The sequence below is a fragment of the Calothrix anomala FACHB-343 genome (genome assembly GCF_014696435.1).
Taxonomy (GTDB): domain Bacteria; phylum Cyanobacteriota; class Cyanobacteriia; order Cyanobacteriales; family Nostocaceae; genus Aulosira; species Aulosira anomala_A.
The window spans coordinates 1-57671 of the sequence record NZ_JACJQG010000015.1 but is presented as its reverse complement, the minus strand read 5'-3'; the positions used below and the strand labels follow the sequence as shown (position 1 = coordinate 57671).

General features: G+C 41.6%; 34 protein-coding genes and 1 CRISPR repeat array (1 of these 35 running past the window's edge). Of the genes, 18 read left to right on the top strand and 16 right to left on the bottom strand.

Annotated elements, in window-relative coordinates:
- From H6G08_RS10795 to H6G08_RS10745, 11 genes are all read right to left on the bottom strand, one after another.
- A protein-coding gene (locus tag H6G08_RS10795; protein ID WP_190541566.1) for an AAA family ATPase crosses the window boundary here: on the bottom strand, positions 1-1729 show its 5' portion. 326 nt of this gene lie to the left of the window's left edge; 1729 of the gene's 2055 nt are visible here — the first part of the coding sequence; the start codon lies at positions 1727-1729; its stop codon lies beyond the left edge, outside the window.
- A 42-nt stretch (positions 1730-1771) separates the two neighbouring features.
- Entirely contained in the window at positions 1772-3364 is a 1593-nt protein-coding gene (locus H6G08_RS10790; protein ID WP_190541564.1) for an ATP-binding protein, read from the bottom strand.
- Positions 3364-7368: an N-6 DNA methylase gene (locus H6G08_RS10785; protein WP_190541561.1), complete on the bottom strand. Its 4005-nt coding sequence runs from the start codon at positions 7366-7368 to the stop codon at positions 3364-3366. Before H6G08_RS10785 ends, H6G08_RS10790 begins: the two co-directional genes overlap by 1 nt.
- A 65-nt stretch (positions 7369-7433) precedes the next feature.
- Positions 7434-8540 carry a restriction endonuclease subunit S gene (locus H6G08_RS10780; RefSeq protein ID WP_190541558.1) on the bottom strand — a complete coding sequence of 369 codons (1107 nt, stop codon included), beginning with the start codon at positions 8538-8540 and terminating at the stop codon, positions 7434-7436.
- Positions 8537-10018 carry a type I restriction-modification system subunit M gene (locus H6G08_RS10775; protein ID WP_190541555.1) on the bottom strand — a complete coding sequence of 494 codons (1482 nt, stop codon included), beginning with the start codon at positions 10016-10018 and terminating at the stop codon, positions 8537-8539. The genes H6G08_RS10780 and H6G08_RS10775 overlap by 4 nt, the downstream gene beginning before the upstream one ends.
- A gap of 9 nt (positions 10019-10027) precedes the next feature.
- A complete protein-coding gene (locus tag H6G08_RS10770; protein ID WP_190541552.1) occupies positions 10028-12337 on the bottom strand; it encodes a DEAD/DEAH box helicase family protein in 2310 nt (769 codons plus the stop codon).
- Between the two features lie 707 nt (positions 12338-13044).
- A CRISPR array of direct repeats spans positions 13045-13440; the repeat unit is 36 nt; unit sequence TTGAGCAACGCCTAACGGCATCAAGCCACGAATCAC.
- A 248-nt stretch (positions 13441-13688) separates the two neighbouring features.
- Positions 13689-14327: a type I-MYXAN CRISPR-associated protein Cas5/Cmx5/DevS gene (cas5, locus tag H6G08_RS10765; protein ID WP_190541549.1), complete on the bottom strand. Its 639-nt coding sequence runs from the start codon at positions 14325-14327 to the stop codon at positions 13689-13691.
- A complete protein-coding gene (locus tag H6G08_RS10760; protein ID WP_242046123.1) occupies positions 14324-15289 on the bottom strand; it encodes a CRISPR-associated protein in 966 nt (321 codons plus the stop codon). Before H6G08_RS10760 ends, cas5 begins: the two co-directional genes overlap by 4 nt.
- On the bottom strand, positions 15270-16850 hold the full coding sequence (gene cas8a1, locus H6G08_RS10755) for a type I-MYXAN CRISPR-associated Cas8a1/Cmx1 (protein ID WP_199322493.1): 1581 nt from the start codon (positions 16848-16850) through the stop codon (positions 15270-15272). The genes H6G08_RS10760 and cas8a1 overlap by 20 nt, the downstream gene beginning before the upstream one ends.
- Positions 16847-17512, bottom strand: coding sequence for a type I-MYXAN CRISPR-associated protein Cas6/Cmx6 (cas6, locus tag H6G08_RS10750; protein ID WP_190541543.1), 666 nt, complete (start codon positions 17510-17512; stop codon positions 16847-16849). Before cas6 ends, cas8a1 begins: the two co-directional genes overlap by 4 nt.
- Positions 17513-17757: 245 nt before the next feature.
- The gene (locus H6G08_RS10745; protein ID WP_190541540.1) at positions 17758-18015 is read right to left on the bottom strand and encodes a hypothetical protein; all 258 of its coding nucleotides are present in this window, start codon (positions 18013-18015) and stop codon (positions 17758-17760) included.
- 238 nt (positions 18016-18253) lie between these two features.
- On the opposite strand from H6G08_RS10745, the gene H6G08_RS10740 reads away from it, so the two are divergent.
- From H6G08_RS10740 to H6G08_RS10705, 8 genes are all read left to right on the top strand, one after another.
- The gene (locus H6G08_RS10740; RefSeq protein WP_190541537.1) at positions 18254-18805 is read left to right on the top strand and encodes a hypothetical protein; all 552 of its coding nucleotides are present in this window, start codon (positions 18254-18256) and stop codon (positions 18803-18805) included.
- Entirely contained in the window at positions 18802-19110 is a 309-nt protein-coding gene (locus tag H6G08_RS10735) for a helix-turn-helix domain-containing protein (protein ID WP_190541535.1), read from the top strand. The genes H6G08_RS10740 and H6G08_RS10735 overlap by 4 nt, the downstream gene beginning before the upstream one ends.
- Before the next feature lie 108 nt (positions 19111-19218).
- A complete protein-coding gene (locus H6G08_RS10730) occupies positions 19219-20355 on the top strand; it encodes a pentapeptide repeat-containing protein (protein WP_190541532.1) in 1137 nt (378 codons plus the stop codon).
- A gap of 489 nt (positions 20356-20844) precedes the next feature.
- Complete coding sequence (gene hsdR / locus H6G08_RS10725) at positions 20845-23181, top strand: EcoAI/FtnUII family type I restriction enzme subunit R (RefSeq protein ID WP_190541529.1); 2337 nt, start codon at positions 20845-20847, stop codon at positions 23179-23181.
- 168 nt (positions 23182-23349) lie between these two features.
- On the top strand, positions 23350-23691 hold the full coding sequence (locus H6G08_RS10720; protein WP_242046121.1) for a type I restriction-modification system subunit M N-terminal domain-containing protein: 342 nt from the start codon (positions 23350-23352) through the stop codon (positions 23689-23691).
- A gap of 239 nt (positions 23692-23930) precedes the next feature.
- Complete coding sequence (locus tag H6G08_RS10715; RefSeq protein WP_190541526.1) at positions 23931-24482, top strand: transposase; 552 nt, start codon at positions 23931-23933, stop codon at positions 24480-24482.
- A 174-nt stretch (positions 24483-24656) separates the two neighbouring features.
- Positions 24657-24830 carry a hypothetical protein gene (locus H6G08_RS10710; protein WP_190541524.1) on the top strand — a complete coding sequence of 58 codons (174 nt, stop codon included), beginning with the start codon at positions 24657-24659 and terminating at the stop codon, positions 24828-24830.
- 37 nt (positions 24831-24867) lie between these two features.
- Positions 24868-25584 (top strand): restriction endonuclease subunit S, encoded by a 717-nt coding sequence (locus H6G08_RS10705; RefSeq protein WP_190541521.1) that lies wholly within the window; start codon positions 24868-24870, stop codon positions 25582-25584.
- 240 nt (positions 25585-25824) lie between these two features.
- Here H6G08_RS10705 and H6G08_RS10700 read toward each other — a convergent pair whose 3' ends face one another.
- The 5 genes from H6G08_RS10700 to H6G08_RS10680 all read right to left on the bottom strand — a co-directional run bounded on the left by H6G08_RS10700 (position 25825) and on the right by H6G08_RS10680 (position 30329).
- The gene (locus tag H6G08_RS10700; protein WP_199322491.1) at positions 25825-25974 is read right to left on the bottom strand and encodes a Uma2 family endonuclease; all 150 of its coding nucleotides are present in this window, start codon (positions 25972-25974) and stop codon (positions 25825-25827) included.
- 417 nt (positions 25975-26391) lie between these two features.
- Positions 26392-27876 (bottom strand): tetratricopeptide repeat protein, encoded by a 1485-nt coding sequence (locus H6G08_RS10695; protein ID WP_190541518.1) that lies wholly within the window; start codon positions 27874-27876, stop codon positions 26392-26394.
- 203 nt (positions 27877-28079) lie between these two features.
- Positions 28080-28547, bottom strand: a complete 468-nt coding sequence (locus H6G08_RS10690; protein WP_190541515.1) for a tetratricopeptide repeat protein — start codon at positions 28545-28547, stop codon at positions 28080-28082.
- A 4-nt stretch (positions 28548-28551) separates the two neighbouring features.
- Positions 28552-29487, bottom strand: coding sequence for a homogentisate phytyltransferase (locus H6G08_RS10685; RefSeq protein WP_190541512.1), 936 nt, complete (start codon positions 29485-29487; stop codon positions 28552-28554).
- Positions 29487-30329, bottom strand: a complete 843-nt coding sequence (locus H6G08_RS10680) for a methyltransferase domain-containing protein (protein WP_190541508.1) — start codon at positions 30327-30329, stop codon at positions 29487-29489. The genes H6G08_RS10685 and H6G08_RS10680 overlap by 1 nt, the downstream gene beginning before the upstream one ends.
- A 153-nt stretch (positions 30330-30482) precedes the next feature.
- Between H6G08_RS10680 and H6G08_RS10675 the strand changes: the two genes are divergently transcribed.
- From H6G08_RS10675 to H6G08_RS10630, 10 genes are all read left to right on the top strand, one after another.
- A complete protein-coding gene (locus H6G08_RS10675; protein ID WP_190541505.1) occupies positions 30483-31817 on the top strand; it encodes a TrkH family potassium uptake protein in 1335 nt (444 codons plus the stop codon).
- Between the two features lie 155 nt (positions 31818-31972).
- Positions 31973-32668 carry a potassium channel family protein gene (locus H6G08_RS10670; protein WP_190541502.1) on the top strand — a complete coding sequence of 232 codons (696 nt, stop codon included), beginning with the start codon at positions 31973-31975 and terminating at the stop codon, positions 32666-32668.
- A gap of 751 nt (positions 32669-33419) precedes the next feature.
- Positions 33420-36047 (top strand): beta strand repeat-containing protein, encoded by a 2628-nt coding sequence (locus H6G08_RS10665; protein WP_190541499.1) that lies wholly within the window; start codon positions 33420-33422, stop codon positions 36045-36047.
- Between the two features lie 89 nt (positions 36048-36136).
- Positions 36137-36706 carry a DUF11 domain-containing protein gene (locus H6G08_RS10660; RefSeq protein ID WP_190541495.1) on the top strand — a complete coding sequence of 190 codons (570 nt, stop codon included), beginning with the start codon at positions 36137-36139 and terminating at the stop codon, positions 36704-36706.
- 231 nt (positions 36707-36937) lie between these two features.
- Entirely contained in the window at positions 36938-38470 is a 1533-nt protein-coding gene (locus H6G08_RS10655; RefSeq protein ID WP_190541492.1) for a CLIPPER-2 domain-containing protein, read from the top strand.
- The gene (locus H6G08_RS10650) at positions 38467-42387 is read left to right on the top strand and encodes an Ig-like domain-containing protein (protein WP_190541488.1); all 3921 of its coding nucleotides are present in this window, start codon (positions 38467-38469) and stop codon (positions 42385-42387) included. The genes H6G08_RS10655 and H6G08_RS10650 overlap by 4 nt, the downstream gene beginning before the upstream one ends.
- Before the next feature lie 190 nt (positions 42388-42577).
- Positions 42578-44140: a right-handed parallel beta-helix repeat-containing protein gene (locus H6G08_RS10645; RefSeq protein WP_190541485.1), complete on the top strand. Its 1563-nt coding sequence runs from the start codon at positions 42578-42580 to the stop codon at positions 44138-44140.
- Between the two features lie 59 nt (positions 44141-44199).
- Complete coding sequence (locus tag H6G08_RS38120; protein ID WP_199322489.1) at positions 44200-47010, top strand: beta strand repeat-containing protein; 2811 nt, start codon at positions 44200-44202, stop codon at positions 47008-47010.
- Positions 47011-47429: 419 nt separating this feature from the next.
- The gene (locus H6G08_RS10635; protein WP_242046120.1) at positions 47430-53930 is read left to right on the top strand and encodes a beta strand repeat-containing protein; all 6501 of its coding nucleotides are present in this window, start codon (positions 47430-47432) and stop codon (positions 53928-53930) included.
- A 422-nt stretch (positions 53931-54352) separates the two neighbouring features.
- Positions 54353-57472 (top strand): MFS transporter, encoded by a 3120-nt coding sequence (locus H6G08_RS10630; protein ID WP_190541479.1) that lies wholly within the window; start codon positions 54353-54355, stop codon positions 57470-57472.
- Positions 57473-57671 lie beyond the last annotated feature (199 nt).

Genomic DNA, 57671 nt, shown 5'->3' with positions numbered 1-57671 from the left:
TTATACAGACTGCATCCCTATTGCTTAGGGATTTGCTCAAAAATTGACGCTGATCGGCTACGCTTTTACCGAGGTAAAGTCCCCCACAAGCTTGGTAAAGACACTGGAGCTTTTTAAGAGACTTTTCCTGCTGACTGCGATCGCGTTTATTTGATTGAGGATAGCCTCGAAATAAGCGATCTAGGCGTTCAAATTGTAATAGCCCTTGGTTTTGTCCTTCAGCGATTTCAAAACCGAGATACCAACCAATGTTATGAAACACAATTTGCAGGGGCCAGATGCGAAAGAATTCTTCTTGCTTTTCTGCGTAACGACCAACTCCGGAAAAACGTTTTAATTCTAAGAGTTGCCCCTGTTCAATTTCATCTTCCAGTTTCTCGATTTCTCTAGCAAGGGCAGATTGAGGCAGTAGCTGCGGGTCAACAATTGTCCGATTGCAGATTGCACGGATAGGGTAGATAGCTTGAGTACTCAATTGGCTTTGCCTCATCCGTTCGTCAAATATTTCCAAAATTCCCAAGGCAATCGGGTCTTGTAAATTTTTAGCCTGGGCTTGCAGAACATGAAAAACCTTAGTTAGTTGGGATGCTGATAAAATGCCTGTTCCAATAAAGTAGCCACGTTTTAAGGCAAATTCTGGTAGAAGCTGAAACGGCTTGAGTATACGTTCAATATCTTTGCGGATTGCATCCGTCTGGTTCCCATCAATTAATCCTTGCTTTTGCATAGCAGAAACCAGGCTTCTCAAGCTGCCCTGATCAGAATTCCATTGAAAGGGATTTTGAAGAATGAAACGTATTGTTGTTAATAATCTTTTGAATGCTTCTCGGTCAGAATATGGATGGGTTGCAGTATTAATAGTTGCGACTTCAGCAATTACCAATTCTTGGTTAACAGCAATGGGGCTGAGAAAATTATTTGCTTCCAGCCATTCCATATCTGCGGTGATAGCATTAGGATCTGCATAAATAGAGCCGTACAAACGCTGCAAAATAGCACATATTTCCGATATTTCTGTTTGGAACTGGATTTCTTCCCCAATGAGCTGCTGGAGGATATCTGGATTTGTACTCTGTAAGTTACCAATACCGGGGTAGCGAATCAGCAAACTAATCAAATGCAAAAGGCGATCAAAATCCAGCAATTTAGAGTAGGGATGTAAGACAGTCTGGCTATGCTGAGTGCGGTTTGTGCGATTAGTGACGCTACGAGGAAGGAGGTTAATTTTGCTTTTGACTTCACTGATTAAATCTTGAAACTGGGCTGGATTTAACTCGTAAATTGCAAAAAATCCCTCCGCGGCTAAAGGTGGAAAGTGTTTTAAGCTCTGGAATAAATCATCCAGGACTGTTGGAGAGACTTGCCGTCCCCGTTGCATATTCCAGTTCTGGCAAAACTGACGTGGAGTTTTAAGATGCCAGGCAACCCACTGAGCTTCAAAATCAGCTATTTTCTGAAGCAAACCCATCCGCCAAACACGCTTGGCATTCGTCGCGTCATAAATAACAGGTTGCTGCTGCGCGATCGCCGCTTGAATTTCTTCTAAAATAATTTGTTCAATTTCTGCCCAATCTCCCTGGATTTGTTCATCTCCATAAAGTTTTCCCCGAATTTGATCACTCGAAATAATTCGGCTATTGGGAATAAGCTGGCTCATCTGGCCAGCTAGGGTAGATTTACCACTGCCTGGTGGGCCAATTAAATAATGACAGATAAGAGGAGCAGGCATGAGGACAAATCTCCCGCAACCACAGAATTCCAAATTTCGTATTTATGAGCGATTCAGGTCATTGTACAGGCTTTCGCAAAGAGCGATCGCACTCATGCAGAAAGAGGCAGCAGTTCCTATATTTATAAAATCTCGGCTTTCTCGATGTTGTCCAAAGTCGCCGACTGACTTAACATGATTTACTAATAAGTAGGTAGATTTGGTAACATATTTAGTAACAAAATGGGAATTTTGTGTACCAGTTGCAAGGCGCAAAATGTTACATTGCTCTCCACGACTTCTAGGAAGCCGTTTGCCTGAATCTAACAATTCTTCTTTCCACTCGCCGGATTTTTTCCATTCGTTTATCCAGTTCGGAGGAATTGAGCGATCGCGAGGCAATTCCTTTTCCCAAATCAAGTCCAGTGAACGTTCTGCAATGTTTCGCATCCAAACGAGAGAGTCTCGAGGTGATGGGGAGATATCTCGAATTGCTTTGCGTACATAGTTGCTGATAGTTTGATCTACCTGGGGAATTTGAGCAAATCGCAGTTCCAGTGTACCTTGAATATTTTCTTCAAAGACATTTGTATTCCCAAACAAGCCACGAAGATTGTTAACTCCTGGCGTTCTCACACGAGCATACTTCTCCATTATTTTGCAGGCTGGTTTTAGGGTGTCTCCCGTGAGTTGGAGAAAACCTCGTCTTTCTAATTCAGATTTTCTACTATGCGGCAAAAGATTTTGAGGAATTCCTTTTGCCGCAGCAGAAGCTAAATCACTTTTCATTTCATCGCTACAGTCATCCCACAAAGCTGATATGAGTTGGGACTGACTAGCGACCATTTTTTCGGCAATGCGTTCAACATCACTCTGTAATAAACTAGCTCTTTCAGCAGTTTCTTTACAAAGCTCACGCATTAGGGCAGCTGCAAGAAGGGGAACTCCTCCAGTCCAGACAACTATTTCTCGTTTTGCCGCAGGTTCAATTGTAATTTGTTTGTCTAGCATGGGTTTGAGAAACCCTTCCCAGTCAGCATCTTCAAGCTTGTTAATTTCTAATGGTGTGTCATAAAAAATTTCCCAGAAGTCAGAGGATTTCGATTCTTCAGAAGCACACAGTTCTCGGAGGGGACGACGACTGCCTGTAACTAAAGTCAAACTGGAGTGAAGTGCCAGCGTTCGCATATTGTCCCACAGGGTTCTGGTAATATTTGAAGTGTCCAGAACGTGATCGAATCCATCTAGAACAGCAAGCAAGCGATCGCCTGTATTGTTTAACTCCCCAAATGCAAAATCGAGTAGTTCATGAATGCTACTGCCGTCAGTCAGTTCAATATACTCTGCAACTTCTGGCCGGAATTTTTCAATAGTTGATTTAACACTTTTAGCAAAACAGCACCTAAACTCCTCATCAGTTGTGGGTGTTGCGTGACGGAAGTCAATGTATAAAGAAGTTGTAAAATATTCATTTCCAGCACGGTAATTATCTGCTAAATGATTAAGTAATACACTTTTTCCATAACGAGCAAACCCAATAACTGATACATGATCAGGTGTTGGCTTCAGCAAATGGCTTTCTAAGCTCGCCAGCACTTTTTCTCGTCCAAGCAGTTTTGGAACACTCCCCCCCAACACTTGATAAAACTCAGTCATTACAAAATCTCCTCACTTTCTCTGATTGCTTCCCGTTTAAGGTCTTCAACATCAACATGACGTTGAATCCATTTCTCCATTAGTGGAATAGAGAGAGCATAAGCCTCTCGACCCTTTGTTGAGTCAAACTCAATTAATTCCAATTCTCTTAAAAAGTCCAAATCTTCCCCCAGCCCTCGTTTTTGAGGCACACGAACCCCAAATTCCTCAAATTTCGTTTCTAAAAAATCGAGGTTTGTTGGATCATCACCCCCTACAAAACGTTGACAAATTGCTAAAATCATGCGCCTGCGTTCAGTTCCTGCATAATTCCAGAGTGTGCGGAAATGTTCATTGTCTTCCACCATTGCTGTTGCTGCCGATTCAACCAGGGTAGGCGTAACAGTTCTTTCAGCTTGACGCTTTGCCTGCTCAAAAACACGAGTACACAATGATTGGATTAAAAAAGGTTGACAGGCGCACAGGCTGACAATGCGATCGCGGGCTTCAGGTAGAAATTGCAATCGACCCTTAACTGGTTCAGTTACTAGATTTCTCGCAGCATTTAGCGGCAAGGAACTAATGCCAATCTGGTATCCAAAACCGAACAGCACTGACCAGTATTCTTCTCGCAACCGCTTCAAGCGTCGCGAACCTGTAATGATCGCCGACATATCTGAGTAGGTATGAAGTAGATAACGGATGTTTTCTGGAACTTGAGGATTAGTAATTCCCTTATCAATGCCTTCCTGAAGCTTGTCAAACTCATCCAGCATTAGGAGCAGTTTCCGGGGTTGAATCGTTTTTAAGACACTTTGCAAGTAAAGTTCAAATTCCTCAAATGGATTGTCTCCAGAAAATGTGGCACTTAAAGCTTTCACAAGTTGTAATTGAATGGGCTTGTCTAAAGTGGGCGGTAGCTGGCTAGGCAGCCAAGTTGAAATCCCGACTTCGCTACAAGCCTCCCAAATTTTTCTAGCAAAGAGACGAAAAACGTCACGAGTCGCCATGCTATCTGCCCCTTGCAAAGAGCATTCGACCATCAGCCAGTTGGGTAAATTGTCACGTTGCTGAAGCTGTTTTAAGATTGAAGTTTTTCCAGCACGGCGATTCCCCTCAAGCAAAATTACATTAGATTGAGTCTCATCATTGAGAAGGTCTTTAATTTGTTCGATGACATCATCCCGCCCGTAAAACATCTCCTTTCGTTCAATCGGCTTACCTACTATGTAGGGACTAGCTCCTAAATTGGCAGGAGTAAATGATTCTCGTAGTGATCGAATGGCAAGAGCAAGGGAGATTTCGCCATGAACTGAGGTGCCATCTAGCCGTTGTGCTGTCCACAATACTAAAAAGTCAAATGTTCCTGACACCTGTTGGGGTTCTATGAGCAATGGAATTGAAAATTCTTCGTCTTCTTTTAAATAAGCCGTTGCACCCGTACCTATTTTAGGAGACGTGCGGATATGAAGATTTCTCAAGGCTACAGTTGCAATGTTTTTAATTTTAAGTGCTACTTCATTGGGAATGCCAAGAACAACACTGGTAGGAGTTAGGTTGATTTCAACTTCAAAGTTTTCAAGCAACAAATTTATTTCTTGCGATATCAGTCTGGAAACATTGGAGCTAACTTTTCGGATTGGATCAGCAGAGATAGAGGCTGTGTTGAGATTGATGAGTGCTTCCTGAACAGTGATTTGGGCATTTTCAAGTACCGCAATGCGACCCGTTCCACTGGGTATATCTTGGATGTTTCGCAGGGCAATCGCCGCATCAGCCATCCTGGCCAACCAAGGGGTAATTTCTGGAGAAATCTGCCTAAGTTGGGAATGTGCCCACTGATTCCTGAAATCTAGTAATTCTTTAATAAATTGATTAAGCCACCGTAATCTGTATTCACTATCTTCTGTGTGAATACCAATGGCAGCAACAGCTTTCGACCGCTCCAGCCATTTCAAAATCGGATCTTCGGCTGTGCCAGTAATTCCTTGCAGAAGAATATTTAAAGCATCAATATTTCTTCCTTCTGTTTGCTTCCATAACCAATCTTGCAGGGCTATTGCCGGAACGGGGACGGCAAGGTCTTTCAACGTTTGAACAGATAGATGTTGAACTGACATACCGTGGGCATGTCCTGTCAGCCACTGTTGATAGACAGGGGAACGAAATAAGGTGAATAAAAACTGGGGTGTGACGATTTCATCTTTTGAGCGAATAACCACAATGCCATCAGCAGCTAATGTTTTACGAAAACCTGCTGAATCAGTAAAAAAGGCGACTTTACCAATTTTTCCTGAAGTAGACAGAACAATATCACCAGGGCGTAGCCACGATTCAGGTTTTAACTTACCTTCTAGCCTTGCTTCCCCGAAGCGAGTGAGGAATAACTCAGGTTCACGGATACCAAAATCTCGCATATCCGAGGCACGGAGGATGTTTGCGGCTACTTCAGAATCGCGTGGATTTTTAGTTGTGTAATTTCGATACTGGTGATTAGCAATGCTAAAAAAGACCTCTGCAACATCTCGCAGTGATTGCACTTTAAGCTTAGGATCAGCATTCTGTAAATCTTCTAGTCGTTTTAAGAGAGCAGTATCTCCTGAACGCTTAACTACTAATTCCCAATCCCGTTGAGCCAGTGAATCAATAGAAGTATTCCATAGATTTTCAGTTGTTTCGTTGGCGCGGAATATGCTAACAACTTCTTTTGCTCTTAATTCTAGTTCAATGGGGGTAAAATTTGTCGCTTTTTGGCGATTAGGTAGAAATTCATCAAGCTGGAAGAAACGTACAGAAGGCGCAGGGGTATTACGATGAATAACAATGAGGTTACAAGAAATTCCCGTGTAGGGGGCAAATGCGCCCGCAGGCAGAGCCAAAACACCTTCTACGCAGAAGTCGGTTAGCAAGCGTTCCCGGAGTTTGCGTTCTTGCCCATGACGAAACAGTACGCCATCTGGCAATGCAATAACTGCTCTACCACCAGGACGTAGAGAATACATGACATGTTCAAGAAATAATCCTTCCATACTTCCCACTGGAATAGGGAAGTGGTTCGGATAGCCATAAGTGTTTTGCTTACTACCCCAAGGTGGAACGGCAAGGATACAGTCAAATCCCTCATCTGTTCGCGAGCTTTCTAAATTTCCCTGCATTGATGGCGATCGCCTTGGCCGCTCAAACACAGCTTCTCGGCTGGGGGGGTTTCTGAGTTGGGGAGAACCAGTAAAAGCTTGAGTTAGGGGGCGGTCAAGTGTGTTGCCGAGTTCTATACAAGGGCGATCAATACCTTCAAGTAAGAGACGAGTGAATCCTATTACATAAGGAACAGAATCTATCTCTACCCCAAAGATGCTGTTATCTCGCATATCTAACCAAGTTTTTGGGGGTAGTAAATATGCGCGTTTCATCATGTAACGGACGCTGGCAACAAGTAAACCACCCATGCCAAAGCAAGGGTCATAAATTCGCTCTCCTGGCTTGGGGTCTGCCAGCGCAACCATGAGACTTACAATAGACTGGGGTGTGGTGAACTGTCCACCATCTTTTGCAAAACTAGCCTGAGAGATAAGGCTTTCGAGTGCCATACCACAAGCTGAACGGTCTTCAGGCGTTTCAAAAGGAAGGGAGTCAACCCAACAGAAAAGCTGGAATAAGGGTTCAGCTAAATAGGGAGGATTAAACTCGATCACGTAGGCAATGTGACGCAGTAGTTGCCCCAGAGGTACATGAATTAATGCTTTTAGACTAGCAGGCAATTCGTTACGCCAGAGTTTTTCTAGGTCATATTTTGACAGGCTCTTCAAAGCTGGCCAGCGTAAATGATGAGGCAGTGAGGGATTATACTCAAACCCATCAAAAGCAGCGATCGCCTCCTGCTCTGCCTCGTAAAAATCTGCCCACCTTAAAAACAGGAAGACAGTAGCATGAATGACAATATTCACTCCGACTTTGCCACTAGCTCGGTAGGTGTCCAACACTTTCCATAGCTCTTCTTTGATATCTCGCTGTTTTGAAGAATTCATCTGCTCTTACTACTGGCTAGAAGCTCAAAAGAAACATAAAATAACCTATCTTGCCTAAATGCCTACTAGAGTTCTCCGGCAAATGCTTTCCTCAAGATACCCTGGCGGATTTTCTCCAGTGTCTCAGGCAAATCCTTCCAACTTTCTGCCGCTTTTGCTTCAAACTCATAAACCTTTTTGAGTTGCTCCTGCACGTCATGGGGTGGAACAGGCATTTTTAGTTTTAGAAATGCCTGCGGATTTATTCGTCTGCGGCGTTTGTTTGATCCAGTGCTGGCATTTCTGACATCCTCTAAGCAAATGGGGGAACGGAAATAAGTATCGAGGACTTCGGGGCAAATGATGCCATCTTTGGTGCGAAAGACGACAAATTCAGGGGAAACCACGAAACCATCGAATTCTTTAGGAACCATGCCAAATGCACCTTCCCAAGCCATGAGTTTGGCATAAATGAAGTCTCGATGTCGCAAGCGGCGCAAGCTTGGATATTTGAAGTCTTGGGCTGTACGGGTTGCACTGTGGAATAGACCTTTACCAAAGGATTTAGTGCCAACAAAATGGTATGTTTCTGTTTCGCTGACTGACTCAGTGTCTTTTATCCAATCTACTAGTTCACCAACTTCCACCCAATCTCGATCAGAGCGTCGTTCTCCAAGAACTAGGCTGCGTTTTACAGAGTAGATCGCATCAATATTATCTTTGTTAAGAATGCCAATTTCCTCCAATCTGCCAAGACAATCCTGGATGCGAGTAACTATATATTCCTGTTCTTCCAATGGTGGAACTTTTACTTTACAATCTAAGATTTCTTTCTGAGATAAAGAAGGCATTACTCCTTGCTTTCTTTTTTCTGAAAGGTTGATGTTTTGCAATAGAAAATACAAAAAATCAAAATTCAAGCTTTCATGAATGTTAGAAACATACATAGCATTGTCTGTAATCCAAGCTGGAGGAAGAATGATATTTACTGCGCCACAAGAGCCTACTCGACCAATTGAGATAGTCTTATGTTTTATATAAGCTTCATCACTCCTTCCAATAACTCCATTCGCTCCATATACAGAAAATACTCCGTCATCTGAAAAATTTTTTTTTGTTAACCCTTTTCCATTTGAAAGGTAAATTAATTCGCTTAGTTTTTTCTCTTCCCAAGCCTCCAGATTTAAATTCATAGTTTTCCGCCAAAGCTTTCTTCAAGCTCACCCAGTAACACAACAATTCTCTCTTCTCTGATTTTGATACCCTGAATTAGTTCAAGTGCTGGGCGATGCTCATAGTCATCTGTGGTATTCGGATTCTTAGGTAAAAGATCCCAGTTCCTTTCTTGAAGCTCCTTAACAGTTACTAGCCAAGAATTATTACCCTGAATTCGCGTTTCCCATTTACTTAAAAAATCAGAGATTTGCTCGCCTGGAATAGGACGACGAGTACTTTGAAGTTCAAAGCCATCATTTTTTAAATCGTAATACCAGACGCTTTCAGTTGTCTTTCCATCCATTCGACGATCAAAGAAAACTATACTGGTTTTAACCGCAGTATAAGGCAGAAAACAACCCGCAGGCAATGATAGAACAGTGTGAACATCAAATTCAGTGAGTAAACGCTCTCGCACTTTGGCATCGGGGCCACCTCGAAACAGTACACCTTCCGGCACTATTACCCCTGCCCGTCCGCCTTTTGCAAGGTTCGCCATAATGTGCTGTAAAAATAGAATTTCAGTCGAACCTGATTTGATCGTGAAATTGGTTTGCAGTTCCTTTGCCATCTTGCCACCATAGGGCGGATTTGCCAGAATGACGCTGTAACGGTGTTTCTCTGGCACATTAGAAGCGTGAATTTCTAAAGTGTTTGCTTGTTCTAGCCGCGCTCCTTCAATTAAGTGTAACAGCATATTCATAGTACCAAGCAGGTAGGTGAGAGGCTTATTCTCAACTCCAAAGAAGGTTTCATCGTTCAACCACTCCAAATCACCACCGCTCAATACGCCATGATGCTGGCGAATATATTCCGCAGATTCCGCCAAAAAGCCTGCTGTACCAAAACACGGGTCATAGATGCGATCGCCCATCTTTGGACGTACTACCTGAACCATAGCCCGAATCAGATGTCTCTGGGTATAAAACTCCCCAGCATACCCAGCAGAATCACCTGCTACCCGTTTCAGCAAGTCCTCATAAATTTCTGACAGCACGATTACATCAGTATCATCACTGAAGTGCAAACGGTTAATCTGCTGTACTACACGGGCGAAACTGGCTCCCCGGCGAGAATGATTTTTAACAGAAGAAAAAATGCGCTTAATCCGCTCGGCTGCTCCATCTCCTTCTAGGTTTTGTAGATGCCCCCACAAACGCCCGTTGACGAATTCCAACATTTCGTCAGGTCTGTCAGTCTTCTTTGACCACTCAGACCACTGAAATTCGCCGTTCAGAAGGCGAGTGTAGGGTTTCTCCTCAAATGCTGCCTCATCTTCACGCCGTTGCTCAATCTCGTCAAATGCCTTTAAGAAAAACAGCCATGCCAATTGCTCAACATAGTCACGAGGAGTTACCCCATCACTATTTAGTTGATCGCAAGCATTCTTCACCGCCTGCTGCACTTCTTGGCGGCGATGATCAACTGTCCCGTTTCCTGTAGTCGTCCCTATCATTCGCTATCCTCATGCTACCATTGGCACATATAAATGATGCTTCACTGCTTCTAGGTCATTCCTCAGAGCAGATGCACCGCCATAGCGTTTCAGCATACTACTGAAATTACCAAATAAGGCAACAAACTGAGGCGCACTGTAGGTAGCTCCCCGCTCCAAGTCGTCAATGCCAAATAAGGCATAGTGATCTAAGCTTGCTTGCCAGAACCGAGACTTTAGCTGCTCCTCCTCTGGAATGCCTTGTTCATCTACCTGATTCAGGAGCCAATATTCTTCCTGATCCCAAAAACGCACTACGCGATCGTGCCGAGTTGGAACTTTTACTAGGTCAAAGCCTACTTTGGCCAGAATATCTACCCCGTCTGTGTGATCTAAATCAAGATAGTGCTGGAAAGCAGAGATGTAAATATCCCGATCCTTCAATTCCTCATAAAGTTCTTTTCGGCTGCTTTGGTCAATCCAGATTTGTAATAGTTCATCTAATGTTGCACTAGAAATGCTGCGAATAATTTCCTTCGATTGCTCACAATAATCATCAAAAGGAATCTTGCGCCCATCAGCTAAACAGACATAGCGTTCCGTATTCGAGAGAATGACTGATACACCCTCAGCCACGGGCTTAGGAGTTGTATCTTCCGCCCTGTGAGTAGATCCAGAGCCAGATGAAGACTTGGACTTCGATTTTGGCTTCTGAGTATTTGCTGGATGTCCATCAAATTCTGAATCCTCAAGCTGGCTTGCTCCAGCGTAGTCAAATAGAGTAAAGTACCGTTTGTCAATGTCCTCACAAAGTCGGGTTCCCCGCCCCTTCATCTGTTTATAAAGGATGGAACTCTTAAGCGGACGTGCAAAGACAATGTTTTTCACATCCGGCGCATCAAAGCCAGTCGTGAGTAAATCAACCGTTACTGCAACACGAGGATTACCTGAGCCAATTTCCGCAAAATTCCGTTCAAGCTGGTGAGAATTACGCTCTGATCGCGTAATCCTGGCAGCATAATTATTATCACCCGAAATTCGGCGGAGTTCCTGCGCCATGAATGCCGCATGGGTATCATCCACGCAGAAAACGATAGTCTTCTCCTGGCGTAGCCCATATCGACCCAAAATTTGCCACAAATCCTCAGCAATAAACCGAGTCCGGTCTGGCAAACGGATCTCTCGCTCAAAGTTATTCGTTGTATAGCGTTTGCCATCAGGCCCCGTGTATCCATTTGCATCTACGTTACTGATCCGCTCTTCCAGCAGATAGGGAACTAGGTAGCCATCCTCAATCGCCTGCTTTAATGAATAGGTATAGGCAGGTTCCCCAAAGTAATTGTAGGTATCCCGTCGCTGCTCCTCCTCCGTTAACGGACGACCACTATCGTCAATTTCCCGTGGAGTTGCGGTCAAGCCTAATTGGTAAGCAGAGCCGAAATACTCTAATACCCCAAACCAGTCGCCAAATCCAGAACGATGGCATTCATCCACTACTACCAGATCGAAGAAATCTGGCTCAAAATACTCGTAAATTTTCTTACCATTGAATTCTTCATCCAAGTTCTGATAATTGGCGAAGAAAAGCTTGCCAACCTGGTGCTGGTTCCGACGTACCGTATTCTTATCAATCACCACCCGTTCATCAGAAGCAAATCCTGCAAACGCCCGGTAAGCCTGATCTTTAAGACTATTGCGATCGGTGACAAATAAAATTCTGTTGTTCTGCAACACATTACCGTGCAACAGCTTCCAGGCTAATTGAAAAATAGTGAAGGTTTTGCCTGTACCTGTCGCCATTAACAGCAGAACACGGGTCATTCCTTGGCTAAAGCGGTCGAGCGTCTCAAAGATAGCCATCTCCTGGTATGGGCGCACTCTGCGGCGAGTAATCTGATCTTCATACCAGGGGTACTCAAATACAGGTTGCCATGCATCCCAATCAATGTTGGAGCGTCCCAGTCGATCTAAAATTTCCCAAGGCGTAGGAACCTGAGTTAACCGCTGATAAGCACCTGTATGATTATCAGTGAGTATGTATTCTTGTCCATTAGAAGCAATTGAGAACCGCAGCCCTAGCCGTTGGGCATAACGCGATCCTTGCTGCATTCCATCAGCAGCAGGCTTATGTTCAGCCTTTGCCTCTAAAATTGCCAAAGGCATCCGTGACAGACGCAGCACGTAGTCAGCAACAATCTTTTGTGTCGGGTCATACATCTGCTCCCCACTCAAATTTACCTTACCAGGGCCAATCTCCACCTCCCTGTCAAACTCCCAGCCTGCCTGGTTTAAGGCAGGTTCAATAATCTCTCGACACGTTTGTTGCTCGTTTCGCGGCATCTTTTGCTTTTTCTGCCTAAAAGTGACTGAGTTTTGCCTTCGTTAGTCTGCCTTTACCATATTCTGTTGTTGGGATCACCCTACCGAAGAATGAGAATTTAAAACAAAACTCTAATTCATTTATACATAACTACATAGATAATTACCAGCCATCTGATGCGAATGACGAAAATTTCTATCAATGGCTGGTAGCTGCTTAATATCTATAAATTTTTGTAACACTCAACCTTAGCTGAATCAGAGTTTGAGGAATAATTGACCAACTTGCCGACCCAGTATTACCAGAAATTGAAATTTACTCAGTACCAGATAACTTGGGTGAACTGTATCAAGTCTGGAATGGTTCTCAACTACTTGGCACTTTCTAACAAAATCTCTAGGGGAAATGGGTAGCACAACCCTGTAATAGGGATGACAGGCAATGCTGTGACACTCCTTTGGCAGCACAAATAATCATCATCGCTGTTAATGGCTTACTTGTAGCCGACGTAGCATAAAACACAAGAACCTATCCCATCGCTTGGAGAGGTGATTCAATTTACCTCTCTTTCTTGTATGCATAGAAATTCTCTCTGCTTCATTTGCACTAAGTAGCTATCGCAGGTTAGAACTGCTTCATCAAATTGAGCAATGGGAAAAATTTCTAGTCAAAGTAGTTGTTGAAGAGGAATTTGTGGTAAACACAACCTTAATTCACCTGTATCTCATTGCTCAACACCTAACGGCATCAAGCCACGAATCACTGGATAGCAACCTTGGGCGAGGTAGGGAACCTTACTTGAGCAACGCCTAACGGCATCAAGCGACGAATCACATATCCCAAGCCTCCCTCAAGGATGGAAAAAGAAATTTGAGCAACGCCTAACGGCATCAAGCCACGAATCACTTAAGCCTTGCACACAGGGAACCAAGGATAAGAAATTGAGCAACGCCTAACGGCATCAAGCCACGAATCACGGACTAACAGCTATCGCGCAAACCTGGGGTTCAACTTGAGCAACGCCTAACGGCATCAAGCCACGAATCACTCTATCAGATTGGTTTGCTGGTGTAGCCCGTTGTTATGTTTGAGCAACGCCTAACGGCATCAAGCCACGAATCACAGCAAAGGTGAAAACCCTTAACTGAGCAAGGCTCATTTACTATCTTACAAGTACCTTTCAGATCGAGAAACCAAAAACACAAAACTTACTAAAGTTTCCCTTACTTTCAGCCCCTCAAACCAAGTGCCGATAAACTTTCCCAAAAATGGCAAGCACCTTGTTCCTTGCCTCAATTACCATATCCCTTACCGCGTAAACCTTTCCACTATTCTTTTACCCTAAATTCCCTTTCCCATCAGAGATACTTGTCAAATTGGAGATTGAATCATCGTCCACGCCAAATCAGGAGGTGGTGAGCTTGGCATTTCCTTAATCCGATACCTCAAAAATCGAGTATTTCTTGACCCCACATGGTCAACCCAATAAGGTAAGGTTAACCTTCCTCGATTATCCCTAATCACCCACTGTCTCACCCCCTGTAGATAATCTTCTGAGACAAGTTTGATCGTTTTAATCAACTGGTCACTTTCTCCCAAAAATAAACAACCAAACCGTCTTACTAGCTCAGGATGGTCAAACGCTAACTGTATTCTCTCCCTTAAACTTGGTTGTATCTTCTCCCCATCAGAACGAACCCAAATCCAACACTTGAGATTAGACAAAATTTCTTGATAACAGGGAATACTATTCTCTGGATGGCTAAAATCTGCATTCTTAAACCGTCTCATTTGACGCAAAATTCGCGACTTTTTGGGGATAGATAACATTGCGATCGCCAATTCTACCCCACAGTGGCGATAGACATCCTTTTCTCCTACCAAAGACAACAACATCCCATACACTGTTGCTGGAGGCGGGACAGGGTAGGTTTTTCCCATTTCCCTTGCATGGGACTCCCGAAAAGTCACAAAGGGAACATCCAAATAGAGAATTAATGGCGCAGTCATTTTGATTCTTCTAACCCCAAATCTTTTTTAATGACTGTTTTCAAATCTTCAAGCAGTTCATTTCGATTCCGATAAATATGCGCCTTCTTAAAAGGAGAACTCTCAAAATTATCTAATTGCTGTAACTGCTTCACAATTGTTCCACCAATCCACAACTGAGTAGGGTCAATTTGTCCGCATTCCACTTCATCTATAAATTCTTTTGTAAATTTTGCTTCCTTACTCTTAGGAGCGCAATATTCAAAGCAATAGGAAATATATGAAGCAAAATGATTTGTCCATTGAAATACCAAACTATCGGGACAGAAAGGATAATTAAAAATATTACTACTTCCTCCTACCTTGGGCAGATTTATAATCCCATCTATCAGAGGTAAAATTCGCGAAAAATCTTTGAGGTGATTGGCATTAATTCCAAAATAATATTGATATCGAGTTGCATGATATTCTGTAAAATGAAGCGATGTGCTATCCTTTTCTCTGCCACTTTTTACCCCTAACTTAATTGCACCATCATAAGGCGTTAGCGAAACAGCCATATTCATCGCTAAAGCACCCATTCGCTGATTCGGAGTACTGGTTTTTGTTTGTTTCTTTTTTCTTTTTGTTGGCGAAGTCTCCGACTCTGTTTCCGCAGACTCTAATAAAGCAAACCCAAAAATATCATCATCATAAAATTGTTCTGGGTCGAAATCTTCACTTATTAACCTATTAATATGTTCGTCTTCATCCCAAACTCGATTTACTAAATAACCTTGCTTTTGAAGATAAAAACGTAACGCCCAACGAATTGCACTTGAACCTACAAAAGAATGAATCTTACCATTCCAATAGCCTTTTTGCAGAGTAGTCTTATTTCCTCGTCTCATGTCATGATTTAAGGAAGCTAAACCGTAACGAGTGAGGACTGTTCCATAAAGATAATAATTGGGAATATTATTATCATTCTTCTTCTGACTCATCATTCACTCCTTCAAGTTTTTGATTACTTGGGAATAAATTATCACCACCATTTGTGGAATTATCTCTGGGTTTATAACTGGCGATCGCTAACAATGACCAAATTCTTAATTCTTGCCAAGATGATTTTTTAATTAATAGTAAAATCTCTTCTTGGTGTTCATTGAAATACTTATTTAATCCTCCTCTTACTAAAAACTCGGACAAATATTCCTTAAACGACAATTCATCATAACAACAGTTTAGCTCTGCTCTTAATCGTTCAACTTTCTTTTTAATTGGAGGGTCTTTCCCTGACTCTGCTTTGGCATACATTTTAGCAAAGTTGCCCTTCATAGCTTGCTGAAATACCTTAATAAAAATAAGATACTGCCTGTCTTCTTCACTATTTTCTGTCATTATTATGAATCCTTCTCGATTAGGAAATATTTGGTTAAATAAATATCCTTTTGAATCCTCTATTACAAATTTTTCCCAAAAATTAGACCACCAATGAATTCCTTGTACTAAATTATCAGCAATTATGGAGCGAATCGGATTCACTTTAATAAAAATTTGCTTAGATTTAAGCTTCTGATAATTGGTTTGAAAGTATTTTTGAACTTGTTGGTAGGTGATTAAATTATTCTTATCAATTTTAATTTCTTCTATACTCATCAATGTCCTTTGACGAGAAGCTTGATTGATTTTTTCATATAACCAAACTTGACAAGCTTGATAGTAATCGCCTTCAGGCTGAATATCGTCTAAGCTGTAATAAAGTAATCCTGCTTCACCAACGCTACTAACATGAAGCTGTTTAGTTTCTAATTGCTGTAATCGCCATCTTCTTTGAGAAGCATCTTCAAAATCCTTGATTTCTGGAATCACCACCAGGTAGCGATGGGGTTTCTTTTCCTTCAAGTCTTCTGATGGAATATGAAGTACGCAATAATGACAAACTACTGGTACAAATAATAATGCTAAGGCGTATTCAGGTTTCTCTTCCAGTTTTGTAGTATTCTGCGTCCTCGCATGGCGAACAATCCCTCCTAAATACAACCAACTGGTTATTTGAACATAATCATGTCTGAGTTGTTGGGTATCTACCTCGCATAACTTCTCTGCAAAGGTTTGATGTGCATACCAACTTAGGGATTTATATTGATACTCGACTTTTTTTTCTTCAACCGTTAGTTCAGTGTTAACTATCTCTCCTGCTTGATAAAACTTATTAAGTCGTAGGAAAATAGCACATATTCCCTCATGAATGTGGATTTTCTGACTTAAATATATTGCATCATTGTCTAATCCTGCTAAATGAATTAAACCTGTATCATCTAATTGAAAAGACTCCTTAATTAACCAAGATAGGGCAACTAAATCACTTCCTTGCCAGAATAATTCAATAGTATCAGCAGTCAAAGACCATGATATATGTCCTCCGCGTTGACGAGATGAGGGATATTGCTTTTCTAATCGCTTTAAAGTCATGTAAAGCCCGGTCATTCCGACGCGGTGCATTATTGTCGTATCCGCAGCATCGAGAGATAGGGAAATTTTGGGTTGGGTAGGGACTATCATGAGGTTTCTTCTTCTTCCTGGCTGCGAGTCGCTGGAACAAATATTCCACACATCATCTTTCGTTTCCCACCAATTCCCTGTTCTTGCAAAGTTAAGGAATCTTCTGGGTTGAGTTCGCTTATTTTTACGCCAAGTCCTCTAACTTTAAACTGTTTACCTTGTTTATTGATGGTTAATTGTCTTTTTTGAGGTATTCCATCTTGTCTGGTAAGAAGTTCAATTTTTCCTTGTATTCCTAAATTATCTAGTTGCCGTTGAACAGCTTCAATAAAGTTAGTAGAATCTTGAAACCCTGTAATTACGACTAATCTGGAATAGACACTTTCTGAAGAAATTAACGGTTTGTAGTCGGGAATATCTAGTTGATAAGAATTTTGTCCTATATGAAAAGCCTGCCCCGCTAAATAAGGATAAATTAAAGGAATTTGTTGATGATGAATCCGAATTTTTAGACGAGATTGAGCAGTAAGTTCAAGCAACTTGTTCCTGGTCGGGATTCCGGCGATCGGATGAATCCCAATAGACTCTAGTTCGTGAAGGATAGGACAAATCCTGGACAATGCGCTATAGATAACATAACCATTATCAAGAGGAATCGGTGCGCCTCTTAGCTTAAACGTTAAGTCTACATATTCCTCACTTTGAATTAATATGGCTGCCATAGATGGAAATTTTGAGAAAAATTTAAAGATGTCAGAGTTTGTTAATACATCAACATTTTCTTGTGCAAAATTGTCCTCATTGTCATCGCAAACACTATTATTAGTTACTATGTATATATACCTGTAATAACAAGTTTTCCTTTAAGAAAACCAAACTCGTCATGTGTCTGATGGGTCTTTTGGAATCCTGGGTGCAGAATTAATGATTTCGTCTATCCATCGCCTGAGAGAATCATTTTCATCTCTCAGGCTGCGATTTTTCCCAAGAGTTCGTTTTGAATTACTGCAACTTGCTGCTTTAAATTCTCTAAGTCTTGATGAATTGCGCTTAAATCAGGTACTTCGTGACGTTCTTCTGCAAGGTAAGAACGAATCCATCCCATGATTAATTCCGAAGCTGTTTTCCCTTCAGACTGAACTTTATTCATAAAAGCTTCCTTGGTCTCATCGTCCATCCTGACGATAATTTGATTGTTCAGCTTTGTTGTCTGACGCTTTGCCATATTAGTTATTGCTTCAAGCCCTAAATCTGTAATAACTCTATTTACCTCAATTTTGCAGGGTTTGGAAAATTTTGTAGTGACGCTCTTGATTTAGTAATAACAAATAACTACAATAGAGTAACAAAACAAAGGCGATCGCTTAGTTGCCAAACCATGCAATCGCCTGTGCAAAAGCCAGCGCCCAACTTTCCACGGCTGACGCTGGCTTTTGGTTTCCCCATTCAAGGAGATTTTATCTATGGTAAACCCTGTGAGTGTTCAACGCGATCGCTCGGATATTTATCAACAGGCTTTAGATGACTTTGGCATTACAGAACTACTATCGCGGTTAAGCAATTTTTCCCATCCAAATTTTGATGCAGCATACTTGGTGGAGAGACAAGAACTAGAAAACCTAGCAGTAATACTCATCCAAAGGTTAACTAATAGCCTTGAAAGTAATTTAATCGCCAGTTATTTAAGCGCTATTGAGCAAGGCAAATCAGATTTGGTGCTAAGTCAAATTAATGTAGAAATCCCGCCGCCGTCGATTGAGCTACCAAATCATTTCCCAAACGTCGAAATACCTCGCTTTTTGTACGGTGACAAACTACGCTGGGTTTCGTCTGATGATGTCACAGATTGGGGAATTGCGATCGGCAGATTTTACAGCTTTGCACCCCATCGCTGTTGTTGGATGTGGCGCTACCTGATTTGGCTGGCTAAAGATAGTCCTAGCGCCGCCTGGACAATTGCTGATACGGCTTGGGAAGAAGACCTCGAACCTTTCGCGCCAGCAGAAGCATCATGAACAAAACTCGTCCCATAACTGAACGAGAGCAAAAGTTGATTCAGCTTTACGCTAACTGTCGCTTAGGAATGACTCCCCAACAGTTTTACTCGAAGTGGCAAGTCAATTATGAAATGCTGGCTTTAATCTGTTCTCGCTCAGTCTCTACCGTGCAACGTTGGTTTAGAAGAGGCCATAATTATCGGTCGCCTCTCATTGTAGACTTGCGCCATCTCGCTTTAATGGACTTCTTGCTAGAGCATTTTGAGGATATTCCTAATGAACTGAGAAATGCACTGTGTTCACTTGAGAAAAAGAAGCGTTAACTCAGAAGTTAAACCAAATGTCAATAGCACAGTGATATGTTTTGAGCCACTCTAGTTGTCTTAGGGTGGCTTTGCTGTGAGCATTCCAAAACCGAAAAATTAGTTTGCATGGAACAGGAACAAGAAGTTGCATTGAATCTGCAACGGCTAGCTGCTGGAGAGAAAAATTTTGTTGGTGCTTCCTTAGTAGCAGCTGACTTGCGTGGAGCTAATTTAGTCGAAGTAGATTTTTCTGGTGCTGACTTAAGAAGAGCCAATCTTTCAGGTGCGAATATGCAAGGCTCACGACTGGTTGGAGCCAAACTCAGGGAAGCCCATCTAATGGGTACTAACTTAGTAGGCGCAAACTTGCAACAAGCCGACTTTAAATGCGCTTTTATGTTTAAGGCTTTGCTAAATGATGCCGATTTAGAACAAGCTAACTTGGCAGTAGCTTACTTGCGGGGTGCAAGATTTACTGCTGCGAATTTGAAGGGTGTGATTGGTGAAAGTGCTTTTCTTGAGGAAGCCGTATTGAGGTATGCCAACCTGACTCTTGCTGACTTCAATCACGCTTTTCTTTCTAAAACTGATTTTAGTTATGCAAATCTTACTGAATCTATACTTACCGACACTAAATTAGTTGCGGCTGATTTAACTCTAGCTCAATTGGATAGAGCTAATTTATTCAAAGCAAAGTTAACTAGCTCTCAATTAAGAGGAGCTTCTTTAATTGAAGCAAATTTAGCCTACGCTGATATTCAAGCAACAGACTTGAGTAATGCTAATCTGCAAAATGCTAATTTAAATCAATGTCTGATTGACGGTGCTAATCTTACTAGCACAAACTTTCAGGGAACGATATATGAAAATTTAGGCATAAATCACTCTTGTTTACTGTTCCCTAACCAGAAAATATATAAATGGAAAACAATGCGTTTCCGTTCTCGTACTGAAATAAAAGTAGCACAGGTACTTGAGAATCGAGGATTAATGTACTTACCAAACAGCTTGATGCGTTTGGGACGATATCATAAAAGCTTTGAGCCTGATTTCTTAGTTTGTTGCCCCACAGCAAAAGGATTCAAGTGGGCAATTTTGGAGATCGATGGTTATTGGCACTTGCCTCAAAAACGGGCAAAGGAACATGAAAGAGAAAGACTATTTGAACACAGTGGGGTAAGAATTCATAGATTTGATGCCGACCTTTGTGAAAATGATCCAGAGACTGTAGTGAGCGAATTGATTGAACTTATGAGCCAATAATGTATTTGGCTATGTGGTTGTTATGGAGAAAGTCCCTGGCATCGAATTGAGTGGCAGTATAAATCAATGTGGAAGTGCGTTAGCGAAGCTTCTCCTCTGGAGGCTGGCTTTCCTACTTCTATGCTTAATTGGACTCACGGCAAGCTTATCCTTCCAATTTGGACTAGCGGCAAAGTTATGGTTCCAAACTGTCAATTTCATCCAAAATTAGCTGAGGTAAGAATGAGGGTTATAGCTTTGTTGACGGCAAAGTTATGGTTCCAGTTGCGGCAAGCTTATGGTTAAAGTCACAGTCACTTTATATATAGATGTACAGTGACAAATTTTTATATTTGAGCCAAATTAGCTGTCGTCGTGACAATTTTTAGTAGCTAATTTGACTTTGAATATAGAGGCTATGTGGTGATTACATAGCTGAATCCTGAAAAATAGGCGAGTCGAGGCGTAGAATTATACTTAGCATCCTCGTAACTGAAAGCCTACCCTTTTATGTCAGAAGCAATTGACAAGAAATCTTTGAGTGAACGTGATATCTGTACAAAGTTTATTACACCTGCTCTAACTAGTCGGGGATGGGATATCAATACTCAGATTCGGGAAGAGGTGACGCTGACAAAGGGTAGGGTGATTGTGAGGGGTAAACTTGCGAGTCGCGGTGAGCAAAAACGCGCTGATTATGTGCTGTATCATAAACCAGGTGTACCTCTGGCTGTGATTGAGGCGAAAGATAATAATCATGGTGTTAGCGCGGGAATGCAACAAGCGATCGCAACTGGCGAACTAATTGATGTACCATTTATCTTTAGTTCCAATGGCGACGCTTTTATGATGTGCGATCGCACTATCACCAAAGGACAGCGAGAACGGGAAATTCCCCTCAATCAATTCCCGACACCGGGGGAACTTTGGCAGAAATATTGCGATTGGAAGGGGATTGACTCGGAAATTCAGCCGATTGTGGCTCAAGATTATTACCCCAGTCCTGATAAAAAACAGCCACGCTATTATCAACAGATTGCCATTAACCGGACAATTGAAGCGATCGCTAAAGGACAAAATCGCATTTTGTTAGTCATGGCGACGGGTACGGGTAAGACTTTTACAGCTTTTCAAATTATTTGGCGGTTGTGGAAATCGGGAGCGAAAAAGCGTATTCTGTTTTTGGCAGATCGGAATATTTTGGTTGATCAAACTAGAGTTAATGACTTTAAACCCTTTGGTGCAAGAATGACCAAAATTAAGCAGCGACAGGTAGATAAATCTTATGAAATTTATCTCTCGCTGTATCAAGCGGTAACGGGAAATGAAGCAGCGAAAAATATTTATCGCCAGTTTTCGCCAGATTTTTTTGACTTAATTATTATAGATGAATGCCATAGAGGAAGCGCGGCTGAGGATTCGGCATGGCGAGAGATTTTGGAATATTTTAGCAGTGCTACGCAGATTGGCTTAACGGCTACTCCCAGGGAAACAGAAGAAGTTTCTAACAGCTTTTATTTTGGTGAGTCACTTTTTATTTATTCGCTCAAACAAGGGATTGAAGATGGGTTTTTAGCTCCCTACAAAGTGATTCGCATTGACTTAGATAAAGATTTGAGTGGATGGAAACCAAAACCAGGACAACGGGATAAATATGGTAAAGAAATTCCCGACCAAGTATTTAATCAGCGAGATTTTGATAGAACTTTGGTTTTAGAGAAGCGTACAGAGTTAGTGGCGCAGATTATTTCAGATTATCTCAAATCAAGCGATCGCTTTGCCAAGACTATCATTTTTTGTGAGACGACGGAACACGCGGAACGGATGCGGGTAGCATTGGTGAATGAAAATACTGATTTGGTAGCAGAGAATAACCGCTACATTATGCGCATTACTGGGGATGATGCTCAAGGTAAGGCAGAATTAGATAATTTCATCGACCCGGAAAGTAAATATCCCACAATTGTGACTACCTCTGAGTTACTGACGACTGGTGTTGATGCTAAGACTTGCAAGTTGATTGTTTTAGATCAGCGCATCCTGTCTATGACTAAATTTAAGCAAATTGTTGGTCGTGGAACTCGCATTGATGAAGACTATGGCAAAATGTTCTTCACTATTATCGATTTTAAAAAAGCGACTCAGTTATTTGCTGATCCTGATTTTGATGATGAACCTGTACAAATTTATCAGCCTAGACCCAACGACCCAATTAATCCGCCTGATAATGGGGATGATGGGGAAATCATAGATGATGGTGAGCTTACCCGCAAGCAAAAGCGAGAAAAGTATGTAATTGCAGATGAAGAGGTGGCGGTTGCATTTATTCGCGAGCAATACCACGGCAAAGACGGTAAGCTGATTACGGAATCGATTAAGGACTATACTCGCAAAACAGTTAGTCAGGAGTACGCTTCGTTAGATGCGTTCTTGAAGAAATGGCACTCTAGCGAGCAGAAGCAGGCTATTATTCAAGAATTACAAGAACTGGGTGTACCTTGGGAAGGGTTAGAGAAAGAGATTGGTAAGGATTTTGACCCCTTAGATTTAATTTGTCACGTTGTTTTTGATCAACCGCCACTAACACGCAAAGAAAGAGCGAATAATGTCCGCAAGCGTAATTACTTTAGCAAGTATGGCGAACAAGCCAGAACGGTTTTAAATGCTTTGTTGGATAAGTATGCTGATGAGGGAATTGAAGATATTGAAAGTTTAGATGTGTTGAAGGTGAAACCCATCAGCGATTTAGGCACGCCGTTAGAGATAATTAAGATTTTTGGTGGTAAGCAGAATTATTTAAAAATTTTGCAAGAATTAAAACACGAAATTTATGATGTCGCCATGTAGGGGCGGGTTCACCAAGATCATCGCTAATAGTGAATAATATTTGTTAACCCGCCCTTACCGTTATCGCCATGTAGGGGCGGGTTCACCAAGATCATCGCTAATAGTGAATAATATTTGTTAACCCGCCCCTACAAAATTCATATTATTCATTGCTAATCATCATTTATTATGTCAATCAGCACTACAATTAAGACTATTCAAGATATCATGCGGAAGGATGCGGGCGTTGATGGTGACGCGCAACGCATCAGCCAGTTAGTTTGGATGATATTCCTCAAAGTTTTTGATGCTCGTGAAGAAGAATATGAACTGCTAGAGGATAATTATAAATCTCCGATTCCTGAAGGTTTGCGTTGGCGTAACTGGGCAGCAGATGCGGAAGGTATCACCGGAGATGCTTTATTAGATTTTGTCGATAATGCTTTATTTAAAACTCTCAAAGAATTGAGAACTACCGCAACTGATGCGCGTGGGCGGATGATTGGTAAGGTGTTTGAGGATGCCTACTGATATCATTGATTATCAACGATGATTCGGGTAGGGGCGGGTTCACCAATATCCTCAATTATCAACGATGATTCGGGTAAACCCGCCCCGAAAACCACGATTTACAACGATGATGATATCCTCAATTATTCACGACAATTCGGGTAGGGGCGGGTTCACGGATATCCTCAATTATTCACGATGATTCGGGTAAACCCGCCCCGAAAACCACAATTTATAAAAATAAATCAATAAGATAAATTATGAAATATAATCCCGATAAACATCATCGTAGATCAATCAGGTTGCCAGGTTATGATTATACACAGACAGGGATGTATTTTATAACCCTTTGTATTTGGCAACGTGAATGTTTATTAGGAGAAGTGTTAGGGGCAGGTTCGCAAAGATTATCCAATATTAACGATGATATCAATGAACCTGCCCCTACGTATATTGAATTAAGTCGTTATGGCCAAGTGGTTCAATATAACTGGAATTTTATGGCTAATAAATTTAGTAATGTACAGTTAGATGAATTTGTAATTATGCCTAACCACATACATGGAATAATTGAATTAAAAGAATCAGGCAGTAAACCATTATCAGAAATTGTACAAAGTTTTAAAACTTCTTCGGCTCGTCGTATTAATCAGTTAAGAGATTCAAAAGGTATACCCGTTTGGCAGCGTAACTATTATGAACGTATTATTCGCAATGAAGAAGCATTACAAAATATTCGTGAATATATAATTAATAATCCTTTGTACTGGGAACAGGATGAATTACATCCAAATAATCCATCTAAATGGTAATGATGTATTAAGGTGTTGTTCACATATATATGGGCAGGTTAACCAAATTAATTTTAATTGTTAATAATCATGTATCATGCATGAATATCGGGGCGGGTTTAGCGATATCATCGTCAATCATTGGGCATATTTGTGAACCCGCCCCTACATTATGGCAATGAAGGTAATTAAACTATGCAAAGTATCAAAATCAACTCTTATGTAGATAAAGATGGGATGCTACATTTAGATATCGCGGTAGATGTGCAAGAGTCTGTAGGGGCGGGTTTAGCGATATTATCGTCAATGATTGAGCATATCTGTGAACCCGCCCCTACTGCTTGTGAGAAATGCGCGAGGATGGGTTAGTGGTAGATAGTCAATTACAAATTGTGAATCCGTTTAAATGAAAGTAGATACATTTTTTCAAAATTTTGAATTGTTGACTGATGCGCCAAATGCAGTTATAAAGCTGCGTGAAATAATTTTGCAATTGGCTGTGCGTGGTAAACTTGTGCGGCAAAATCCAAATGATGAGCCTGCAACAATTTTGTTGGAGAAAATTCAAGCTGAAAAACAGCAGATGATTCAAAATAAAGTCTTCTTAAAATCAGATAAGCTGACACCTATTAATTTAAATGATATTCCTTATAAAATTCCAAACCAATGGGTTTTAACTAGGATTGGTGTTATTTGCGGCTCAGTTGTTCCTAATCGAGATAAACCAAGATCCTTTTCTGGCGAATTTCCTTGGATTACTTTATCTAACTTTGATGATAAGGGTATAAAGCTACTTAATAATCACTCAGGTTTAGGTTTATCAAAAGAAGAAATTATCGAATATAACGCTCGTATTATTCCGCAAGGTAGTGTACTAATGAGTTGTGTCGGGCGTTTTGGGTTGGTTGCAGTTATTGAACAAGATGTAGTTACTAACCAGCAAATTCATGGTTTCGTCATTCCGAAGGGGCTATGTCCTGAATATATTGCCTACGTCATCAAAAGCCAAACAAATTTTTTAGAATCTACTGCCACATCTACTACCATTTCTTACCTCAATAAAAGTAGATGTGAAAGCATCCCGGTTCCCCTTCCCCCCTCGCAGAACAAAAACGCATTGTAGAGAAATGCGATCGCCTGATGTCACTCTGCGATACCCTAGAAGCAAAACTAAAACAAGGACGAGATAGCAGCGAGAAACTGATGGAAGTCGCAGCAAAGCAGGTATTAACAGCCTGATAACTTCCTTGGGTTTCGCCTTCAAGCTGATTGAATGCGATCGCCAAATGCTGTTAACTTAAATCGTTGAAAAGTGCGATCGTACTTTCCCAACTTGTCATGCTTTTGTTTCATTCCCCATTCTCTAATTCAAAGATTTGGCAATACGACCGTGATTGACGCTACCGCCGCTCATGGCGTAAACTTTACCATCGATGTATTCGTGTTTTTCCAGTTGGGTAGCTTCCCAAGCAAAGTAATCGTCTGGGGTGAGGTTGTCTCTGGTTGCGATCATAGTGGGTAAACTGCTGGGTTGATACCAAACAAGGCAAAAGTAAAAAGTTAAAAGGCAAAAGAAAGTAGGGGCACGGCATCGATAATCTTTTGGTACATACAATAATTTTACTGGTGCCGTGCCCCTACGACTACGACAGATGTGGTTCAATTAGGTGAAAACTGCTGTAATTTTGAATTTTGAATTTTGAATTGGTATAAGAGGATGTTTGAAAAGTTTTTGGCTGTATCTTCATACTTATTGATCCCCCCTACCCCCCTTAAAAAGGGGGGAAAAGAATCAAAGTCCCCCTTTTTAAGGGGAGCCACTGCGTTGGGCGGGTTTCCCGACTTGAAGCAAGTGGCGTGGATTTAGGGGGATCTAGATATATGCAACTTCATATTAAATTGGTATTACTTTTTACTTGTTAATCGTTGCTTAATTTATTTGCGAATTGATTTTTTGAAGTAACTGTTCAACGCGCTCAACCATTTCTTTGTTTTCCTGCGCTTGAAACAATGCTTTAGCTTTATTGAGATGAACAACGGCTTCATCTCGTTGCTGTTGTCTGCTGAGAGTGACGCCCAAATTATAATAAGCGAACGCAGAGTTAGGATCTAAACTAATAGCTTTTTTATATTGCGCGATCGCTTCTTGGGGTTTACCTAAATCATCCAAAGTATTGCCCAAACCTGTATAAGCTCGGCTATGATTGGGTTCTAGGCGAATGGTTTCTGTATATTCCGCAGCAGCTTCTGGTAATTTACCCCCCTCATATAAAGCTCTAGCTAAATCATAGTGAGCTTCTGCATACTTAGGATCGAGACTGATAGCTTTTTTGTATTGCGCGATCGCAGCTTCAGTTTTACCTTGAGCGTACAGCACATTTCCTAATAAGTTATATCCTAAAGGCTGTTGCGGTTCTAGGCGAATCGCTGCTTGATACTCTTCTATCGCTGCTTCCAGCTTACCTAAATCTTGGTACGCACTACCTAAATAATAGCGAGCAGGTGTATATTTAGGATTGAGGCTAATGGCTTTTTTGTATTGTGCGATCGCTTCTTCTGCTTTCCCTTGAGCGTATAAAGCATTACCCAATCTTGCGTAAGTTGGCGCATAGTTCGGTTCTAGGCGAATAGTTTCCGTATATTCACTAATAGCCGCGTCTAATTTACCTTGTTCGTAATAAGCAATTCCTAAGCGATAGTGAGCTTCAGGATACTTAGGTTCAAGTTTAATCGCCGTTTGATAATGAGCGATCGCTTCTGGAATTTTACCTTGATCGTACAAAGCATTACCTAAAGCCGTATACCCTAGCGGACTTTTGGGTTCTAGGCGAATCACCGTCTCAAACTCAACTATCGCTGCGGCTAATTTATCTTGATAGTATAAAGCATTACCTAATTTATAATGAGCTTCGGCATTTGTGGGCGAAATAGCGATCGCCTTTTGATATTCTGCAATCGCATCATCTAGGCGATTAAGCCTTGTAAAAGTCAACCCCAAATGCAAGTATGCATCAGGATCTTTAGGATTAATACTAATTGCTTGACGATAACTCGCGATCGCTTCTTGGGGTTTACCTTGATCGTCAAGGGTATTCCCTAAACCAATATAAGCCTGTGCATAGTTAGGTTCAATTTCAATCGCTTTCCGAAAAGCCGCTTCAGCGCCTTTTAAATCGCCTTGTGTATAGAGATTAATCCCCTGTTCAAAACTAGCGATCGCTTTTTTATTTTCCGCCCTTCCTACTTGAGATAAATTCACTAATTTTGGAGAATCTAGGCTAGCATTTGTCGCCCAAGCAACATTAGCCTGAGTCAAACATAAACTAATAATCGCCGCAGGTAGCAGAGTTTGAATTTTGAGCATAGTTGCTAATATACCTATATCTTTAGTTAAGCTGACCTGAGTAATCTGCAAATCATTTCATAATTTAATTTTTTCTACAATATCAATAGAAGATATTTTGATTTATTTAATTAAATATTAATTTTTATAGCAATTCTCAATAATTCGTTAATTAGCACAAATACTAAGGGAACTCCAAAAAATAAATTATGCCAAATTGTAGGGGCGGGGTAACCCCGCCCCTACGAGTTGCGGGTTTTTATCAGCGAATATTATTACTTTAATTTCGCGTTCATCTTGGCTAAAAGCTGAGTAATTTTTTCAGCCTTTTCTGGTTGACGCTGCTTCTGTAATAACTCTTTCGCTTGTTGCAGATTATCTATCGCTGCTTGGCGCTGTTCTTGTTGCATTAGCACATTAGCTAACCGCAAGTAACCTTGAGGATTTTTCGGACTGTGACTAATTGCATCTTCATAACATGCTTTCGCTTCTGCAATGTTACCTTGCTCTCTTAAAACATCTCCTAACAGCAAGCGTACCATATCATTAGTAGAATTCTGGGCCATAACTTGGCGAAAAGCCGCTTCTGCACCTTGATAATCTTGCTGTTGATAAAGATTGACACCCTTTTGAAATAAATTAGAAGTCAGCAAAGTTTTGACAGCAAAATAAATCAGGAAAGCGATACTAGAAACTACTGCAACAATTGCCAAAACATCAGTTACGTGAAAGGTTTCTTGCATTTTTCTAAGCCAAAAGACAGGCGATAGGGAAAATCAAATACTCAATGAAAAACAGTTTCCAGATGAATTGGTAGAATTGGGTAATTGCTCGTTTTTCTTGTACCTCTACAGCTAAACTGCGTACCCACATCAAGCACAGCACTACTAAATGGGTAATGACTAAGAAAACCGGGTTAACTTCAGCTAAACGTAACACACCGACTAAAATCATCCCTAAATAGCAAGTAGTCAATACCCAAAGCGCCAAATTAAAGACTGCTTTCGGCCCTAGTTGAATAGTCAAGGTAGTGATATTGTATAAGCGATCGCCCTCCATATCGGGGATATCTTTAAAAATAGCGATCGCAAATGTAAACACCAAAATAAACACCGTCAGCACCCAGACTGTGCCGGGAATCGATTGGTTTTGCTGTAACAACCAGCTAAAATGCAAAAACAAGCCTAAATTAACAATCGTTCCCCGTACAGAAAAAATACAAACAGCTGCCCAAAAAGGAAAGCGTTTTAAGCGCATTGGTGGTAAAGAATAAGCCGTACCAATAGCTAAACTAATCGCTACCATTCCGAATAAAAAAGGGCCGTTAAACAAAGCAATTACTAATGCGAAAATGCCAGTAATCGCGACAATTAATTTGCCTTGGGTAATCGAAAAAGCCCCGGAAGCTAAAGGAAGATGTGGCTTATTAATCTTGTCAATCTCAATATCTTCCAGTTGATTCAGCCCCACAATATAAACATTGCCACAGAAACAAGCCAGCCAAGCTCCGAAAATATGTGTGAAGGAAAAATTACCATTATTACCAGCAGCGATCGCAATTAAATACAAAGCAAAGACACTTAAACTGGTACCAATAATTGTGTGTGGGCGGGAAAACTGCCAAAAAGCATAAAGCCAGCGACCCCACACCCCAAAAGCCTTTTGTCCAGAAAACAGATTCATTATTTATTCCCACACAACAACCCAAACCGAATCAACCCGCGTTGATAACCGCTACGCATTAAACCTAGTGACAGCGCCCCGACAATCGTTGTCCAACCAGCAGTTAATAAACCCCAAATCGCCTGAGGAGTAAACGCCGAATCAATGACAAAATCCCAAAATGGCGCAACAGCCATTGACCAATCAGCCGTGCGGATATTTTGTAGGGGGAGTTGATCCGCGATCGCTTTATACTCTGGTAAGGAAATTACATAAGGTAAACAATACACCCGGTAAATTTCCTGCAAATGTTTTTGTTCATCAGCAGTCAACGGCGAATTGTCAATCGGGCGATGACACCAAGTCACCATAATTAACTTACCGCCCGGTTTGAGTACTCGGTAGCACTCTTGCAGAAACTTGGTTTTATCCGGCATGTGTTCGCCACTTTCCAACGACCACACCAAGTCAAAACTATTGTCTGCAAAGGGCATTTCTAGGGCATTAGCCACGAGAAACTGACTGCGATCGCTCAAATTTAACTCTTGTGCCCGTTCAGTGGCTCTAGCGGCTTGTACGGGGCTGAGAGTAATTCCTGTAGCCCTAGCTTGAAACTTCTCAGCCAGGTATAGAGAACTACCACCAATCCCACAACCTACATCTAAAATGTTTGTCGCCGTTTCTACCTCTGCCCAATTTAGCAATTCTTCAATTAAATCAATTTGCGCCTGACGACGGTCTTTTTTATGCGTACCATTCGGCCCGTAGTAGCCGTGGTGCATGTGTTCGCCCCAAATGTCTTCCCAAAGACCGGAGGAGGAATCGTAAAACTGCTGAATTTGTTGGTAAATTGTTGCACTCATGAAGTAAGCAGTGTTAAGACGAAACAGAATTTAAATCAACATATTCGTAGGCTACCATGTGTGTTTTTAATTGAATAAGGGTGTTTTTGATTTTTGCTAGGTTAAACCCCTTGCATATACCCCCTTACTAAAATTTATGAATCTTACCCCGGTATGACTGTTGCCCGTACAATTTGTTTAGGCTTTTTAGCTGTCATCGCTGTAGGAACTCTCCTACTGATGCTGCCTTTTTCAACTGCTAGCGGTCAGTGGAATGACCCAATTGTCGCCCTATTTACCTCAACATCCGCAGTTTGTGTAACTGGTTTATCGGTAGTCGATCCTGGTACCCATTTTTCTTTTTGGGGTCAGGTTTTTATAGCGATGTTAGTTCAGATTGGCGGTTTAGGCTACATGACTACCACCACCTTTTTGATTTTGCTGATTGGACGCAAATTTGACTTGCGAGACAAAATCGCTATTCAACAAGCCTTAGACCGAACGGGAATTAGTGGTAGCACTCAAGTAATTCGCTCAATTATTGCTACTACTCTAATTTTTGAAATTACTGGAGTGTTTTTATTACTACCAGCATTTGTCCCCAATTATGGTTGGGATAAAGGATTGTGGCTAGCAATTTTTCATAGTGTTAATTCTTGGAATAATGCTGGATTTAGCCTGTTCAAAGATAATTTAATTGGTTATCAATCATCTGCCCTGGTAGTCTTCACAGTCACCATATTAATTATCTTTGGGGGAATTGGTTATCAGGTAATTTTAGAAATGTACCTGTGGTTACGCGATCGCTTCTTAAAAAAAACAGCCTGTCAAATCTTATCCCTAGATTTTAAAGTGGCAACTAGCACCACATTATTACTTCTGTTTATTGGGACGATCGCCTTTCTATCTATCGAGTTTAGAAATCCTCAAACCTTTGGCGGAATGAGTTTACGCGATCAGTTTTTATTAGCTTGGTTTCAATCTGTGACACCAAGAACCGCAGGATTTAACACAATTGATATTGGTAAAATGACCACTGCTGGTTTATTTATCACCATTGCATTGATGTTTATTGGTGCTAGTCCTGGCGGTACAGGTGGCGGGATAAAAACTACAACATTGAGAATCCTTACCAGTTGTACTCAATCAATTCTCCAAGGTAAAGAAGAGGTATTGTTATATGAACGCAAAATAGCAATCAACCTCATTTTAAAAGCTGTTGGCGTGTTAGTTGGTTCTGTAGGCATGGTGATTTTATCTACAGTTTTAATTTCCCTCACCGATCCCAAATTGGATTTTATCCAAATTCTCTTTGAAGTAGTATCAGCCTTTGCTACAGTTGGTCTGTCAACCGGAATTACAGGAACAGTCTCCACAGCAGCTAAACTGATATTAATTCTTACTATGTACGTCGGCCGGGTTGGCGTTCTCCTGTTGATGTCTGCTATCCTTGGCGATCCGCGCCCTACCCGCATTCACTACCCCGAAGAAAACTTGTTAGTGGGATAATTAAAATCAATCTCGCCATTGATAAATCCCCATAACACCTCAGAAATAACCTGATAAAATTTACACTGATAGACCAAAATATTTTTCAGATATTTTTGGCTATCAGTGTAATTTTTTGCCCTAAACCCAGGGAGCGCTATTTAAGGATAAAACTTGTGAACCTGTCAGCATTAAGCTTTTTTCGCAGTTTACGTAAAGATAACCATCAATTTGCAGTGATTGGTTTAGGTCGTTTTGGTCGCTCTGTCTGTTCTACACTGCATAGATTAGGTTACGATGTCCTAGCTACAGATGTCGATGAAAAGCGCGTCTCCGAAGCATTAACAGAGCAGATAGTTGGTCATGCTTTACAACTAGATTCTACAGAATCTGCAGCGCTCAAAGAAGCCGGAATTTTTGAATTTGATACTGTTATTGTCGCTATTGGTAACTATATTCAAGAAAGTATCATTACCACATTAAATGTCAAAGAAGGCGGCGTTCCCCATGTCGTAGCTAAAGCTTCTAGTGAAGTTCATCGCAAATTATTAAAACGAGTGGGAGCAGATCATGTAGTATTTCCAGAATACGAAGCAGGTTGTGCTTTAGCACGCACCCTCACCAAACCATCAATATTAGAGCGGTTTGACCTCGACCCCGATAATAGTATTGTAGAAGTGATTGTTCCTGATGAATTTCATGGTAAAACTATCACCGAATTGCAACTGCGTAATCGCTATGGGTTGAATTTATTAGCTGTGAGTCATGATGGTAAATTTCTCATTAATCCCGAACCGAATAAGCGCTTAGAAAGGGGTACAGCGATGGTAGTAATTGGCCATAATAAAGATATTAATCGCTTACCTATTTAATCTTGAGTTACAGCGAGCGATCGCATCTAGAATTACTTGCATCTTCATGGGGGACTAGGAATTATCACCAAGAATATCCCCCTTTCTACCTCCATATTTGTGGTCTTTCACCGTAATTTCCGTAATCCTGCAAACCTCATCACAATAATGTGCAGTCAATAACCTGTTACATAACCGAATTTAGCGCAACTTTTGCCTATCTTCAGATTTTCCTCATTTTCATGATTTAATATTTATTTTTTATTTATATTTATTAAATTTTCCAACTAAATATCTACAGCTATTGTTAACTAAACATACTCAGATTTTCTTCATTTTTCCGGCTTAATATGACATCAATAAGGTAATTATCTCCATAAAAGATAAATTTGCCTTCAATCAATAGAAATAGCATCTTTTGGCGTATTTCTATTATTCCAAAAAAAAATATCATTGTTTCTACTGAAGATTATTCAAGTTATACAATGTATATTTTTAGTTACCATAAACAAAATATACAAATATTTTCCGGTGATGTATGAGTGCAATTGTTGATATACCCAAACACAGCACTCATGACTATGGGCAAAATATTTGTGTATATCTGCTGTCATAAAATTTGAGGTTAATCAATAATTAATCCCTCAATTATGCATTCCTAAAGCCAACAGCTTTAGGTTATTTTTACTGCGCAATTTCTCACTGCATTGCAAAAAAGAAATCCTGCGTGCGATCGCAGGACTAGTTTTGATTGAATATATACACTTCCATCATGCCAAAAAAACAGAGATTTATCAAACATTCTTCCCATTTCTCTCGCGCGCTTGTTGCAACAGCATTATTAAGCAATGGAGTTTTCCAGTTTGTTGCGCCAGTCTTAGCAGAAGGAACCGCAGCAGGACAGTCAATCAGCAACACCGCGACTGCTACTTACGAAGATCCTAATAATCCAAATGTACCGATAAATTCTACATCCAACACTGTTACCGTCACCGTAGCAGAAGTTACAGGTATTAGCGTGACACCTGCTGGTATAGAAGATAGCACCGCTGGTACGTCACCCCAAGTAGGTGACGTGTTAACTTACAAATTTGCAGTTATCAACGTTGGTAACGATCCTACCAAATTTAATATTCCTACTGCAGTCACGCTGACACAATCTACAGCAGGTGCAGGTACAGTCGGAACTATAGAATATAGTATAGATGGTGGTCAAACCTGGATTTCCGCTACCAGTGTCCCAGTTACAAATGATCCAGTTCCAGTTCATACTCCAGGTGTAAAGATAGGCTCAACTACAGTTGATGTAGGTACTGTATTAGTTCGTGTACCCGTAACTATTAATCCTGCTGCCACACCAGGTACAACGATTGAAGTAAAATTAGGTAATACACCCGATCCTAACACTCAAAACCAACCTTCCAGTGTTAGCACACCTGCTGAAGAACTTAGCACCAAAGATTTAGATGATAGCGATACGAATGATGTAGATGGCGTACCCGTAGGCGGAGAAAAAGAAGCATCCGCAAAACAAACGGAGACTATTGGTACTAAAAATTATGCTTTAGCAACCTTAAAGAAAACTCAGACCAACTATAGCAACAATAGTACCCCAAGTGTTATCACCGATGACACTATTACCTACGGATTGAGTTTAAAAGTTGAAAATAGCGATCCTACAGGCAAGAATATTACACCTTCTGCATTAAAGGGAAGTCCAATTAGTGTAGACAGTGTGCCATCGGAAAGTCGAATTTTGATTTCTGATGCTATTCCTGCAGGAACAGAATTAGACTTAAGTACAGTACCTACAGCACCTAATGCAAATTGGGAACCTGTTTATACTACCAGTCTTGTAACTACAGATGCTAACGCAGCCCAATGGAAACGCTTTAATAGTGGAGCGTTACAAGCTAGTGATACAGTAGCAGATGTCACCCGTGTAGGTTTCATCAACACAAATGCTATTACTTCTCTTCCAGCTAATGGAACAGATATTACAGGCTTCTCCATCAAAGTCAAAGTTAAATCAACGGCTACAGCACCTCTAACTGTTGCGAACATCGCCCAATTGTTTGGTAGCACGGATGGTAATAATTTACCAGTATATGATGAATCAGGCGACAATAACCCCAGTAACTATAATCCTGGTACATCAACCTTTCCGGGAACTGATAGCAATGGTGACGGTGTTCCCGATACTATAGCGGCTGGTGATGTAGAAGACGGTTATATCGACGATTCTACAGATTTAACCAACACAGGCTCAGAACCTACTAACAATGGTAACGATGGTAGCGGGCCTCTTGGTGAAGCCAATGTTTTGACAATTAATACATCTAGCTTGCTCAATGGCCCTAACGGTCAACCAGGAGCTTTAGGCCCTACCAACGATAATAATACAGACTTTACCAACAAGTCTTCTGCTGTTCCTGCCAATACAAAACCCGGTAATACTATCGATCCATCAGTAGTTAGTTTTACTAACACTGTTCAGAATGGCGGTAGTTCTTCCGCTTCCATTGTCTTAGTACCCACACCACCAGCAACAGCCACAGATTTACGTACAGGTACAACAGTAACGATTACCGATCCTAATAATGCATCGAATACAGCAACATATACTTATGACAGTTCTGGTACTGGTAGTTTTACTCTAACTAGCGGTACATCTGTGACATTGACTGTTGCTGCTAATAGTATAACTAATTACACTGTATCTGTTGACTTACCAACAACAACTCCACTATCTACAGATACAGAAAAAGGTTACTCAGTACCCATTACAGCCTTTGTTGATGCTGATAGTGACAAAACTTTAGACGCTGGTGAAATGACTAATATCACCATTGACCGTGTATATACTGGCTTCCTGAAATTGGTGAAATTCTCGCGAATTTTACAAGGAACAGGCCCTGCGGTGGGTGCTAGTCAAGGTGATTTTGAAAGTACACCTGCTGCAAATGGTTACGATCCTAATACTAGTGTTACTGATGTACCCAGAACTCCAGCGCCTGGTAACATTATCGAGTATCAAATTCGTTACAAGAATATTGCTAGTGAAGATAATGTGAGCGGTACATCTAGTAATAACGTTGTTCTCAATGTCAACAGTTTGGTAATTACTGAAAGTGGCATTTTAGGCACTAACAGTAATTGGGCTTTAGATAATGATATCAACGGAATCATTGATACCAGTAACATTGTTGGTTCTGCTGTTGATTCTGTTCCCGCCAGCGCCACAATTACTTATTTCAAAGGTGCGGCTGGTACTGCTTCTACTGGAGATCAAACAGGTACTACACAGGATACTGACGTTACCAAGTATGTGAATAGTATCAATGTTCAAATTGCTCCTGGCGTGCAAAGAACCTTTACTTTCCAACGGAAGGTGAACTAACAAGAAACTGTAGGTTGGGTTTATTTACATCAACCCAACCTATATATCAGTTGAAATCAGAATTTTTGAAATTAAAGCAGGTATTATCTATGAAAGGTTTTTCTCTGGCTACTATTGGCGCAGTTGCTCTCGTTGCAGTAGCACCCTTTGTTACACATTCACTAGTATTAACACCATTGTGGCAGCCCAGTAGTGCGATCGCGCAAAATGCCACAAAATCACAAATTCAGTTGCGCTTAGAAGCAGAAAAAAAACTAGTGCAACAAGATAGCCAAGGTAAACAAACAGTTACATGGCAAGCTTTGCAAGGTAAAGTTGTTGTCCAACCAGGCGATGTACTGCGTTATACAGTCACAGGTGGTAATAATGGCGATAAAGCCGTCAAGAACCTCACCATCAATCAACCAATTCCCCAAGGAATGGTGTATGTACTAAAATCTGCTACCGTCAACGATAAACAAGGTGCAAAAATCACCTACAGCATTGATGGCGGACGTAGCTTTGTTGAAGAACCAACAATCAAAGTCACCCTTGCTAATGGTAAACAAGAAACTCGTCCAGCACCAGCAACCGCTTACACTCATATCCGTTGGAAATTTGGCTCATCTGTAGCAGCTAAAGAAACAGTTAAAGGTACTTATCAAGTTCAAGTACGCTAACTAGATGGGAAATTTTTAGGCGTTGCATCAATTGCTCCTATGCATAAACTTTGAATTATTTTATTTAGCAACGCCGATTATTATCGCGATCAATATCCAAATAAGTCATAGTTGCAATTCAATTTTTCATACTTGTGCTGACTGTATTGCTTGTAATTATTCATAACAAATAATCAATGGCAAATAACCAATTACTAATTACTTACTTCAATTCAACAGGAGAAAAATTCAGTGCGCCGTCAAAGTTTGCAGCATCAGATTTCTGATGGTGGCTGGTTTAAGCGGTTAGCGATAACCATCTTAGCAGGAAGTTTCTTACAAACCCCAGTACCTGTTTTTGCACAAATTAATAATGAGGCTACGCCTCTAGCAATCAATAACCAAGCTACATATACTTATACAGATCAAGATAGTCAATATACATTTCAAGGTAGTTCTAGTCTCGTTGAAAATATTTCTAACTCTAGACAATTAATTGACCCATTAGGAAGAATCCTTGGTTGTGGTGGGCAAAAATTACCTAGTTATCAAGGATTTTCTGTAGCTTTATATGAACCATTAGCTAGCGATACACTAGGTACAGAACTAGGGCAATTAGTATCATTAACCAGAACAGAAGTACCGGATATTCCTAATAATAATATTTCTAAAGGCATTAACCCAAATGCCGACAATGTTAACCCCTTTTCGCTAACAGATGCGACGGAGGGATACTATAATTTCTTATTCGATCAAGACAAGGGACAAGCCGATCAAGGTAAAACTTATATTTTGGTAGTCAATCCGCCTGCCAACTCTATTTATACGCAAAGACGCATTAAATTAACAATTGTTAGTAACACTGGTGATGGTAGTAACAAGTTAGTTCAGTATACTGCTACTTCTATAGATGGTTTACCAATCAGCGTACAAGGTACAACCCAGGTCAGTGATACGGTTTTAATTTCCGATGCTGAACGCATTGGACTAGATTTATTACCGATGCAACTGGATTTAGGTATGTGTCAAACACAACAGTTGCAAATTATTAAAACAGCCGATCGCGCTGCTGCTGAACCTGGAGATACGGTAATTTATCGCCTATCCCTGAAAAATGTTGCTGACAGTACATTAGATAATATAGTAGTTAATGATACTTTGCCTTTAGGCTTCAAATTTCTGCCGCAATCGGTGCGGGGTGAGGCTAATGGTCAAGCAATCACCTTTACTGCCGAAACTAGTGGATCGGAAATTATTCTGCGGACTACAGAAGCGATCGCACCTGGTAGCGTTATTAATATTGCCTACGCCACCCAACTGACACCTGATGCGGTGCGCGGTTCAGGGCGCAATTCCGCAATTGTCAACGCCCAACGCATAGATAACGATTTTACTGTCAAAGACGGGCCAGCTACTCACTCTTTAAAAATTCGGCCGGGAATTGTCTCTGACTGCGGTACTATTATCGGTCGGGTTTTCGTAGACAAAAATTTTGACGGCGAACAACAACCAGGCGAACCCGGCGTACCGAATGCGGTGATTTTCCTAGAAGATGGGAACCGCATCACCACAGATCCCAATGGTTTGTTTTCCCTCGCCAACGTTTTACCAGGAAACCATACAGGCGTTCTCGACTTGAGTAGTCTTCCTGGCTATACCCTTGCACCTAATGTCCGCTTCCGCGAACGCAATAGCCAATCTCGGTTAGTGCGTTTAGAACCTGGTGGTATGGTACGCATGAACTTTGCAGTCACTCCCACCTTTAACTCAGAGGTGAAGAAATGAAAACCAGACTGCACCATACCCATATTTTCAATTTGCAATTAATCGCGGCTGTAGCTGGATCTATAAGTGTAATTTTGTATCCTGTCATTGGTAAAGCAGAAAACACTACAGTTATTCAAGAACAACAGAACTTTAGCGACGGGGAAATATCCTCTTTAGTAACGGACAAGTTAGAGGTTGAAGAAAGCACCAAGTCCGAAGATAAACAACTATCAGCTAACTTTGCGAGTTTGTCTGAGGACTTAAACCGTTGCAACACCAAGGTTACATCAGAAATTACAGAGCAAAAAACCTCTTCCCTCTGTCCGTCATCTGAAACAGAACCTGTTGGTATACAACCGTTTCAACCAGCAGCTGATATTCAATTATCTAGAGGTTTACAGCAAGTAGCATCCGATCAACAATTACCTACTGGTACAATACAACCATTTCAACCAGCAGCTAATATTCAATTATCTAGAGGTTTACAGCAAATAGCAGCTGATAGCGAAAATCTATCTACTACGGCTGGTATCCAACCTTTCCCAGCAACATCTGATATTAAGTTACCTAGAGGCTTAGAAAAAATCGCCAATGGGACACAAACATCTACACCAGATGTTGCTACCAGCGTTAAAATCCTCGCTCCCACACCTGATGAATTAGTTGATGTGGCAGCTACTACGGTAATTCTAGAATTTTCTCAAGGAGCTAAGGTAGAATTACGAGTCAATGGACAGTTAGCCGATCCTTCACAAATTGGACGTACAGCTACTGATTCGGCAACTAAATTAGTTACGCAGACATGGTATGGGGTTTCTTTAAAGGAAGGGGAAAATACCATCACTGCTCAAATTGTCGGTTCAACTGCACCGGCTGTCAGTAGACGAGTGATGGTGCGGGGAACACCCACACAAATAAAATTAGAAACTGTAGAGGCGCGGATTCCCGCAGATGGGCGTTCTACAGCCACAATCAAAGGTAAGCTGTTAGATGCCAATAACAACCCTTCTAAATGGGATACTGTTGTTACTTTAGCCGCTAATGCTGGGGAGTTTATCGGTGCAGATTTTAAACCCGATCAACCAGGATTTCAGGTTGAGGTGAAACAAGGAGAATTTACAGCCAAGCTGAAATCTACTTTAAATGCGCAAACAGTAACTATTAAAGCTAATGCTAATCAGTTAGAAGCTTTTACCAGCTTACAATTTGAAACCGCTTTGCGTCCGAGTATTTTGACTGGGGTAGTGGATTTGCGCTTCGGGGCTAGAGGTACGAATTATTACGGTAGTTTCCGTGATTTTCTCCCCCCAGACAAAGACAATAGTACTCAGTTAGACTTTCACTCAGCAGTATTTGCTACAGGTGCGATCGGTGAATGGTTGTTTACTGGTGCATACAATAGTTCTCGCACTCTCAACGAAGATTGTAACTGTGATAATCGCCTATTTCGCAATAATCAATTCAGCGAACAAAACTATCCTGTATATGGCGATAGTTCGAGAGTAGAGGTAGTTACACCCTCTATTGATAGCGTATTTCTGCGTTTAGAGCGTTCTCCAAAGATTCCTGGTGCTAGCCCCGATTATGCTATGTGGGGTGACTACAATACTGAGGAATTTGCCCGTTCGTCACAGCAATTTACAGCAATTACTCGTCAACTCCACGGTTTTAAAGCCAATTACAACTTAGGGAATTTCCAATTTACTGGATTCTACGGCAACAACTTAGAGGGTTTTCAACGGGATACCATTGCTCCTGATGGTACTAGCGGTTATTATTTCCTCTCGCGCCGCATCTTGCTTGCAGGAAGTGAAAATGTCTTTTTAGAATTAGAAGAATTGAATCGTCCTGGTACTGTTTTACAACGCCAGCAGTTAAACCGAGGCCCAGACTACGAAATCGACTACGATCGCGGAACTTTATTATTCCGTCAACCGATTCTGCGTACAGATGTTGATGAATATGGTCAAGTTTTAGTACGGCGGATTGTTGTTACCTATCAATACGATAGCAAGGACTCGGACAGCAATATCTATGCAGCGCGTCTGCAATATAACTTTTCTCGTAAATTTAACAGTGAAAGTTGGATAGGCGCAACCTACATTCAAGAAAATCAAGGAGTGCGTAGTTTTGAACTCTACGGTGCAGATGCCATTATTAGTTTGGGTTCTCAGGGTAAGGTAATCGCTGAATATGCCCATTCCAGTAATAACTCGGATGTCATGGGTAAAGTTAATGGTGCAGCTTATCGTGTAGAAGCTGAAGGGCAGATTTTACCAGGTATTCAAGGTCGTGCTTATTATCGGTTTGCCGATACTGGCTTTGCTAATAATGCCACGATTAGCTTTGTTCCCGGTCAAACTCGCTATGGCGCGCAAGTTACAGGTAAAGTTTCTTCAACCACAAATGTGCGATTGCAATATGACCATGAAGATAATTTTGGCATTGCACCCCAACCTTTAGATACCTTTGAAGAATTATTTTCACCCCGTGCGCAAGCGGTTCCTGGAAGTAAGGTTGATAACTCCTTAACGACAATTTCCGCCGGAATTCAACAAAAGTTCGGTACTGTTACTGCTGATGTGGAATGGATTCATCGCAATCGGGAAGATAGAATGGCTACAAATAATCTACGTAGTAATTCTGACCAACTGCGATCGCGTCTGACTATCCCCATAGCCAAAAACCTGACTTTCCAAGCGCAAAATGAACTAACTTTATCTGCCTCTAAAGATGCTGTCTATCCAGACCGGACAATTTTTGGTTTGAATTGGGCTGTTCTTCCTGGGATTAATGTTAGCCTAGCACAACAATTTTACAGTGGCGGTCAACTTTCTGGTAACTCTATTACTAGCCTTAGCGTCAACGGAGAACACAAACTCGGTAGAGATACCACTATCACTGGTCGTTACTCAATTTTGGGCGGTGCTAACGAAATCACTACCCAAGGCGCAATTGGTTTGAATAATCGCTGGACTATTGCCCCTGGTTTGCGGTTAAATTTGGCTTACGAACATGTATTTGGTAGTTTCTTCCAACGCACTGGTGCAGGTCAACAATTTGCCCAACCTTTCGCCCCCGGTCAAAGTGCTTCTTCCATTGGATTTGATGGTGGCGATAGTTACAGTGTTGGACTAGAATACAGTGATAACCCTGATTTTCAAGCCAGCGCCCGCTACGAACATCGTAGTTCCTCTGGTGGTTCTAATACCGTCATCTCCGCCGCAGCTACGGGGAAAATTTCTCCATCTCTGACAGCTTTGGTACGTTATCAACAAGCAAATTCTGCTAATCAACGGCTGACAGGATTAGGAGATACAGTCAACCTGAAGGTGGGTTTAGCTTATCGCGACCCCAACAACGATAAATTTAACGCCCTCTTGCGTTATGAATATCGCCAAAATCCCGCAACTACCCCTGACACCATCCTTTTAGGAAGCGGTACAGGTTCAGAAGACCATACTTTTGCAGTAGAAGCTATTTATGCACCTAACTGGCAATGGGAATTTTATGGTAAATATGCTCTGCGTCACAGTACCTCTTACCTAGCTAACGATTTAGTTGGTACAAATACGGTCAATCTGGCACAATTTCGCGCTACCTATCGCCTGGGATACAGCATGGATTTGGTAGGTGAGGCGCGGGTAATTAATCAATCTACTTACACCGAAACAGGTTTTGTCATTGAAGCGGGTTATTATCTAAGTCCTAATTTGCGTTTGGCTGCTGGCTATGTGTTTGGTCGAGTCGATGACCGGGATTTTTCCGGTACTCGTTCTGCTGGTGGTGCTTATTTGGGTTTAACACTCAAACTCAACGAATTATTTGATGGTTTTGGACAGCAAAAAATTGCGCCACCCCAGCAGCAAGAATCTGTAACACAACGATTGAAAAAAAATTCAACATTAGGAAATATCAAGACAAAAATGCTGTAATACCAATTCAAATTCAAAATTCTCTCTTGGAAAGTTCTGATCGGAGGAAACCTCCGCTCAGACTTTCCGCAAAATTCAAAATTAAGAATCCAGACAGAACAAGGTGTTGAGGTTATGTATCTGTCGCATTCTTTTTTCAAATTGGTATAAGATTGTCTATTTTTCAGATTTTAGATGAAAAGTTAAATATATGAAGGTTTTTCTTAAAGTAATCAATTTTTATCGGTCTGTATTCGGGAATGAAATTTTGATTACGGCTGTTTTAGTATTGACATTAGCTGAAGTCGCTGTAAGTCAGTCTGTTTCACCTTCTATGAGAGTAGTGGTAAATAGTAACCAAGATGGGGCGATACAGGCTGATGATGTAGTGACTTTACGAGAAGCGATCGCACTGGTTAATGGTACCTTATCAATTGAGCAGTTGAGCGATCGCGAAAAAACTCAGGTACAAAGCCTTGGTAATAATTTATCCTCTCGCATTGAGTTTAATTTACCACCTCAAGAAAGAGCGATCGCAATCCAAGAATTGTTACCACCCCTAGCTAGTCCTGGTTTGCTAATCGATGGCACTACACAACCAGGATATGATGAGGCTAAATCACCCGTTGTCGCTATTACGCCTATTAACAACGCAGATGTCATCCGTGGTTTTACTGTCGTTGCTGATGAGGTGACTATTCGCGGCTTAAGTATCTATGGATTTAATGCTCGTCATGGCGCTACTGCGAGTCTCCCCCCCGCAGATATTTTTATTGCACCACTTTCGGAAGTTTTCGAGAATAAAAAACATCAAAATCTCTCCTCTACACCGCCGAAAGATGTGGTAATTGAAAATAACTGGCTGGGTATAGCACCAGATGGAAGTATCCCTACTAAAACCTCGGCTTTTGGCATATCTGTGTTTAACAGTGTGGGAACAACTATCCAAAATAATCGCATTGCCCATCATGATGGTAGCGGTATTATTACCTCGGTTCGGGCAGAAAATTTACAAGTTAAGAACAACATTATTACTCACAATGGCTTGGCAGGAATGCCTGATGCGATTCGTTTAGAAGGTATAGTTAATAATACTGAAATTACTGCTAACTCCATTCAATTTAACGCTGGCAGTGGTTTGTACTTATTTAAACCGCAAGGTTCAGTAAAAATTCGCGATAACACCATCACTAATAACGGTCAACAGTTGCAGCGAGCCGCAATTTACCTGATGGGTAAGGGACATGAAGTGGTGAATAACAAAATCACCAATCAGCCAGGGACAGGGGTAACAATCGCCGCTTATCCCCAAAGCCAAGGTAACAAAATTCAAAATAACCAATTTGCCAAACTACAGGGACTAAGCATTGACTTGGTAAGTCAGCAAAATGTTGGTGTGATTGACTACCAACAAGGTGATGGGGTAAATCCAGTCCATGACAGCTACCAGCGTCACCGTCAAGCGGGTAACTTTGGCATTGATGCACCCAGCTTTCTCAGTCGAGAGTTTTTTATTTTACAAGATGAGTCAGTAACCCTGGATGGTTTAGCGGCTCCTGATTCCGTAGTGGAAATTTATAAAGTCAGTGAAACGAGTGGCAATATAGGCACATTAAACGAAGCGATCGCCACAGTAAATACCGATAGTGATGGTAGATTCTCTGTGAAATTGGGAAATCTAAAAGAGGGAGAACGAGTAAGTGCGATCGCAATTCATTCCCAATATGGAACATCTGAACCAGCAGATTTAGCCCTGATTCGCGCTCTCAAGTGATTACCCCTAGACTAGCTCTCTGACGAATTCATAATTGATAAATAGACAATCGCCATTCCATGACACAGCACCCAGACAATCACCACTCTTCCATTTCTTGGATTCCTATTTTTACTCAGATAATTAGTACTATTTTGATGGCGATCGCTTGGTTGGTATCTGAGTTCATTACTTTGCGTCTGGGAAATAAAAAACGTAAGTCTGGGAAAAGACTGTTAACTTGTCTTTTATTAATATTTTGCTTCTTGGTTTCTTACTTAGTTCCCTTACGAGAGCAAGACTCTCGTGTTTTGGCTCAGGTAACTTATCCCTGTGCAACTCCTGGTAAAGATGGGCCTGGGGGAACTCTTACTAGTATTATCAACACTTATTACCCTGGGACTGCAAATGCCAGTGCTGGGACAAAATCTATACCAGTAGGTGCTGCTACTCCGTCTACCAATACAGCGATCGCAGCTGGAGATTTATTACTAGTTATTCAAATGCAAGACGCTACTATTAACTCTAGTAATAGTGATGCCTATGGTGATGGTACTAGTGGCGATGTTCCTAATATCACTAATCCTCAACCGAGTACGGGGGCCAGTGGCTGGACAGCAACTACAGCCGGTACTTATGAGTTTGTTGTCGCTACAAGTGCAGTTAGTGGTGGTGCTGTTGCAATTACCGGTGCTGGTGCGAGTAACGGACTAGTGAATAGTTATGTTACTGCTACTGCTAGTGGTACTAAGGGTCAAAGTACCTACCAAGTAATTAGAGTACCGCAGTATTCTAGTGCAACTTTAGGTAATGCGACTGCGTTTCCTTGGAATGGTTCTATAGGCGGTATTCTTGCTTACGATGTTGCTGGTAATCTCAATTTAACTGGCACTGTCGATGTTAGCGGTAGAGGTTTCCGGGGTGGTGGCGGTCGTCAACTTACCGGAGGTGGCGGTAATAATACAGACTTCCGTACAAATGCCACAGTTAATAATAACGGCGCTAAAGGTGAAGGAATTGCTGGTACTCCTCGCTATGTGCTGAGTACCTTTAATACATCAGGTAGTTCTACATCTCCCACATTATCAAATACGGGAGTTGAAGGTTACCCCAATGGTAGTAATGGCCGTGGTGCTCCTGGTAATGCTGGCGGCGGTAGTACCGATGGTAACCCTGGTAGTAATGATCAAAACTCCGGTGGCGGTGGTGGTAGTAATGGTGGTCGTGGTGGTCGTGGTGGGAGAGCTTGGTCTTCGCAAGTCACAACAGGTGGCTTTGGCGGTAAGGAATTTCCTGCTTCTACTACTCGCTTGATATTAGGAGGCGGTGGTGGTGCTGGAACTACCAATAATAGTTCAACTTACCCACCTGCAAATGACACAGGTACTAATAGCGGTTTGAATAGTAGCGGTACTGCTGGTGGTGGTATGGTGATGATTCGGACTAATACAGTTAGCGGTACAGGCACAATCAATGCCAATGGAGCTACCGCTCTTGATGTCACTAGAGACGGTGGCGGTGGTGGCGGCGGTGGTGGCACAGTGTTTATCACCAGCAAAACTGGTACTCTTGCTGGTTTGACTATCAGTGTTAAGGGTGGTAAGGGCGGTAATGCCGTGTTTAGCGAGGCGCACGGGCCCGGCGGTGGTGGTGGTGGTGGGGTAATTGTCACTAATGCTTCTCCAAATTCAGCCACTGTAGCGGCTGGAGGATTAGATGGGGGTGATTCTGGTCGTACTGGCTCAACTATGGCGCTACCTTTTGACTCAGAAGCAGGTACAGGGTTAGTAGTGCCGATAGTAGCAGGTGTAGTTCCTGGGGTAGCATCAGGTGCAGAATGCTCGGCTCAATTAACCGTAACTAAGACTACCTCTACACCCTCAATCAGTAATCTCCCAGCAGGTACTACAGCTACATATACAATCACGGTATCTAACGCTGCTAATAAAGCGTCTGCGACTCAGGTGGCAATTTCTGATACGCTTCCCAGTGGCTTCACTTATGCTTCCAATTCAGCACCTGTCCTGACAGGAGGTGCTACTCGCACTTCAGTTAGCAATCCTAGTCCTAGTAGTACGAGTCCTAGTTGGGGAACATTTTCCATTCCTGGTGGTGGATCGGTACAAATTACCTTTGTCGCCAATGTGCCAAACACTGTAGCGGCTGGTCAGTATCAGAATACTGCTACAGCAACTTATCTCGATCCTCAACGTACCACCACCACCGGAACAACGAATGCTACCTATAGTGCTACTTCCAGCACTAGTGAAGATGTCACTGTACTTGGCAAGCCAAAATTACTGCTAGTTAAACGTATTACTCGCATCAATACCCAAGACATTAATGATTTGATCGATGGACGCAGTGATGTAGCGGTAACAGCCTCTAACTATGTAGCACCTGCTTATGCTGCTGATGATAACGATCCAAAATGGCCTAGCAACTATTTGCGTGGTGCGATCAAAACGAATGCGATTCCTCAAGATGAGTTAGAATACACTATTTATTTTCTTTCTAATGGCGATAATAACAGTACTAATGTGAAGATCTGCGATCTAGTTCCTCAAAATACTACATTTGTTCCCAATGCTTTTAATGGTCAAACTCCTAATGATGGTGGTTTGGCAGGAGCCGATCAAGGTATTGCTCTAGCAATTGGTTCTACAAATCCTACAGTTTACCTGAGTAATATCCAAGATAGTAGCGATCGCGGACGTTACTATAGTGCTAACGATTCATCTACGCCATCGTTCTGCGGTAGTAATATTAATGGAGCAGTAGTAGTAAATGTAACTCGTAGTCCAGATTTAGCCAACCTCCCACAAGCAACGGGAACGGGTACTCCATCTAATTCTTATGGTTTTGTGCGCTTCCGTGCCAAGGTGAAGTAATACCAATTTAAATCAAAAATACGACATACAGACAAGGGCACAATAATTTTGTGCCCTTAATCGTAATTGATGTTTCGCAAACATGATGTGAATGGCTAGAGCCTGAGAGCAACTCAGCACCTGTGATGAAATACTTATGCGATCGCATCATAAATTACCAATGATACTGATAGATTCTCTGTGAAATTGGGAAACCTAAAGGACGGAGAACGGTTAAGTGCGATCGCAATTCATCCCCAGTATGGAACCTCTGAGCCAGCCTACCCGGCATTAATTCGTCATATAAATGCTAATTAGATATGAGAATAATCAATAAATCAGTTAAAAACTTTGCCAAAATTATTAATTTATGCTGGATTTTGATATTTAAACTTATCCTCAAATATATTTTCTCATTTTTAGCGATTATATTGATATTTTTGACTAAATTTACCAAATCTTTATTCAAGAAATCTGTCAGGATAATTACTAAAAATGAGAAATATCAACTAGCTAATAGAAATAATCTTGCTAGATTTATCATCACCAGCTTAACAGCGTTCCTATTTACCATTAACTTTACAGGAATTGGCTTATTTTTTGCATCACCAGCTTTAGCCGCAGCCAGTTTAATTATTGAGCCGCTAACCTGGGATTTTGTGGGTTTAGATAGTAATAACGTTAACGTGGGGCCGAATACTTATGTTGTTGGTGCGCGAGTTTGTAACGTTGGAAGTAGTCCAGCTAATAACTTAAAGCTGACATTTAATTCTAGCGGTAGCAGTGCTATTAGTTTACAATTTCCCGCATTTCAAACTATCAGTAAAACCACAGTTCCCGGTATTCCGCAATTAGTTTCCTTGCCAAGCGGGCCAGATCCAGAAGTTGCTTATCCCAACTCAGGCGGAGGACAAACAAGAAGAGCAAAATATAATATTAACTTTACTCCTGCTAATTGCTTTGATGGTTATTACAACATAAAAGTAGCTCGTAATTCTAGCTCTTATAACGCCACATTACCATATCAAATTACAGCTACAGCCGATAATACCAGCCCTGCTTCTACTCCGGCTGGTAGGCAATTATACGTAGAAAGATTAATTTCTCAAGCACGTAATAGCATCTATTCTTTTACTAACTTAACCACTGGCTCTAACACAGTTTACGTCGGTGGAACTTATGATTTTGAACTCAAAGGTGCCACAGCTACAGGTTATCCCCAGTTAACATTAACTTCGGACTTTCCGAATATAGTTTTTCAGTTATTACGAGTTAAAACTACTTATCAAACTCCTACAGGTACAGTAAATAGTACTGTTTATGCAGATGCTTGCGGTTGGATTGCTGACCCTAGTTTTATTGGCTATCATGAAAGTTCTAGCGCTTGTAATGGTATTAACTATCCTAAACAGTATGGTGATGGCAGTGATAGTGATGCCAAAGTTGGTGATAATGTAAGTACTGTATATACTATTAAAGTTTTAGCAATGCCATCTGCTGCGGGTGTTGCTAATCCTGTACCAGTTAGCCACTTAATTTTAGATTATTCCGGTTCTAGTTATCACTACAACGCTGATAATGGTACAGGGTTAGGACTTACATATATTACAGTTGTAGATGCTCCAGATTTAACTATTACCAAAACTGCACCATCTGGAACTTTAACTGTTGGCACAAACTTTAACTACACATTAAATATTTCCAACCTTAGCACCTCAGCCGGAACTACTGGTACAACTACTATCCAAGAAAATCTTCCCAGTGGAATGCAATTTCAAAGTTTCACAGGTAGCGGTTGGAGTTGTAAAAATGCTTTAGGTGCTACCTGTACTGCAGGCGATCGAGGAACATTAAACTTCTCTAATTCTGGTGTAATTCCGGCGAATGGAACCAGCAGTATTACCTTAACTGTGAAACCCACAATTAGCGGTAACAATATTGCCAATACTGCGACTGTTTCCACACCAAATGATAAAGATACAACTAATAATTCCTCCACAGTTAATGTTAATATTAACCCCGCACCAGATTTAACAATTACTAAAACCGGGCCTGTAAGTGTTGGTCAAGGACAAACTGGTGTCAGTTATACTCTAGCAGTGCAAAATATTGGTACAGTCAGCACTTCTGGTACCATCACAGTTACAGATACCTTACCCACAGGTTTAACACCAAATGCGACAAAAATTAGTACAGATAACAGTGCTAATGGTTGGACTTGTAATACTTCTGGACAAGTAGTAACTTGTACGCGCAGCGACATTTTTGCCACAAATGCAAATTTACCCAACATAATTATTACTGCAGATGTCCCAGCTAACGCTACAGCAGGCGTAGTCACTAATACTGCAACTGTCGCTGGTGGCGGAGATGGTAACAGCAGTAACAACACAGCTAATTTATCAGTACAGATTGGTTCCTCACCTGATTTAACTATTAGTAAAACCAGCACCCCCACATCGTTTACTAAAGGTGGGACAGCAACATACAACCTCACGGTTAATAATATTGGTAATCAGGCGACAAACGGGGCAACAATTACAGTTACAGATATTTTACCCACAGGGATAACTGCAACTTCCGCAAGTTTTACTAACAACGGTTGGACTTGTAATGCTAGCGGACAAACGGTAACTTGTACCAGCACAGTTAACTTAGCTGCGGGTACAGGAACTTCTACATTTCAAATACCTGTAACTATTAGTGCTGCTGCTTCTGGTAATAGCTTTGTCAACCAAGCTTTAGTATCTATTCCTGGAGATGGCAATACTAACAATAACTCGACAACCTTAACTACTGGTACAGGCCCGGATGTAACTATTTTAAAAATTGCTTCTGGTGATTTTAGTGCTAATAGTACTACAGCTAAATATACAATTACTGTGACTAATAATGGTGGTTCAACCACAACCGGAGCAATTCAGTTTGATGATACTATTACTGATGCTAAAGTTACTTATCCCGGGCCTAGTGCTTATACAGCACCTTCAGGTTGGACTTGTAGTGCAGGAACAACACCCATAGACTTTTCCTGTAGTAACCCCAGCCCTAACTTAGCACCTGGCGCATCTGCAAGTATTGTTATCCCTGTTACTGTTGCTACAGGTGTAGGGACTGATGTTCCCAACTCAGTTACTATTAACGCCACCAGTAATGGCGGTGACACAAACACCACTAACAATACCTCCGCAACCACAACTGGTAGGAGTGCGGTTCCTGATTTAATCGCCTCTAAAACCCTCACTCAAACAGGTTCAACGGGAAGTTATACGATTACAGTTGCTAATAGTAGTGGAGCGACAGCAGATACAGCATCTAACTCAACAGTTACTATGACTGATACTCTACCTACTGGAGTTACAGTTAGTAGTATCAGCGTTCCTGTTAGTACCTGGACTTGTAATCAAGCTGGTACTCCTGTAGTAGTTACTTGTACAATTAAATATGTAGTTAGTATTGGTAGTAATTTTCCAACTATCACTCTCAACGTTGCTAATTTACCCACTTCTGGCAGCTTTACTAATACTGGCAACGTTAGTTATCAATCTAGTGAACAAAACACTAGCAATAATAGTTTTAGCCTCACAACAACTATACCCACAGCCCAAGATTTAACTATTAGTAAAATTGGCCCCACTACCTTAGCTCAAGGACAAAGCGGAAATTATATCCTGCGAATTAGTAACCTGGGACAAACTGCTACTACTGCAAGTACAGTTTATGTCACAGATACCTTACCCACAGGAATGACAGCAACTTCCGCTAGCGGTACTGGATGGACTTGTCCCACAGTCGGTGCTACTGTAAGTTGTAATCGCAGCGATGCTTTAGCTGCTGGTTCTAGTTATCCTGATATTACAGTGGCGGTACAGGTTGCGGGTAATGCAACTACAGGTGCGAGAACAAATACTGCACAAGTGACAGGTACTAATGTTTTCCCCTCAGCTCCTCCCACTGCTGCGGGTGGGGAAACGAACACAGCTAATAATACTAGTTCTGTTAACCTGACTATTACAGGCGTACCCGATTTAACTATTAGTAAAACTGATTCTGGTTCATTCACTCAAGGCGGAACTGGTAGTTATACTCTGACTGTCACTAATAGTGGTTCTGTAGCTAGTAGCGGTCAAATTACAGTTATAGATAGTTTACCAACGGGAATTACGCCTAATTTTACCAGTCCTAGTACCTTTAGCGGTTGGAGTTGTAGTTACACAGGACAAACTGTAACCTGTACTAATAGCACAGTTATTAATGCTGCTGGTACTTCTAGCTTTAGTTTGCCAGTAAGTATTAGTACTACTGCTGCAAGTACTGTCACTAATAATGTAATTGTTTCTGGTGGTAGCGAATCGAATAGTAGCAATAACACCGCCAGTAAAACAACAACGGTGAATAGCGTTCCTGACTTAACTATTCTCAAAACCCATACACCTAGTAGTTTTACGCAAGGGCAAGCAGGAAGTTATACCTTGAGTGTGATAAATATTGGTAATGCAGCAACATCTGGTACAGTTACAGTAAAAGATACCATACCCTCAACTTCTGGGTTAACTGCTACCACTGCTACTGGTACAGGTTGGAGTTGCACAATTAGCGCGAATCAACTTACGGTAGATTGTACTACTAGCGATGTTTTAAATGGTGGTAATAATGCTTACCCAGATATTACGATTGGCGTCAGTGTTTCCAGTACAGCACCTACATCACCTACACCTGTGAACTCTGCTACTGTCTCCGGTGGTGGCGATACTAATAATGCTAATAATACAGCTACCGATTCGACGCCGATTGTCGCGCCGGCTGGTACTCCAGATTTAAAAATTACCAAAACTCACACAGGTAATTTCGATCAAGGTGGTACGGGTTCTTACAGCTTGACTGTGAGCAATGTCAGTAGTATATCAATAGCTAATGGGACTACTGTTACGGTAACAGATACCCTACCACCAGATTTAAGTGCTGCTGCGCCTAGTGCTTCGGGTACGGGTTGGAGTTGTTCTTCTACAGGGAACTCGACAACTGGCTATACAGTAACTTGTACGCGCAATGATGGGTTAACAGCTGGTAGTAGTTATCCGGTAATTACTTTAGGGGTAACAGTTAGTAATAATCCCCGGAATGAATTATTGAATAGCGCCAATGTAGCTATCCCAACGACAGAAAATAATCTCAGCAATAATTACGTCAATGACACAACCTATATCAATCAAACAGATTTAAGTATTACTAAAACAGCACCAGCTAGTTTAAGTCCAGGACAAAATAGTGCAGTTTATACCCTGAGCGTGGTTAACGTTGGTACTAAACCTACAAATGGTTCAACTGTAACTGTGAGCGATACTTTACCCACAGGATTAACTCCGGTTGCTGCTAGTGGTACGGGTTGGACTTGTGGGATTAGCGGACAAACTGTCACTTGTACCCGCACTTCTGTATTAGCTGCTAATGGCGGTAGTTATCCAGATATTACTTTGACGGTGAATGTTGCGGCTAATCCCCCGACTTACATTGTCAATACTGCTAGTGTTTCTGGTGGTGGCGATATCAATACCAGTAATAATGATAATGGTGTGGGTAGCTCCACTGGTACGGATTTAGCTATGAGCAAAACCCATACTGGGACATTCCTCAAAGGGGGAACAGGAACTTTTAATTTGCTGGTGAGTAATGTTGGTGGTAGCGCTACTAGCGGAACTGTGACGGTGACAGATACCCTAGTAACAGGATTTACGCCAACTACGGCTAGCGGTTCAGGTTGGAATTGTAATATTAGCGGTCAAACGGTAACTTGTACTCGCAGTGATAGCCTAGCATCGGGACAAAGTTACAGTCCGGTTCTGATTAATGTGAATATTTCTGCGACTGCTCCCAATTCATTAAGTAATACGGCGAGTGTTTCGGGTGGTGGCGATACAGTAAATGTCTCTAATAATAGTGAGGGAGATACTGTTTATTTTGGTGCTGATATTACTATTAGTAAAACTCACTCTGGGACTTTTAATTCTGGTCAATCGGGAACTTATAATTTGACCGTTTCTAACGCTGGTGGTGCTGCTAGTAGCGGAACGGTGACGGTGACGGATACTTTACCTTCAGGCTTTACTGCGACTGCTGCTAGCGGTACAGGTTGGACTTGTAGTCCCAGTACAGGCGCGGCTATTAGTTGTACTCGCAGCGATAGTTTAGCTGCTGGTGCTAGTTATCCTGTTATTGCTATAACTGTTTCTGTGCCGACTAATCCTAATCCTTCGGTAATTAATACTGCTAATGTTTCCGGTGGGGGAGATGTGAATACTAATAACAACAGCAGTAGTGATACAGTGACTTTCTCGAATACTCCTAAGTTGTTGTTAGTGAAACGAATTACAGCAATTAATGGTGTGGATTTAACTGGATTTGTAGATAATACTAATGCTGCCGATCCAACTGCTGCTGATGATAATGATGGTAAATGGCCGACGCCGAATACTACCTATCTCCGGGGCAAAATTGATGGCGGCTTTGTGAAACCTGGGGATATGTTGGAATATACGGTGTATTTTCTGTCTAAAGGCGGTAGTGATTCTAAAAATGTGACGATTTGCGATTTAGTTCCAGAAAATACGAATTTCCAAACCCAAGGTTTTAATAGCGATACGGGTATTGCTATAGACACTGGAGCTACGGGTACAGATTTAGGGATTGCTTTGGGTTGGAGTTCTACGAGTTTACCTACTGCTCCCACTCAGCGCATGAGTAGCGATAATACAGATGGCGATCGCGGTCAGTTTTTCCCTGCAAATACGGGAACTGGCGGTGCTACCTGTTCTGCGACTAATACTAATGGCGCTGTGATTGTGAAAGTGGTTTCCGGCGCAAATACGATCCCCAAAGCGACGGGAGCAGGTACGCCTACTAATTCCTATGGTTTTATCCGCTTCCGCGCCAAGGTGAAGTAAGCTGTCATTAATTACTTAATTTATGCGATCGCTTCTTAGTATGGGGGAGCGATCGCATATTTATTGAGATTGAATTTTTTGTCAAAAATCACAACAAAATACAAATATTTATCTCTATTCAAAATTAGAAATTATCAAGTTTTACCAACTATTTAATAAACTTCTTCGCTAAATATTTTGATGTTTTTGCCTAGTAACCTGAAAAGCTTACCCAAACTGAGAAATTCAGACTTTTGCTAGAAGTGTAATCAATATTTCTATCCTGCGTTAGATATGCTATTCAAACTGTGGAGAGATGCTGACAATGCCTGAATTCCACGATTCTGAAAGCTACAGACGTGATTGTTTTCCCAATAAATAGAAAAATTCTGCTCGTGTAATTCTTAATTTCCCCAAATTTAAGCTTAGAAAAAGGAAATACAATGATTCAAAGTACAGAAATTATGCTGGGACTCTACAAACCACTGTTGTGGGTGGCACAGGTTCCAGTAGACTCTACAGGTGTATCGCCAGCACAAGCATCGGTTCTCACTTCTGGGCCGCGCTTTTTTGTGGCTTTAATCTCTGGTGTGATTCTCGCTTTTGCTTTTCAAATAGTATTAACAAATCTCTCGGTGGCTGCGGGTATTTCTTACCTGGGACATTCATCTGACTCAGACTCAGATCGCGAAGAAGCGGGAAGTTTGGGCGGTACTATTCGCAAAATTGGTACAGCTGTAGGCATTTGGACGGTAGTTACTGTTACGGTTGCTTTATTAATTGCTTGTTTTTTAGCAGTAAAACTCAGTCTGTTGGTATTAGATCCGGGATTGGGTGCAACTTTAGGGCTAGTAATTTGGGGTGCTTACTTTTTACTCTTGATGTGGGTAAGTTCAACTACAGTCGGTTCCTTAATTGGCTCAGTGGTGAACACTGCTACCTCTGGCTTTCAAGCAATTATGGGGACGGCGACGGCTGCATTGGGTGCTAAAACTGTGAGCAATCAAGTTGTAGCTACAGCTGAGGCTGCTGCGGCTGCGGTGCGTCGGGAACTCGGAAGCGGGATCGATCCAAGTAGCATAAGGGAAAATGTTGAAGATTACCTCGACAGGTTGCGTCCCCCAGAGTTGGATCTATCAAAAATCCGCAGTGATTTTGAAAACTTACTTAAAGATCCGCAATTTCAAGCGATCGCCAGTAACCCCGATTTACGCAATATCGATCGCCAAAAGTTTATCGATTTAGTCAGCAGTCGCACTGACCTTTCTAAACGCGATGTTAAGCGCATTGCTGATACATTATATAAACTCTGGCAACAAGTAGTCAGCCAGCAAGCACCAGCCCAAGACCGTTTAGGGGAGTTAGTTGACTATCTTAAATCTCTCCCACCAGGACAAACTAAAACTGATGAACTCAACGCCAAGCTGGAAAGGTTAATTGCAGAAACTCGTGGTTCTAAAGAAGCTGACCAAAAAGCAGCCCCAGGCCCAATTCAGAGTACAATCCAGCAAGGACTTTCGGCTTTGACTGGGGTGGTTTTGGGGAGAACCGACTTGTCAGATTTAGATGTAGAAAAAATTTGGCAATCTCTATCCACTGCTAAAGACAAAATTACTGAACAAGCCGATAAGCTAGGTTTACCCGCAGCTTCCCAACCCTATAGTCCGATTCGGGCTGATGTGGAAAACTACTTGTATAATACTTACGCTTGGCAACTCAGTCCAGAAAGAATTGCTCAAGAATTCCGCGATGTTATCTACGATCCAGCCGCCGATCCGGGAGTAGTTAGGCGGGAATTAGAGCGCCTTTCCCGCAATGATTTTGTCAATATTTTGCAAAATCGGGGACTATTGACTCAAGGACAAATTCAACGCATAGCCGATCGCTTAGAAGCCGTGCGCGAATCAGTATTGGTGACGGTAACTGCGGTTGAAGAACGAGAAATAGTAGAAGATTTGCAACGTCGCGTTTCTAGCTATCTACTTGTTACCAGTAAAGCTGATTTAACTACGGAAGGTATTGAACGGGATTTTAGACCTTTGTTGTCAGATCCAGATGCAGATTATGAAACCCTTTCCCGGCGGTTAGCGGCGATTGATCGTCACCAAATGCAGCAAATACTGTTTCAACGCAACGATATTCAGCCTTATGAAATCGACGCGATTCTCGATGATTTAGAAAAACAACGCGATCGCGCTTTAATCGAATCAAAAAATCTCGCAGATCAAGCAAAATATCAAGCTGAAACTCTCTGGCTAAATTTAGAGTCATATCTGCGTAATACGGGCAAAGGCGAACTCAACCCCGATGCAATTCGCGCCGATCTCAAACGCTTATTGGAAGATCCCCAAGGAGGAGCGATCGCTCTCAGAGCAAGATTAGCGCGTTTCGATCGCGATACCTTAGTACAATTGTTGAGTCAGCGCCAAGATATCAGCCAAGACCAAGCAAATCGCATTATTGATACAGTAGAACATTCATGGCACAGTATCCGCCACGCGCCCCAAGCTGTAGTTGATAAAGCGAAGGAACAATACGACTCGGTTAGCACTACCATTGCTGACTACTTACGTAATACAGGCCAAGCTGAACTCAACCCCGAAGGGATTCAGCGCGATTTAAATCGCTTGTTTGAAAACCCTCAAGAAGGCGCTTTAGCCCTGCGTCGTCGCTTATCTCAGGTAGACAGAGATACACTCGTAAAATTACTGAGTCAACGCCAAGATTTAAGCGAACAGCAAGTTAATGAAATCATTGATTCTGTACAACATTCGATTCGCAATATAGTGCGTGCGCCGCGGCGTTTAGCTACCAGAACTCAGCAGCGAGTAGAAACCTTCCAAGCCTATTTAGAAGAGTATTTGCGGCAAACAGGTAAAGAAGAACTCAACCCTGAAGGTATCAAGCGCGACTTACAATTACTACTGCACGATCCGCGCGTAGGGATTGAAAGTTTTAGCGATCGCTTGGCGCATTTCGATCGTTCGACAATTATCGCTCTGCTGAAGATTCGCGAAGATATTACCGATGAGGAAGCAGCCAGAATAGCAGATAACATCGTCTCGGTACGCGAGCAATTTGTCGAGCAAATACGCGGAATTCAGCGCCGCATCCAAGATGTCATTGATGGGGTTTTTGCCCGCATCCGTAACTATCTCAATTCTTTGGAGCGTCCAGAACTGAACTACGATAATATTAAGCGTGATGTTCGCCAATTATTTGACGATCCCCAAGCCGGATTCGATGCCTTACGCGATCGCCTCTCTTCATTTAACCGCGATACCTTAGTCGCCATTATCAGTTCCCGGGAAGATATTTCCGAAGACGATGCTAACCGGATTATTGACCAAATTGAAGGCGCGCGCAACACCGTTCTTCAAAGAGCCGAACGCTTACACCACGAAGCACAACGCCGTTTAGAACAAGTCAAACATCAAGCACAGCGACAAGCAGAAGAAACCCGCAAAGCCGCCGCCACAGCAGCTTGGTGGTTATTTGCAACAGCCGTTGTCTCCGCTATTTTCTCCGCATTGGGAGGAGCGATCGCTGTTGTGCGTCTGTAAATTATCAAAATTGTCTCCGCTCAATTAATTCAGCCTCCCTCAAGGGAGGTTTTTTTATCTTCTAATACTGTCGATGGGGAGCATCCCAATTTTGACGCAATACCCTAGAAGGGTATTGCTATACCAACAAAGCCTGCCTTCGCAGGCTAAAAGTTTGATAGCCTGCGAAGGCAGGCTTCGTATTTCTAGCCCCACCCTT

Bases quoted from the DNA above. Each gene is read 5' to 3' on its own strand.
- H6G08_RS10760 (WP_242046123.1), bottom strand. From the start codon at position 15,289: ATGAGTCAGAAGAAGAATGATAATAATATTCCCAATTATTATCTTTAT.
- H6G08_RS10710 (WP_190541524.1), top strand. From the start codon at position 24,657: ATGCAAAGTATCAAAATCAACTCTTATGTAGATAAAGATGGGATGCTA.
- H6G08_RS10700 (WP_199322491.1), bottom strand. From the start codon at position 25,974: ATGATCGCAACCAGAGACAACCTCACCCCAGACGATTACTTTGCTTGG.
- H6G08_RS10705 (WP_190541521.1), top strand. From the start codon at position 24,868: ATGAAAGTAGATACATTTTTTCAAAATTTTGAATTGTTGACTGATGCG.
- cas5 (WP_190541549.1), bottom strand. From the start codon at position 14,327: ATGACTGCGCCATTAATTCTCTATTTGGATGTTCCCTTTGTGACTTTT.
- H6G08_RS10685 (WP_190541512.1), bottom strand. From the start codon at position 29,487: ATGAATCTGTTTTCTGGACAAAAGGCTTTTGGGGTGTGGGGTCGCTGG.
- H6G08_RS10650 (WP_190541488.1), top strand. From the start codon at position 38,467: ATGAAAACCAGACTGCACCATACCCATATTTTCAATTTGCAATTAATC.
- H6G08_RS10680 (WP_190541508.1), bottom strand. From the start codon at position 30,329: ATGAGTGCAACAATTTACCAACAAATTCAGCAGTTTTACGATTCCTCC.
- H6G08_RS10790 (WP_190541564.1), bottom strand. From the start codon at position 3,364: ATGACTGAGTTTTATCAAGTGTTGGGGGGGAGTGTTCCAAAACTGCTT.
- cas8a1 (WP_199322493.1), bottom strand. From the start codon at position 16,850: ATGATAGTCCCTACCCAACCCAAAATTTCCCTATCTCTCGATGCTGCG.
- H6G08_RS10730 (WP_190541532.1), top strand. From the start codon at position 19,219: ATGGAACAGGAACAAGAAGTTGCATTGAATCTGCAACGGCTAGCTGCT.
- H6G08_RS10740 (WP_190541537.1), top strand. From the start codon at position 18,254: ATGGTAAACCCTGTGAGTGTTCAACGCGATCGCTCGGATATTTATCAA.
- H6G08_RS10745 (WP_190541540.1), bottom strand. From the start codon at position 18,015: ATGGCAAAGCGTCAGACAACAAAGCTGAACAATCAAATTATCGTCAGG.
- H6G08_RS10690 (WP_190541515.1), bottom strand. From the start codon at position 28,547: ATGCAAGAAACCTTTCACGTAACTGATGTTTTGGCAATTGTTGCAGTA.
- H6G08_RS38120 (WP_199322489.1), top strand. From the start codon at position 44,200: ATGACACAGCACCCAGACAATCACCACTCTTCCATTTCTTGGATTCCT.
- H6G08_RS10715 (WP_190541526.1), top strand. From the start codon at position 23,931: ATGAAATATAATCCCGATAAACATCATCGTAGATCAATCAGGTTGCCA.
- H6G08_RS10780 (WP_190541558.1), bottom strand. From the start codon at position 8,540: ATGAATTTAAATCTGGAGGCTTGGGAAGAGAAAAAACTAAGCGAATTA.
- H6G08_RS10785 (WP_190541561.1), bottom strand. From the start codon at position 7,368: ATGAATTCTTCAAAACAGCGAGATATCAAAGAAGAGCTATGGAAAGTG.
- hsdR (WP_190541529.1), top strand. From the start codon at position 20,845: ATGTCAGAAGCAATTGACAAGAAATCTTTGAGTGAACGTGATATCTGT.
- H6G08_RS10775 (WP_190541555.1), bottom strand. From the start codon at position 10,018: ATGATAGGGACGACTACAGGAAACGGGACAGTTGATCATCGCCGCCAA.
- H6G08_RS10720 (WP_242046121.1), top strand. From the start codon at position 23,350: ATGTCAATCAGCACTACAATTAAGACTATTCAAGATATCATGCGGAAG.
- H6G08_RS10665 (WP_190541499.1), top strand. From the start codon at position 33,420: ATGCCAAAAAAACAGAGATTTATCAAACATTCTTCCCATTTCTCTCGC.
- H6G08_RS10630 (WP_190541479.1), top strand. From the start codon at position 54,353: ATGATTCAAAGTACAGAAATTATGCTGGGACTCTACAAACCACTGTTG.
- H6G08_RS10735 (WP_190541535.1), top strand. From the start codon at position 18,802: ATGAACAAAACTCGTCCCATAACTGAACGAGAGCAAAAGTTGATTCAG.
- H6G08_RS10675 (WP_190541505.1), top strand. From the start codon at position 30,483: ATGACTGTTGCCCGTACAATTTGTTTAGGCTTTTTAGCTGTCATCGCT.
- H6G08_RS10660 (WP_190541495.1), top strand. From the start codon at position 36,137: ATGAAAGGTTTTTCTCTGGCTACTATTGGCGCAGTTGCTCTCGTTGCA.
- H6G08_RS10645 (WP_190541485.1), top strand. From the start codon at position 42,578: ATGAAGGTTTTTCTTAAAGTAATCAATTTTTATCGGTCTGTATTCGGG.
- H6G08_RS10770 (WP_190541552.1), bottom strand. From the start codon at position 12,337: ATGCCGCGAAACGAGCAACAAACGTGTCGAGAGATTATTGAACCTGCC.
- cas6 (WP_190541543.1), bottom strand. From the start codon at position 17,512: ATGGCAGCCATATTAATTCAAAGTGAGGAATATGTAGACTTAACGTTT.